At 35.4% G+C, this 57,484-nt stretch carries 55 protein-coding genes and 2 riboswitches; of the genes, 11 read left to right on the top strand and 44 right to left on the bottom strand.

Annotated elements, in window-relative coordinates; genetic code table 11:
• Nucleotides 1–109: 109 nt before the first annotated feature.
• From ACERII_RS21415 to ACERII_RS21320, 20 genes are all read right to left on the bottom strand, one after another.
• Nucleotides 110–208 carry a methionine/alanine import family NSS transporter small subunit gene (locus ACERII_RS21415; protein ID WP_373645011.1) on the bottom strand — a complete coding sequence of 33 codons (99 nt, stop codon included), beginning with the start codon at nucleotides 206–208 and terminating at the stop codon, nucleotides 110–112.
• Nucleotides 208–1,731: a sodium-dependent transporter gene (locus ACERII_RS21410; protein ID WP_373645010.1), complete on the bottom strand. Its 1,524-nt coding sequence runs from the start codon at nucleotides 1,729–1,731 to the stop codon at nucleotides 208–210. The genes ACERII_RS21415 and ACERII_RS21410 overlap by 1 nt, the downstream gene beginning before the upstream one ends.
• Before the next feature lie 374 nt (nucleotides 1,732–2,105).
• Entirely contained in the window at nucleotides 2,106–3,653 is a 1,548-nt protein-coding gene (locus tag ACERII_RS21405) for a Na+/H+ antiporter NhaC family protein (protein ID WP_373645009.1), read from the bottom strand.
• Nucleotides 3,654–3,798: 145 nt separating this feature from the next.
• Nucleotides 3,799–3,977, bottom strand: a riboswitch (Lysine riboswitch).
• 94 nt (nucleotides 3,978–4,071) lie between these two features.
• Nucleotides 4,072–4,914, bottom strand: coding sequence for a sporulation protein YunB (gene yunB / locus ACERII_RS21400; RefSeq protein ID WP_373645008.1), 843 nt, complete (start codon nucleotides 4,912–4,914; stop codon nucleotides 4,072–4,074).
• Between the two features lie 761 nt (nucleotides 4,915–5,675).
• The gene (locus ACERII_RS21395) at nucleotides 5,676–6,158 is read right to left on the bottom strand and encodes a dihydrofolate reductase (RefSeq protein ID WP_373645007.1); all 483 of its coding nucleotides are present in this window, start codon (nucleotides 6,156–6,158) and stop codon (nucleotides 5,676–5,678) included.
• Nucleotides 6,155–6,949, bottom strand: coding sequence for a thymidylate synthase (locus tag ACERII_RS21390; protein ID WP_373645006.1), 795 nt, complete (start codon nucleotides 6,947–6,949; stop codon nucleotides 6,155–6,157). The genes ACERII_RS21395 and ACERII_RS21390 overlap by 4 nt, the downstream gene beginning before the upstream one ends.
• 43 nt (nucleotides 6,950–6,992) lie before the next feature.
• Nucleotides 6,993–8,099, bottom strand: a complete 1,107-nt coding sequence (locus ACERII_RS21385; protein WP_373645005.1) for an HD-GYP domain-containing protein — start codon at nucleotides 8,097–8,099, stop codon at nucleotides 6,993–6,995.
• Nucleotides 8,100–8,185: 86 nt separating this feature from the next.
• A complete protein-coding gene (locus tag ACERII_RS21380) occupies nucleotides 8,186–8,485 on the bottom strand; it encodes a YunC family protein (protein ID WP_373645004.1) in 300 nt (99 codons plus the stop codon).
• A gap of 94 nt (nucleotides 8,486–8,579) precedes the next feature.
• Nucleotides 8,580–9,974, bottom strand: coding sequence for a bifunctional metallophosphatase/5'-nucleotidase (locus ACERII_RS21375; protein WP_373645003.1), 1,395 nt, complete (start codon nucleotides 9,972–9,974; stop codon nucleotides 8,580–8,582).
• A 141-nt stretch (nucleotides 9,975–10,115) separates the two neighbouring features.
• On the bottom strand, nucleotides 10,116–10,940 hold the full coding sequence (locus ACERII_RS21370) for a sulfite exporter TauE/SafE family protein (protein WP_373645002.1): 825 nt from the start codon (nucleotides 10,938–10,940) through the stop codon (nucleotides 10,116–10,118).
• A gap of 225 nt (nucleotides 10,941–11,165) precedes the next feature.
• A complete protein-coding gene (locus tag ACERII_RS21365) occupies nucleotides 11,166–12,014 on the bottom strand; it encodes a DUF72 domain-containing protein (protein WP_373645001.1) in 849 nt (282 codons plus the stop codon).
• 468 nt (nucleotides 12,015–12,482) lie between these two features.
• On the bottom strand, nucleotides 12,483–15,611 hold the full coding sequence (locus ACERII_RS21360) for a type I restriction endonuclease subunit R (protein WP_373645000.1): 3,129 nt from the start codon (nucleotides 15,609–15,611) through the stop codon (nucleotides 12,483–12,485).
• A gap of 21 nt (nucleotides 15,612–15,632) precedes the next feature.
• Complete coding sequence (locus ACERII_RS21355; protein WP_373644999.1) at nucleotides 15,633–16,850, bottom strand: restriction endonuclease subunit S; 1,218 nt, start codon at nucleotides 16,848–16,850, stop codon at nucleotides 15,633–15,635.
• On the bottom strand, nucleotides 16,840–19,608 hold the full coding sequence (locus ACERII_RS21350; protein WP_373644998.1) for a type I restriction-modification system subunit M: 2,769 nt from the start codon (nucleotides 19,606–19,608) through the stop codon (nucleotides 16,840–16,842). The genes ACERII_RS21355 and ACERII_RS21350 overlap by 11 nt, the downstream gene beginning before the upstream one ends.
• Nucleotides 19,609–19,895: 287 nt before the next feature.
• Entirely contained in the window at nucleotides 19,896–20,468 is a 573-nt protein-coding gene (locus ACERII_RS21345) for a hypothetical protein (protein ID WP_373644997.1), read from the bottom strand.
• Nucleotides 20,469–20,471: 3 nt separating this feature from the next.
• Nucleotides 20,472–21,140 (bottom strand): head maturation protease, ClpP-related, encoded by a 669-nt coding sequence (locus tag ACERII_RS21340; protein ID WP_373644996.1) that lies wholly within the window; start codon nucleotides 21,138–21,140, stop codon nucleotides 20,472–20,474.
• Nucleotides 21,141–21,156: 16 nt separating this feature from the next.
• On the bottom strand, nucleotides 21,157–21,438 hold the full coding sequence (locus ACERII_RS21335; protein WP_373644995.1) for a hypothetical protein: 282 nt from the start codon (nucleotides 21,436–21,438) through the stop codon (nucleotides 21,157–21,159).
• A 295-nt stretch (nucleotides 21,439–21,733) separates the two neighbouring features.
• Nucleotides 21,734–21,949 carry a hypothetical protein gene (locus ACERII_RS21330; protein WP_373644994.1) on the bottom strand — a complete coding sequence of 72 codons (216 nt, stop codon included), beginning with the start codon at nucleotides 21,947–21,949 and terminating at the stop codon, nucleotides 21,734–21,736.
• Nucleotides 21,950–22,268: 319 nt separating this feature from the next.
• Nucleotides 22,269–24,119, bottom strand: a complete 1,851-nt coding sequence (locus tag ACERII_RS21325) for a DUF5906 domain-containing protein (protein WP_373644993.1) — start codon at nucleotides 24,117–24,119, stop codon at nucleotides 22,269–22,271.
• Nucleotides 24,120–24,150: 31 nt separating this feature from the next.
• The gene (locus tag ACERII_RS21320; RefSeq protein WP_373644992.1) at nucleotides 24,151–24,441 is read right to left on the bottom strand and encodes a helix-turn-helix domain-containing protein; all 291 of its coding nucleotides are present in this window, start codon (nucleotides 24,439–24,441) and stop codon (nucleotides 24,151–24,153) included.
• 163 nt (nucleotides 24,442–24,604) lie between these two features.
• On the opposite strand from ACERII_RS21320, the gene ACERII_RS21315 reads away from it, so the two are divergent.
• Nucleotides 24,605–25,009, top strand: coding sequence for a helix-turn-helix domain-containing protein (locus ACERII_RS21315; RefSeq protein ID WP_373644991.1), 405 nt, complete (start codon nucleotides 24,605–24,607; stop codon nucleotides 25,007–25,009).
• Between the two features lie 16 nt (nucleotides 25,010–25,025).
• Nucleotides 25,026–26,183, top strand: coding sequence for a tyrosine-type recombinase/integrase (locus ACERII_RS21310; protein ID WP_373644990.1), 1,158 nt, complete (start codon nucleotides 25,026–25,028; stop codon nucleotides 26,181–26,183).
• A gap of 81 nt (nucleotides 26,184–26,264) precedes the next feature.
• On the opposite strand, the gene sufB is transcribed toward ACERII_RS21310, so the two are convergent.
• From sufB to ACERII_RS21230, 16 genes are all read right to left on the bottom strand, one after another.
• Nucleotides 26,265–27,662, bottom strand: a complete 1,398-nt coding sequence (gene sufB, locus ACERII_RS21305) for a Fe-S cluster assembly protein SufB (protein WP_373644989.1) — start codon at nucleotides 27,660–27,662, stop codon at nucleotides 26,265–26,267.
• 149 nt (nucleotides 27,663–27,811) lie between these two features.
• Nucleotides 27,812–28,255: a Fe-S cluster assembly sulfur transfer protein SufU gene (gene sufU / locus ACERII_RS21300; protein WP_373644988.1), complete on the bottom strand. Its 444-nt coding sequence runs from the start codon at nucleotides 28,253–28,255 to the stop codon at nucleotides 27,812–27,814.
• Nucleotides 28,242–29,465: a cysteine desulfurase gene (locus ACERII_RS21295; RefSeq protein ID WP_373644987.1), complete on the bottom strand. Its 1,224-nt coding sequence runs from the start codon at nucleotides 29,463–29,465 to the stop codon at nucleotides 28,242–28,244. Before ACERII_RS21295 ends, sufU begins: the two co-directional genes overlap by 14 nt.
• Nucleotides 29,465–30,760, bottom strand: a complete 1,296-nt coding sequence (sufD, locus tag ACERII_RS21290; protein WP_373644986.1) for a Fe-S cluster assembly protein SufD — start codon at nucleotides 30,758–30,760, stop codon at nucleotides 29,465–29,467. The genes ACERII_RS21295 and sufD overlap by 1 nt, the downstream gene beginning before the upstream one ends.
• 27 nt (nucleotides 30,761–30,787) lie before the next feature.
• Nucleotides 30,788–31,579, bottom strand: a complete 792-nt coding sequence (gene sufC / locus ACERII_RS21285; RefSeq protein ID WP_373644985.1) for a Fe-S cluster assembly ATPase SufC — start codon at nucleotides 31,577–31,579, stop codon at nucleotides 30,788–30,790.
• A gap of 496 nt (nucleotides 31,580–32,075) precedes the next feature.
• On the bottom strand, nucleotides 32,076–32,216 hold the full coding sequence (locus ACERII_RS21280; RefSeq protein WP_373644984.1) for a YuzK family famiily protein: 141 nt from the start codon (nucleotides 32,214–32,216) through the stop codon (nucleotides 32,076–32,078).
• 271 nt (nucleotides 32,217–32,487) lie between these two features.
• Entirely contained in the window at nucleotides 32,488–32,853 is a 366-nt protein-coding gene (locus ACERII_RS21275; protein WP_373644983.1) for a carboxymuconolactone decarboxylase family protein, read from the bottom strand.
• Nucleotides 32,854–33,030: 177 nt separating this feature from the next.
• Entirely contained in the window at nucleotides 33,031–33,372 is a 342-nt protein-coding gene (locus tag ACERII_RS21270; RefSeq protein WP_373644982.1) for a hypothetical protein, read from the bottom strand.
• Between the two features lie 65 nt (nucleotides 33,373–33,437).
• Nucleotides 33,438–34,712: an MFS transporter gene (locus tag ACERII_RS21265; RefSeq protein WP_373644981.1), complete on the bottom strand. Its 1,275-nt coding sequence runs from the start codon at nucleotides 34,710–34,712 to the stop codon at nucleotides 33,438–33,440.
• Nucleotides 34,713–35,023: 311 nt separating this feature from the next.
• The gene (locus ACERII_RS21260) at nucleotides 35,024–35,350 is read right to left on the bottom strand and encodes a DUF2553 family protein (protein ID WP_373644979.1); all 327 of its coding nucleotides are present in this window, start codon (nucleotides 35,348–35,350) and stop codon (nucleotides 35,024–35,026) included.
• Between the two features lie 132 nt (nucleotides 35,351–35,482).
• The gene (gene gcvH, locus ACERII_RS21255; RefSeq protein WP_373644978.1) at nucleotides 35,483–35,866 is read right to left on the bottom strand and encodes a glycine cleavage system protein GcvH; all 384 of its coding nucleotides are present in this window, start codon (nucleotides 35,864–35,866) and stop codon (nucleotides 35,483–35,485) included.
• Between the two features lie 139 nt (nucleotides 35,867–36,005).
• Nucleotides 36,006–36,365, bottom strand: a complete 360-nt coding sequence (locus ACERII_RS21250) for an arsenate reductase family protein (RefSeq protein ID WP_373644977.1) — start codon at nucleotides 36,363–36,365, stop codon at nucleotides 36,006–36,008.
• A 163-nt stretch (nucleotides 36,366–36,528) separates the two neighbouring features.
• Nucleotides 36,529–36,693 carry a hypothetical protein gene (locus tag ACERII_RS21245; protein WP_373644976.1) on the bottom strand — a complete coding sequence of 55 codons (165 nt, stop codon included), beginning with the start codon at nucleotides 36,691–36,693 and terminating at the stop codon, nucleotides 36,529–36,531.
• A 488-nt stretch (nucleotides 36,694–37,181) separates the two neighbouring features.
• Nucleotides 37,182–38,963 (bottom strand): acyl-CoA dehydrogenase family protein, encoded by a 1,782-nt coding sequence (locus tag ACERII_RS21240; RefSeq protein WP_373644975.1) that lies wholly within the window; start codon nucleotides 38,961–38,963, stop codon nucleotides 37,182–37,184.
• A gap of 37 nt (nucleotides 38,964–39,000) precedes the next feature.
• The gene (locus tag ACERII_RS21235) at nucleotides 39,001–40,179 is read right to left on the bottom strand and encodes an acetyl-CoA C-acetyltransferase (RefSeq protein WP_373644974.1); all 1,179 of its coding nucleotides are present in this window, start codon (nucleotides 40,177–40,179) and stop codon (nucleotides 39,001–39,003) included.
• Nucleotides 40,180–40,204: 25 nt separating this feature from the next.
• Nucleotides 40,205–42,592 (bottom strand): 3-hydroxyacyl-CoA dehydrogenase/enoyl-CoA hydratase family protein, encoded by a 2,388-nt coding sequence (locus tag ACERII_RS21230; RefSeq protein WP_373644973.1) that lies wholly within the window; start codon nucleotides 42,590–42,592, stop codon nucleotides 40,205–40,207.
• 310 nt (nucleotides 42,593–42,902) lie between these two features.
• Here ACERII_RS21230 and ACERII_RS21225 point away from each other — a divergent pair, with 310 nt between their 5' ends.
• From ACERII_RS21225 to ACERII_RS21215, 3 genes are all read left to right on the top strand, one after another.
• Nucleotides 42,903–43,190, top strand: coding sequence for a hypothetical protein (locus ACERII_RS21225; RefSeq protein WP_373644971.1), 288 nt, complete (start codon nucleotides 42,903–42,905; stop codon nucleotides 43,188–43,190).
• A gap of 20 nt (nucleotides 43,191–43,210) precedes the next feature.
• Nucleotides 43,211–43,597 (top strand): spore coat protein, encoded by a 387-nt coding sequence (locus ACERII_RS21220; RefSeq protein ID WP_373644970.1) that lies wholly within the window; start codon nucleotides 43,211–43,213, stop codon nucleotides 43,595–43,597.
• 315 nt (nucleotides 43,598–43,912) lie between these two features.
• Nucleotides 43,913–44,473: an isoprenylcysteine carboxylmethyltransferase family protein gene (locus tag ACERII_RS21215; RefSeq protein ID WP_373644969.1), complete on the top strand. Its 561-nt coding sequence runs from the start codon at nucleotides 43,913–43,915 to the stop codon at nucleotides 44,471–44,473.
• 321 nt (nucleotides 44,474–44,794) lie between these two features.
• Here the strand turns inward: ACERII_RS21215 and ACERII_RS21210 are convergent, their stop codons facing one another.
• Entirely contained in the window at nucleotides 44,795–45,154 is a 360-nt protein-coding gene (locus tag ACERII_RS21210; protein ID WP_373644968.1) for a hypothetical protein, read from the bottom strand.
• A gap of 192 nt (nucleotides 45,155–45,346) precedes the next feature.
• On the opposite strand from ACERII_RS21210, the gene ACERII_RS21205 reads away from it, so the two are divergent.
• A complete protein-coding gene (locus tag ACERII_RS21205) occupies nucleotides 45,347–46,237 on the top strand; it encodes an ArsR/SmtB family transcription factor (RefSeq protein WP_373644967.1) in 891 nt (296 codons plus the stop codon).
• A 385-nt stretch (nucleotides 46,238–46,622) separates the two neighbouring features.
• Nucleotides 46,623–47,876, top strand: a complete 1,254-nt coding sequence (locus ACERII_RS21200; RefSeq protein WP_373644966.1) for an MFS transporter — start codon at nucleotides 46,623–46,625, stop codon at nucleotides 47,874–47,876.
• Nucleotides 47,877–47,969: 93 nt separating this feature from the next.
• Here ACERII_RS21200 and secY read toward each other — a convergent pair whose 3' ends face one another.
• The 4 genes from secY to ACERII_RS21180 all read right to left on the bottom strand — a co-directional run bounded on the left by secY (nucleotide 47,970) and on the right by ACERII_RS21180 (nucleotide 53,099).
• Complete coding sequence (secY, locus tag ACERII_RS21195) at nucleotides 47,970–49,271, bottom strand: preprotein translocase subunit SecY (RefSeq protein ID WP_373644965.1); 1,302 nt, start codon at nucleotides 49,269–49,271, stop codon at nucleotides 47,970–47,972.
• 465 nt (nucleotides 49,272–49,736) lie between these two features.
• Nucleotides 49,737–51,023 carry a homoserine dehydrogenase gene (locus tag ACERII_RS21190; protein ID WP_373644964.1) on the bottom strand — a complete coding sequence of 429 codons (1,287 nt, stop codon included), beginning with the start codon at nucleotides 51,021–51,023 and terminating at the stop codon, nucleotides 49,737–49,739.
• Nucleotides 51,024–51,083: 60 nt separating this feature from the next.
• Nucleotides 51,084–52,397 (bottom strand): O-acetylhomoserine aminocarboxypropyltransferase/cysteine synthase family protein, encoded by a 1,314-nt coding sequence (locus ACERII_RS21185; RefSeq protein WP_373644963.1) that lies wholly within the window; start codon nucleotides 52,395–52,397, stop codon nucleotides 51,084–51,086.
• Between the two features lie 176 nt (nucleotides 52,398–52,573).
• A riboswitch (SAM riboswitch) is annotated at nucleotides 52,574–52,689 on the bottom strand.
• 224 nt (nucleotides 52,690–52,913) lie between these two features.
• Entirely contained in the window at nucleotides 52,914–53,099 is a 186-nt protein-coding gene (locus ACERII_RS21180; RefSeq protein ID WP_373644962.1) for a hypothetical protein, read from the bottom strand.
• A 57-nt stretch (nucleotides 53,100–53,156) separates the two neighbouring features.
• On the opposite strand from ACERII_RS21180, the gene ACERII_RS21175 reads away from it, so the two are divergent.
• From ACERII_RS21175 to ACERII_RS21165, 3 genes are all read left to right on the top strand, one after another.
• Nucleotides 53,157–53,345: an alpha/beta-type small acid-soluble spore protein gene (locus tag ACERII_RS21175; RefSeq protein ID WP_373644961.1), complete on the top strand. Its 189-nt coding sequence runs from the start codon at nucleotides 53,157–53,159 to the stop codon at nucleotides 53,343–53,345.
• Nucleotides 53,346–53,538: 193 nt separating this feature from the next.
• The gene (locus ACERII_RS21170; RefSeq protein ID WP_373644960.1) at nucleotides 53,539–53,871 is read left to right on the top strand and encodes a hypothetical protein; all 333 of its coding nucleotides are present in this window, start codon (nucleotides 53,539–53,541) and stop codon (nucleotides 53,869–53,871) included.
• 22 nt (nucleotides 53,872–53,893) lie between these two features.
• Entirely contained in the window at nucleotides 53,894–54,022 is a 129-nt protein-coding gene (locus tag ACERII_RS21165; protein WP_373644959.1) for a hypothetical protein, read from the top strand.
• 52 nt (nucleotides 54,023–54,074) lie between these two features.
• On the opposite strand, the gene ACERII_RS21160 is transcribed toward ACERII_RS21165, so the two are convergent.
• A complete protein-coding gene (locus ACERII_RS21160; protein WP_373644958.1) occupies nucleotides 54,075–54,329 on the bottom strand; it encodes an alpha/beta-type small acid-soluble spore protein in 255 nt (84 codons plus the stop codon).
• Between the two features lie 21 nt (nucleotides 54,330–54,350).
• A complete protein-coding gene (locus ACERII_RS21155; protein WP_373644957.1) occupies nucleotides 54,351–54,581 on the bottom strand; it encodes a YozQ family protein in 231 nt (76 codons plus the stop codon).
• Between the two features lie 284 nt (nucleotides 54,582–54,865).
• On the opposite strand from ACERII_RS21155, the gene ACERII_RS21150 reads away from it, so the two are divergent.
• Nucleotides 54,866–56,698 carry an LTA synthase family protein gene (locus tag ACERII_RS21150; RefSeq protein ID WP_373644956.1) on the top strand — a complete coding sequence of 611 codons (1,833 nt, stop codon included), beginning with the start codon at nucleotides 54,866–54,868 and terminating at the stop codon, nucleotides 56,696–56,698.
• Between the two features lie 200 nt (nucleotides 56,699–56,898).
• On the opposite strand, the gene ACERII_RS21145 is transcribed toward ACERII_RS21150, so the two are convergent.
• Entirely contained in the window at nucleotides 56,899–57,318 is a 420-nt protein-coding gene (locus ACERII_RS21145) for a GerW family sporulation protein (protein ID WP_373644955.1), read from the bottom strand.
• Nucleotides 57,319–57,484 lie beyond the last annotated feature (166 nt).

The following is a 57,484-nucleotide window of genomic DNA, read 5'->3' as shown; positions in this document are numbered from 1 at the left end:
AATTTCTCACTTTTATGTGCGAATTCCGCAATTATATGTGCACTTCTCTTTTAGTAAAAAAAGTGTCGAAAGAGCTCAGCTTAGCTCTCCCGACACCCTTACATCACTTTTATTTAGACGACTTCACTGCATTGATAATACTTGCGGCTAAACCGCCCCAAATTATGAGCATTCCAACAATCATCATTATTACTGCACTTGCATCCATTATTTGCTCACCTCTTTGGATTCATTATAGTCTGTCGGAATTTCTAATTGCCCTTCTTTCCATTTTGTGAAGGATAAGAGAATACCAAGGACAATTGCACCTACAGCAACTCCCCAACCCCAACCGAGTAAAAAGCCTGTAGAGTATCCTTCATAATTTTCTTGGATGTTTGTAATAATGTTTTGAACCATCATCCATCCTAATACTAATGGAGTGATTACTCCTAAGCAAACTTTCCACCAAGTTCCAACTCTAATATCCGATAATTCGTTTGCATGGTCTTGGAATGGTCCAAGTTTTCGCAGGAACCAAGAAACTGCAATAACAGAAACTAATCCGGCAAATGCTACCCCGAAGGAGTTGATAAAGTAGTCAGCTGCATCTAAGAAGTATAATCCTCCACCAGAAGAGAATACGAAGATAGAGATAATCGCTGCTCCTCCACCGAATACAGTAACTGCTTTCGCTCTCGTAATGTTAAATTTCTCTTGTGTTGCTGCTACATATGTTTCTACGATAGAAATTAATGATGATAGACCCGCTAAAACAAGTGACCCAAAGAATAGGAATCCGAACAATCCGTTAAATCCCGGGAATGTATTAATTATTTCAGGGAAAACGACGAACGCTAACCCTACACCTGCACTTGCAACTTCCCCAACTCCAACACCTGCTGCATTTGCCATAAACCCTAAGCAAGCAAATACACCGATACCAGCCAATAGCTCAAATCCAGAGTTACTGAACCCTGCAATAAACGCATTATTACTGATATCTGATTTTTTTGGCAAATAGCTCGCGTATGTGATCATAATCGCAAATGCGATAGATAAACTAAAGAAAATTTGTCCGTACGCTGCTACCCAAACCCCAGGATCTAATATCGTATCCCAGCTAGGTTTAAAAAATGCATTTAATCCATCAACTGCTCCGTCAAGCGTTAGTGCTCTTAAAACAATAATTAAGAAAACTACCACTAACAAAGGAATAAAAATACGGTTAGCAACTTCTATTCCTTTTTTCACACCTTTAAATAAGACACCTAATGTGATAGCCCATACTAAAATTGCTGGAATGAATACTCCAGGAACTAACCCACCGTATTGTCCAGGAACTGCTGCAAGATTTAAGTAATCTCCGAACAAAAACCCTTCTGGATCTGATCCCCAGCTGAGGTTAAGCGCGAAAACACTATATGACATTGCCCATGCGATAATTGCGGCATAATAAACAGAAATAACAAATGAGATAAGTACTTGCCACCAGCCGATCCATTCCGCTTTTTTGTTAATTCTCGCATAAGATAAAGGTGCCGAGCCACGATATTTTTGACCGATCGTAAACTCCATTATTAGCAATGGAATTCCAGCTGTTAATAATGCAAATAAGTAAGGAAGGAAGAATGCTCCCCCACCATTTTCATACGCGACGTAAGGAAATCGCCAAATGTTACCTAGTCCTATTGCTGAACCAACGGCTGCTAATATAAATCCAGCCCTCGTTCCCCATTGTTCACGTCCCATACATAGTCTCCTCTCTGTTTACAGTGTGAATTTTCGATATTTTCAGACATTTAATATTGTAGAAAAACTATTAACGCTCCTCCCTCCTTTTTTCTTTATATTAAATTATGTTAAATAATATGATCAGTATGTTGTTTTATTATAAAATTCAATCTATTATTTGTCAAAGAATTTTCTGAATAATCCATTTATTGTGATTTATGATCATACTTTCCTCTTTATGTCTCCTACTGACATGTATTATGTTAGATTTTTTCTGATATAATTTGACAGAATTTTCTTTACTTTAAATGCATACATTTTAGTAATATAAAAAATATGACCAATGAAATAGTTTCACTGGCCACTATGTTAGAGGTAGCTTAATCGTGTATTTAAGTAGTCACGATTTTTTTCAAAACGATAATCACTAAACAAAACGTAACGAAAGTAGCTATTAATGCTAGGATTACACTGTATGTGAACCCTAAAACTAAAAATCCAATAATGGAGATAAAGCCAACTATTAATGCATAAGGTAATTGGGTCATTACATGATCGATATGATGACTCCCCGCTCCAGTAGATGACAAGATAGTTGTATCAGATATTGGTGAACAATGATCTCCGAAAATGGATCCTGCCAATACTGCAGCTAAGGCAGGTAAAAGCATCTGTGCATCATTTACTACAGCTATACTAGCAGCAAGAGGTAACATAAGTAAAAAGGTTCCCCATGATGTTCCCGTTGAAAATGCCATAAATCCTGCTACTATGAATAAAATCACAGGTAAAAAACTTATATTTAAATTGCTAGATTTTACTTGTTCAGCTAAATACATATCTGTTCCTATTGCCTCAATAATTTCTATAATGGTCCACGCAAAAATTAAGATAAATATGGCAGGAAGCATTGATTTAATTCCTGCAATGATAGCTCCAGTAAAATCTGTTTTAGCTACGTTTCTCTTGAATGCAATTACAACTGTTACTAATAAACTTACCAAACCACCGTAAACTAAAGCTGCTGCTACATCCGTGTTTTCAAACGTTGCAAGTAGACTTGTTTTCCCTTCCGTAGCTTGTATTCCCGTTAAAATCATGAAGAAGATGGTAGCAAAAATGAGGGTAATTATAGGCCAGATCAGATCACCTTTTTCTCCTTTTCCTGCTACAGATCCCATCATTTCACCAGGTGCTTGTCCTTTGGATGAGTCTACCAGTATTCCGGTTTCTAATGCACGTTGTTCGTGTTGTTTCATAGGTCCAAAATCAAGTTTGAAATAGGCAACTGCAAATACAAGTAATATTGCAAATAAGGCATAAAAATTCATTGGCACTATTAATAAAAATGCTTGTAATGCACCATAGTTCGTCACTTCATGTGTAACAAAGATACCTCCGATTATTCCAATAATATATGCTCCCCAGCTGGAAATAGGTGATATTACACACATAGGGGCAGCTGTTGAGTCAACGATATATGCTAACTTTGCTCTCGATACTTTATGACGGTCTGTAAATGGTCGACTTACATTTCCTACTGTTAAACTATTGAAATAGTCATCAATAAAAATGATGATACCTAAAAAACCTGCAACGAACTGAGCTCCACTCCTTGTTTTTACTTTTGTTAACGCCCATTCTCCAAATGCTCGGCTTCCCCCTGTAATTGTTATGAAAGAAGCGATTATTCCAAGTATTAATAGGAAGAAGATAATATATAATTCCCAGTTATTTATAGATCCATCAACGTAGAAGATTTCTGTAACAATCGATGCAATATATTTTAAAGCCTCAAGAAGAAATCTTTCTTCTGAAAAATGAAGCATGATCGCTCCCACAATAATACCTACACCTAACGATGGAACAACCCTTCTTGTAATTAGTACCATTATTAATGCCACTATTGGCGGTACCAATGAATAAATTCCAAAATCCATTTTGTTTCCCACTTTCTTTTCTTATTTATGCTGACAATACTACCGTGAGGAGGAAAAATTTATCCTTGTAGCCTAAAAAACACAAAAAAGCAGCAAGGAAAACTTCCTTGCTACGAGCAGGTAGGTTATTTCCCTCATCAAGATTTTCGTAAGTAGTTCTCCACATAAAAAAGGTATGTGACAGTGTTGTACTTATTCAATACAACCCCAGCTAAAGGATCTTGGATTAGATTCCTTTGCTTCGGCAAATTTTCCTTTTTGAAACAGTCTTTGCTATCCAAGCCACTGTTTCATACTCATAAACTTTGCGCCTCTACCTCATCATCAAGACGAGGTAATACTTATCATTTTGTTGTCAAACCTAGTTGATCTTAACAAATAATGAGTACTTAAGCAATAGGTAGATAATTCCGTTTGCTTATGGTGCTACTTCTTCTAACCCACTTAAATCTACATTTTCATCAATTTCTGTTGGAGATTGCAGAATAGCAGGATTCATTCCTTCACCACCACTACTATAAAATTCTGGCACTTCTCCTGCATGGAAGATATTTGCTACTACAATAGATGTCTTTACAACTTCCGTATCTGTAGCAAATGGTATTATCACCTGTACATCGACTTCAATCTCAACTGATACTTGAAGATACGTATTATTAATTCCTGTTTCAATAACCTCTGTTTTAAGATCTGCTTTCACATCACCGATGGAAGAGAACCTAACTGGTACTCTAGGCCCTAAATGAGCAAGTAATGAATTATTTGTAGCCTGCCCTAATGGAATAGTATGTACAATTCCATTTTCCGTAAATGTAGCTCCTTCTTGCTCCAATTCTACATCCGTTGGTAAGCTATAATCTCGTACTCGACCATGTTCTATATCATTTAAGTAATTTTGTACACGCCTCACAGTTGCGTGTTGTATTTCCCAATAAACAGCTACATTCCATGATACCGCTTGTAATCTTCCATTATCATCATAGTTATACTGTAATATTTCATCTACATCAATATCCTCCATTACCTTCTTTGACATAGCATCATTGATAGCTAGTGTTCCAATTCGCTGTGTTTCTGTTTTAGCAATCTCCACTAACGTTGGTCGGATCCCCGCTTCCACGATAATGAGTCCTTGTACAGTCAGAAAGCAAAAAATAAGAAATGAGATTATAAATACATATCTAAACGGTAAAGGACCCTTTCTTCGTTTACCTTTTACAGGTGCATTAGAGCGGGGCCGATATATTGGTGATCTTCTCATAAGATGACAACCCCCTTTGCTAATACATATGCAAAGAAGGACAACATATTTCACAAAAAATTCAGGGACCAGGTCCCTGAATTTTTTGTGAACATTTTGGTACTTTTGTAAAACATAAAAAGAAAAACACTGACGATTAGAATTTCCGTATCCTGAAATAGCTCAGTTCAATTTTTGAACCGAGCCATTTTTACAGATTTTCACTTTTACTTGTTGTACATTCCCGTTTGTTGAAGATTCCTTAATAATTTTGCATAATATCTTCCTTTTATAACATATGCCTTAGCAGTTAGTTAAACTTTCGAATGTACAATAACGACATTCGTCTGTATTATTAATAACTTCGTATGTTAATTGAAGTTATATTTGGTCCTGTGATTCAACTATTTTTCTTTGTTAAAATTATTACTTCGTAAGGCTCTTCATCAAATTGTTCCATAATCCTCTAATCTTGTTGTTTTGATACTGAACGTACTATTAATATCCCAGTAAATACAAAGATGACACTTCTAGATGGCTCTGATATAAGTTGGGCTAGTATTGGTCCAAAAATTAATCTTAAAAAGGAATCAGATTTATGTAAGTACGTATTTCGATCTTCCTACAAAAAACTCCTTCAATTCCCACATCAGTAAATTTTATACCTAAAAAATGAGTGTCAAATTAGCAAACAATTTGACACTCATTTTTTGATATTTGTGATAGGAAACGGAACTCGTTACACGGACGATTTGTTTTTTTAAGTATTATATTTTTATTGCCTATCTTCTTTCATAAACTACAAACGTATGGGGATGGGAATTTTTTTCGTCTAGCTTTCCTTTTTCTGATGATACTACTTTCCACACCTGCTCGTCTATAACAGGGAAAAAGGTATCTCCTTCAAACTCTTCGTGTATCAAGGTAATATAAAGGCGATCCGCTATAGGTAGGAACTGTTCGTAAATCGTTGCTCCACCAATGACAAAGACTTCCTCATCTGAAGACATAAGAGATTCAGCATCTTTCACGGAGTGAAACACTTCCCCATCAGGAGCTTCAAACTCTTGATCTCTTGTAACAATATAATTTTTACGATTAGGTAATGCCTTACCAATGGAATCATATGTTTTTCTTCCCATAATAACAGCATGATTTGATGTTACTTGTTTGAAGTATTTTAAATCGTTTGGGATGTGCCATGGCATATCACCGTCTTTTCCAATTACACGGTTTTCTCCCATCGCCGCTATCATCGAAATCATACAGACACCTCACCTTTAATATGAGGATGAGGATCATAACCTACAAGCTCAAAATCACCGATTGTAAAATCCTCTATTTTTTTTATTTCAGGGTTTAATTTCATAATAGGCAACTTTCTAGGTTCCCTTGTTAACTGGAGATTTACTTGATCAATATGGTTTCTATAAATATGCACATCTCCGAAGGTATGGATAAATTCCCCTAGCTCTAACTCGCATTCTTGGGCAATCATCATTGTTAATAAAGCATAACTAGCAATATTAAAAGGAACACCAAGGAAAAGATCAGCACTACGTTGATATAATTGACATGACAGTTTTCCATCGGATACATAAAATTGAAATAAACAATGGCATGGAGCAAGCGCCATTTTATCTATCTCGCCAACATTCCACGCATTCACAATAAGTCTTCGTGAGTCTGGGTTGGTTTTTATTTGTTTGATAACTTCTCCTAATTGATCAATGGAACTACCGTCAGGTGCTGGCCAAGAACGCCATTGTTTTCCGTAAACAGGACCTAAGTCTCCGTTTTCGTCTGCCCACTCATTCCAGATTCTTACATTATTTTCTTTTAAATAACCTATATTTGTATCACCTTTAATAAACCATAATAACTCATGAATGATTGCTCGCAAAGCTAATTTCTTTGTTGTAATAACAGGAAACCCTTCTTTTAAATCAAATCTCATTTGATATCCAAATGTACTAATCGTTCCTGTTCCTGTTCTATCTTCTTTAGAACTTCCATTTTCTAAAACATGTCGACATAAATCTAAATATTGTTGCATTTGAACCACCTTTCATGCTTTCCCTCTAAAAAACAGAGAATTATTAGGAAGCCACCTCTTGTGAGAGTGTGGTTTCACAAGATACAATCGTTACATTTAAATGCTCTAATAAACTCAGTTCATATGGTTCAACGGCTTCACCTTCATCATTATTTATTACTAATACAGTAGGTCTAGATGGTAATTCTGGATTTTGTTTTGCTACAACTGCCGTTCTTCCATCACTTAGCTTAACTTCTAGACCAACTGGATAAATAGCTATCGTTTTAGCGAAGGCTTCTACCATATCTTTTTCAAACAAAGTGTTTACACCAGCAAAAAGTATTTCCAGAGCTTCATGTGGCAACCTTGCTTTACGGTACACCCTGTTTGCGGTAACTGCATCAAACACATCAGCAACTCCAATCAATTTCGCATATAAGTGAATATCTTTTCCTGAAATCCCTCGAGGATATCCAGAACCATCCATTCTTTCATGGTGTTGATATGCACAATGAGCAGTAAGTAATGGAATAGTATGCGATTTTCTCAATATATCGAATCCAATCGTGGAATGCTCTTGTATTAATCGAAACTCCTCATCTGATAATGAATCTGTTTTGTTTAACACTTCAAGTGGAATAGCTATCTTACCGATATCATGTAAAATTGCACCTAGACCTAATTCTTCTAATTGCTTAGCATTCAGTCCATATTTTTTACCTAATGCTAACGAATAGACAGTTACATTTAGCGAGTGGTGAAAGACATAAGAATCATAACAAAAGACATTAGAAAGCATGGAAACTGCTTCTTTATGAGATGTAATTTCCGTAAGAATATTGGTAACTATTCTTGAAAAAGACGGACTGAGCTTGTCCATATCTATTGATTTTCCTAAGGTCATCTCCTTAGAAATAGTTAAAAAATTATCTTTAATAACTTCCAAAGATTCTATACGTGTTCGGTCTGTAATCACATCGTCAACATATATATCTTTTGTTGTATTATCTTCAATATATACATAAGTCACACCTTTTTCCTTTAACCTATGAATCATACTACTGGTTAGTGTGTAGCCTTTATTCAATAAAATTTGTCCGTGCTCATTGTATATCGGTTTTGCTATACAATCGTTTTCCCGTAATGAACTAATGGAACGAATACGCATTTCCTAATCCCACCCTTAACTGATCAACCGGATTATTTGTTTGCTTATAGCAACCCCTATCTTAAACGTAGGGGTTGCTATTATTACTACATTTTTAACAATGCCTCTTTACCAATCATACCTTTATAAATTCCTAAATTCTCGGCTTCTATTGTAACAGATTCGAGTGGAGCCTCTAAAAGTTGATCTATTGATTTTACACCTAATGCTCTACCAGAAATAATTTTACGATCTGCTAATTTATCATTTAGTAACTTCACATCAAGTGCTCCACACATTATATAACCACGTTCATTTGTAACAACTAATAAATTTGTTTTAGGTAATTGAACTGAAATAGCTGTAAATGGTTTTCCTTCAATGAATAATGGGTTTACTTCAATCACTGCACATACACCTCATTTTCCATATTGTAATTCTCCTTTGTACATATTAGCCTATGAAAAGGATATTAAATGGTGTATGTCCGTTTCTTTCGTATTAAGAATGAGTATGTTTTAGCTTCCATGCAAGAATATCTCTTAGAAACTCTGGCATAAAGTACTTTTTTTCTTTAATGGAACTAATAGCAGGATAAATATTTCCTAAGGTGAACATATCTAACGTGGCAAGTCTATAGTTCTCGGATCTCTGTAACGGTTCTCCCCCTATTATTACATCTTCATCTTTAATGAATGAAGAAGTAGAATGAATGGATAGACCGTCAAAAATCATTTCTCCTAGTATTTTACCGCGAAAACCAAATCCTTTTAAAGCGAAATCAATCATTTCCTTCTTTTTCGCTTGCCTAATTATTTCTAATAGCTTTTCTCCACGAATAATGACTAATGCTGGGTTTATTGGATGGGGGCAAATTCTATGTATATCTTTGTATGTTATCTCCCCACATTTTAAACTATCTAATAATACTCCAGAATTAACCATACTGACATCCGCATCACACCATTCTCGCAATCCTTCAGCTAACATATTACTGAGAGGTGTAGGTTTATACCAGTCTATATCAAGATCATTTTTTAAAAACAGCAGATTTTTCTCTAATTGTGAATTTGCTTCTATATATAAACGGGACAAATCTTTTTCCGTATCTTTATCTGTTTGGAGTAAATCAACTTCTATGGATCTTACACTTTCTACAATCAAGTTATTATCTGTTTTCGTTTTGTTTATTTCAACAATGATTTCGCCTATATATTTCCCAGATCTTCCAGCTTGATTAATCCAAGTTCCATTTACTTTTTCACCTTCGTGTAAAACGTGATGTGTGTGTGAACCTAGAATGATGTCTAGTTCAGGAAAGAACTCAGCCATCTTTTCATCATCATACAAGCCTAAATGAGATAAGCATATTAATATATCTACTTTTGGACGGAGTACTTTTAAAATTGGCTCTAAAATTTTAAATGGGTCTTGTATATCCCAACCCAAGGTTTTATAAAATTGTTTATATGGTATTGTTACGCCCGTAACACCAATACGAATACCTGAACTCGTTGTCAAAATTTTATATTCATTACACCAATGAGGGAGTTTACCATTTGTTTCAAATAGATTACTTAAAATAACTGGAAAATTTGCATCTTCATAAAGTTCATCTAATGCTTCTTTCGAAAACGTAATTCCTTCATTATTTCCAATGGTAACTGCATCGTACCCCATTTTGTTTAGAAGTTGGACATTTCCTCTCCCTTGCAGCCCTTCTGTTATAGAGTGAACTCTATCGGAATGGTCACCTATATCAAATAGTAAGATATCTTCACCATTCACCTCGGCGGCCACTTTTTTCTTCTTTAACAAGGAAGTTACTGCAGCCCAATTTTCTAGCTGGCTATGTAAATCGTTCGTATGTAAAATCCGCAGTTTCCTCGAAATCATCTTTTCACCGCCAATCTCTGCAGTAATAAAAAATAATTATGATCGTCAAAATATATGCTGGTGATTGGAGCCGGATAAATAAGAACAGTCATTTCTGGTTTTTCCATTCGCTACTGTCCAATCACATTTATTAAAAAACGGTTAACTGCCTGTAAGACCCTGATAAATAAGTCGAATGCCTATGACTATTAGAAATATTCGAAGCATATTGATAACAGCATTACTAGACATTCTTTGATTAATGAGTGCACCTATTTGGCCGCCTAGCCAGGCGCCTGGTAAAAGTATGAGTGCAAGTATCCAATCAATGTTTCCTAATGCAATATGAGATATGGAACTTAGAATCGCGGAAAGGAAGATCATCAACATGGATGTAGCTACTGCTAAATGGGGAGGAAATCCGAAAAGAAGGATCATCGCAGGTACCATAAGCGAACCTCCACCAATTCCAAATAACCCAGAACACATCCCCACTACGAAAGCAATGCATATAGCAATAATAGGTTGAAAACCATATTGAATCTGTTCCCGCATGTCATTCTCATAATATCTAATAATCCCAGTTGGTTTGCTCTGAAGCGGTCTTATATAGTTTCTTATTATTAAAACAAATGATACAAAAATAATAAATCCGCCGAAGATAACTAAGAATGTACTTGTTTCAATATCTTTGTTTAACCAAACTCCAAAAAGTGCCCCTGGGCCACTACCTGCAAAAAAGATAAACGCACTTTGATAATCCACTTTTTTTTGCTTTATATAGGCTAAAGTTGACGATAGTCCTGTAAAAATCATGATTAACAAAGATGTACCAACTGCAATTTGAGGGGTAATATCGCTTAGTAGTTGGGTATACTTGCTCAAAATCATAAGAGCTGGAACAACAATGATTCCTCCACCTAACCCCATTACGCTGCCTAACACAGAAGCTACGAATCCCAACAATAAAAGTAAAATTAATTCCATTTGTTGTATGCCTCTTTCCCTCTTTTCGAAGACGATGTATTAGTAGTATTCCTATTAACCATTCTTATCTCAGATTCGAGTGATAAAGCTCCAATCGCTGATTCATACAAGAAAAGGTAAAGTTCACTTTTTATATCCTCATTTTCTAGCAGGCTATGACAAATTCTTACGATATATTTGTCTTAATTGTACATCATCCGACAAAAAATGTGTCACCTTCTATTATTAATCAAATAGTCCTAATTGTCGAGGTGCTAATCCCTTATAATTGCTACCTATTTTCTGCATAAAACTTTTTGCATTACTTGCTGCATGCCCGCCTGAATTATTATTAAATAATACGAAACAATGATCAGTTCTATTGGATATTTGGGAAATATTCTCTACTAGTCCAGTCAATTCTTCCTCATTATAATCATATAAGTACCTTACATCACGCCAGTCTTGACCATTAACTGGTTTATTCCAGCCATAGACATTTCTACCATGAATCCTTATTAAAGTTTTTTCTTTTTTGGTAACAACAGGTACAAAAGGGATAGAACGATCTCCTGCTTGCGGTTCATCACATATACTATGAACCCAACCATCTTTTTTCATGTATGTCAGGGTTTGATCTCTAAATGAAGGTGAAAACCATGACTGGTGACGGAACTCCAAAGCTACATCATAGTCTTCGAAAAAAGCTCGACAATATCTTATGTAATCTACATTTTCTTTTCGACAGTCAAACCAAGGAGGAAATTGAAAGAGGATCATTGCTAATTTATTGGCCTTATAGAGTGGATTCATGGCTTGTAAAAAAGATAGAAACATCTCCTTTTTAGTGTTATACGGAATATCTCCTCGTTGATGACCTGTCATTCCTTGATACGCTTTCACGATAAACTGAAATGAATCTGGAGTTTCACGAATCCACTTTTTCATATTACGTTCTGGTGGAATTGCATAGAACGAAGAATCTACTTCAACGATAGGAAAATGACCCGCATACATAGCTAGCTTATCTTTAGAAGATATGCCTTCATACAAATCATCATGATCACCCCAGCCTGTTAAGCCTACCCATATCATACACCTTTCACCCCCACACAGATGAATATATCACATTTATGTAACGGACCAGGTCCGTGACGATTTTGTGTCCTGTCACATTATTGTCAGGGACCAGACCTGTGACAAATTATTTTTATGTAAAGAGAAAGCGAACCCGAGTTGCGGATTCGCTTTCAGCATAATTTATTACCCGATAGAACCTTCCATCTCAAACTTGCTTAATTTTGCTTGAAATGGCACAGCATGATTAACAAAAAAAACATTCAAACCTTTGATATAAAGCCATTTCTTCAAATGGTATGAAATGGATTACAATCTCAACTTGGCATGAAGTTGGCACGGAATTTTAGCATCTAGTAAGTGTAATTAATTAGAACTCACAAAAGAACAAACCGTGAGTTCTTTTCATTTGTTTAATTGTTACCTTGAAGCACTACAAAAATCCCAATTCTTAAATAACAACTTATCTGTTTCTATATAATATTATCAATTAATATCAAATCCGCCTTCAAGAACAAACTTGCGAATTAATGCATCTGTCTGCTGAATGACTTCAAATGGTTTTAACTTGGTACCATGTTTTTTCTCCAACCACTCTCTTGCCTTCCTTTTATCAACAGATGACAGCAAATTAGCAAAACGACCATACTCATTTAGATTATTTTCAGTAACTTTGAAGTTCATGAGCTTTCGTAAGACTACTTCGTCTAGTCCAAATGCAGTAGCAAGATAGTGAATCCGGTCATTTTCTGTATTTGCTTGGTATTCATTAATATAATCTATAAAAGTTTTATTCGAGCCAGGTATCAAATCTCCGTTTTGCAGATCATGAATAACCATATTAGCGTATTTTTGTTGCTCCTCGGTTAATGTTGCAAAATATTTATGTAAATCATTTAGAGCATTTTCAATCTCTTGTTTGCTTGCTTTAATACTTGTTAACTTCACGAATTTGTCAAAGCGAGAATCCAAATACTCATGGTCTATTCGAACAGTATCTTTTTCGATAATAGTATAATCAATTTCAAATGGAACATCATCTACAGTTGTTCCACCACCTCCACCGCTCAACAACTCTTTATAACGAAGAACAAGTATATTGTAAGTTTGTTCATCACATTTAACTTCAATTGTTTTTTCGGACTCACCATTTTCGATGACACAGTCATACTTCATCTTATCCCAACTAAACCCTTGAATTTGGGCTGCCTCCAAATAGTCATTGAAAGTTCTAAATAAATTAGCAAACTTCCCTTTCGCAGTATCTTCATCAGGAAGTTGCTCAAAGTTGTCAATCCCCGCTTCTGAAAAAACTGCTGATATGTCGTCAAATAATTGGTTTAATTTTGTTAGATTTCTACCTAATTTATCAACAAATAATCCAAATGCTTTATCACCTGAATAAGACTTTACAGCTTCTTGTATATTGTACTCCATCGTATTAACTAATCGATAATAGCGAATTACTCCGAACGGTTTTTCATTACCAAATAAACGATTAGTACGAGAGAATGCTTGGATAATATTTGCATATTCCATAACTTTGTCAAGATAAAGTGTGTTAATCCATTTTGAATCAAATCCTGTAAGGAGCTGATTTACTACTATTACGATATCTAATTGTTCATCTTTTTTGAGATTTTTATATGGCGTTTTATGTGCCAAACGTAAAGCAACATCTTGTCTAAACTTTGCATGCTTCGGAATTGTAAAGTTTTGATTGAATAGCTCGTTGTAATCTGTAAGAATTTCATTTAATCCTTCTTCTTTGAAAATAACATCATCAGGATTGTCAAAATTATTATCAAATAAAGCAGTTACCTTTATTCCAATTTTATTTCCCTTAAGTAATCTGTAATATTCTATAGCTTCACGAATACTGTGTGTTGCTAAGATTGCATGGAATTTACTGTTTCTGCTTAATGTAATCCAATTCTTTAAAATATCATCAACTACTGTTTGTAGATGTGAATCTTCAAACTGAGAGCTTGGAATATAATCTTCTATTCCCTTTACAAATTTGTTTTTAGAAGAATCAAAATATCCTGCCATCGGAACTTGTTTACTATCCATGTACTTATAGTAAACTTTTTGTTTTCTTGGATCATTCATCACTTCTTGTTCATCTTTTGCCTTAGCTTTTAAAAGTGCTACTTCCTTTCTAATATCATTATCACTGAAAGTAGGAACCTTATATAAATCAAACCCTAAAACATTTCCATCCCGAATCCCATCAGAAATACTATATCGATGCAATTCATTACCAAATACCATTGCAGTAGTGCTTGATTTAATTTCATTTTCTACGTGAATTGGTGTGCCAGTGAAACCGAAGAATATAGCATCTGGGAAGGTTTTCTTAATTGTAATTAACATCTCTCCAAAAGTTGAACGATGGGCTTCGTCTACAATGAATACAATTCGTTTAGATTGAATCGTTTCAATATCTGACTGTTTAGCACCATCTTCTTTAATATTAGACATCTTTTGAATTGAGGTAACAATTAAGGTATCCGAAGATGAATTACTCTTTAACTTTGTAATCAATATGCTAGTAGATTCAGTACCTTCAACATCATCTTCATTATCAGCAAAACCTTTAAACTCACCTAAAGATTGAGTACTAAGCTCGATTCTATCCATCAAGAATACTACTTTGTCAGCATCGCCTGAAGATGCAATTAGTTGTGCAGACTTGAAACTTGTTAATGTTTTACCAGACCCAGTTGTATGCCAGACATAACCTCCCCGTGCATCTTTTCCACGCCAATTCATTTGGGAAACACTATCAGATATCTCGTTAGCTGCATAATATTGATAACTTCTCATTACCTTTAGAACATTGTCTGTTGAATCTGGTACTGTGTAATAACCGATTAACTGGTGTGCCATTGGAATTGATAGTAAAGTATCAGCTATATCTTTCCAATTATTAATTGGTTTATTATCAAAATCCGCCCAATGAAAGTAGTAATCCGGGCTAAATCGTCCCTCTTGACCAGGATTAGCAAAGTACAATGTTTCATCTGGATTCATCACTACAAAAAGCTGAACCAAAGAAAAAACTCCTGAAAATACATTCTCATGTGAATATTTCTCAATTTGATTTACTGCTTTACTAACTGGAACTCCAGAACGTTTTAGTTCTACATGAATAACTGGCATACCGTTAATCAACAGCATGACATCTCCTCTTCTATCACTTAACAAAGACGATTTTTTGGAAAAACGAGGTTGTCTTGCTATTTGATAGAAGCTACTTCCAGCTGCTATTTCTTTTCGGTCATATATCTTTAAACTAACTTCTTTTCCAAAATGAAGCAGATCATCTTCATTTTCTCTCTTAATTGTAACGGATTTTCCATTGATAAAAATATTTTTCATTAAAGGTGTTTTTAATGCGTTAATTTGTTCAATTATTTGATTCATTTCACCTTTATTAAGTGGTACATTATTTAATCTATCTTGTTCTTTATTATTTTCAAATAAAATATTCGCCCAATTTTGAAGTAAAACCTCCTCTGTTGGATTTTCAATTATTCCGTTCCAACCTTTTTGACTAATAAGGAGATCAACTAAAGCAGCTTCAAATTCCCTTTCATTTTTAAATACCATGCATATACACCTCCTCAACCTTTAAATGAACATCTTTATAAACATCGATTTTTTTATTTGCTTAAATTTATTCAAACGTTCTTGATAAAGTGTAATCGTATCATCAAGTTGTTTAAAGAAACTGCCTATTTTCTGTTGTTCCATGTTAGAAGTTAAGTAAATTGTATATTGCCATAAATCATTTAAAGCTATATTAGCTTGATTTGCATTTCCTCTTTCTATGGACGCTATATAGTCAATGTATTTTACACTTAATAAATTCAAGTAAATAAAATTACTATCATATTCATTAATTGGAGTGATTTTAACTAAATTTTGATTCAATAAACCATCGATATCTTTATTAACAATGATTGGTCTTCCAACAGCGGATTCCCTTAATTCAGCTTTTGATCCTACTGTAGTAATAATAATGTCCCCTACGTTCAGTTTATATCTTTGATACTCTTTTTCAGATTCTCTATCTATAAAGATTTTTTCGTTATCAGATTTTATTTCATTAGAAGACAAATCAGAGACTCTAACTATTCTAATACCATCGCTTCTATATTCTTCTGATTTAAACGCATATCCCTTTATGTAATCTACGCAATCTCCTAACTTACGCTGTTCCCAATCACCAGTAAACCCTTCGAAGCGGACTTCTGGCACACAATTTCCATTACGTGGGAACATTTTTTGGAGCATTGCTTTTTTCAAGTTTACAACCTTTTCAATTTCTAATTGATGAAGAGTAATGATGTCGTCTAGTTGTTTGAAGTACTCGCCAATCTTTGTTTGCTCATCTTCTCCGGGGACATTGATAGGTGCTTCTTTTAAGGCATTTGAATTGATTGATTCAAATGTAGAACCCGAAGTATACCTCGTCCAAAATCCATCAGATTTCATTCTATTTAACGATTGATAAATAAACTCATTTCCCTTAATTCCTGCAACACCTCGTCCAAGGACAACATCATATTGAGTTTTCCCAACGTCACCAACAGGTGCTCGAACACTAAGGAGAATATCTCCTTTATCCGCAGATTTAGTTACTTGGGTAGTCCAAACACGTGGTACAACCCAACCATTTTTAATGTCTGCATTACCCTGAACTAAAATATGATCATCAGGATTTCCTGTATAATTTTCTCCATTAGGTGATTGCCCCATAGTAATATCAACAACTTCTCCCAACTTACGCTGTTCCCAACTATGATTAAATCCACTAAATTGAATTTCAGGTCTTTTATTTGTCATGATTTACACCATTCAATATTTTTTTAAACTCACTAATACCTTTCAGATCAAACTCACTACCATCTAATTCATCAAGAAAAGTTTCTAATTTGTTCGTGGAGTTTTGAATCTCATCCGATACTTTAACAAAAGTCTTAGCATATTTTTGATTAAGAAAAGATATTTTCATCGTAATTCTTTTAATTAAATCATCCGGAAGTTTTCGGATAGATACTACTAATGGATCAATCCATTTTAATTTAAGAAGTTCATTTGCTTGTTCATCTGAAAGGTTTTCGATAGTAATTTTGGTCAGCTCATGAAGTTCAGCTTTACGCTCTTTGATTTTCTTTTTAAGATCTTTTTCTTCTTCAAGTAACATCACTACAGAAGATAGATTTGAAGCAAAAGACCCTTCTGAGAATTTATAATCCATTTGAAGTGATGTAACATAACTCGTCACATCTTTCTTGTTGTATGTTCCACTGGCATTTATAGGTATTGCACTCCAATCAACTTCAGGGTGATTTGAAATAAACTCCATCTTCTCTTTCTTAGTTCCTTTAGAATCTAAAAGATTCACATACTCTCTCAAAGCAGTCAATTCCGGTGTATTAATATCTTTATAAAATTCACTTAACTCATTGTTTACATCTTTTAATACAAATTTTTCGTTAGAATCGTTCAATACATTGTATTCACCTTCAGCTTCAGAAAGATTGCTTATTATTTCATCTAGCGATAGTTGAACTTCTGTGAGACGATTCTCTAATTTACTCAACTCTGCTTTCTCTGCTTTAAGTATCGTAGATTGAACAAGATCAAATGGAATAATTCGTCCCAACCATCCATCTTGAACAATGGTATCTTTTCCATTAACCTTCTTAGTGATCATATTCGGGTCAACTATTCGGACAGAATCAAAAGATTCTTTTTGTAATATTTCAATGTCTCCTGAAATATCTTTCCATCCGTCATCAAGAATTTGATAAGCATCATATTTATCAATAAGTTTAAAACTATACAAACGAGTAAAGATATCAACCGCTAAAATTTCTTCTGTATTAGCAAGCTTTACTTTTGATAAATTTTCAATTAATTGATTGTATAAATAAGAATCAAAATCTTTAAAAGCATTTTCATATTCAACTTTGAAATTAATGATATCATGATTAGAATCAAAAATAGAGCTTACTTCTTCAGATCTTAACTTCAGATAACCACGATTAATCTCTGCAAATAATTCATCATAAAGACTTGGGAATGCTCCCCAAATCTTAATGTAATCATCTAATTCATTTTTCGGTATTCCACCAAACATAATTGCATATGTATCCCATTTTTCAGTTTCTTCATTTGAGTCAACATAGCGAGGAATGTTTAAATCGTACCCCTTGTCTTTAATATCTTGCAAAGATGCTATATGAGAGAACTTTTCAACTTTTTTACGTTGAATTACAGTATCAACAATTTTCTTAATATCAGAAGCACGTAAAACATTTTTATTTCCTACTTTTTTAAAACCTTTTGAAGCATCAACAAATAAAACATCAGTATTATCCCTCTGTTTTTTAAGAACTAAGATGATCGTAGGAATCCCAGTACCAAAGAAAATATTTGATGGTAGTCCAATAATTGCATCAATCTTATTCTTATCTATTAATTTTTTTCTAATAGTACTCTCTTCCCCACCACGAAATAATACACCACGCGGCAATACAATTGTCATGATACCCTCTTGTTTTAAATGATATAAATCATGAAGAAGAAAAGCATAGTCAGCCTTACTCTTAGGTGCTACTCCGTATTCAGCATATCTTGGGTCTAATTCTTTATTTTCAGGATTCCACTTTTGGCTATATGGTGGATTTGAAACGACAGCATCGATTAATAAAGGATTATAGGTTGATACTTTATTATTCTCTTCAACCGGCCAATCTTCCTCAAGTGTATCACCATTTCGTGTAACAATATTATCTGGTAAAATACCACGCATTACTAAATTCATACGAGTTAAATTATAAGTACTCTCAATTAGCTCCTGGGCATAATATTTAATTTTATTGGTATTTTCAATATACTTTCCAACAGATTGACCAATATTGATAAGCAGCGAACCTGAACCACTTGTAGGGTCATAGATATTGATAGTTTCTTTTTCTTTTAAATGATCAGCAATTAATTCAGCCATTACCACAGAAACCTCATGGGGAGTATAAAATTCTCCAGCTTTTTTTCCGGCGCTAGATGCGAATTGGCTTATTAAGTATTCATATACAAAGCCCAATACATCATAATCCCGTTGATTACTTGTTGGAACATCTTTCACAATTTCAATAAGATCTTTAATCGCTTTGGTACGACTAACTGAAGTTTCCCCAAGTTTTGAGATACCTTGTTCAAGAGTCCTAAAAATACCTGAAAAAACATTTTTATGAGTATGATTGATATTTCTCGAAAAAGCAGAGAGAGCAGTAATTACATTATCAACCGAAAAGTCGTTACCTATTTTTATCCAGTTAGAAAACAGGCTCTTGGGTTCAATAAAGAATCCAATATTTCGTTTTATCCAGTCAACTTCTTCTTCATTTTCTTCTTTTAATTCATCAATATCAGATTGCTCATAGCCATTTTGAATTAAAAATTTATACTCTTTGTCTGAAAGGAACTTATAAAAAATAAAGCCTAAAATATAATCTTTATATTCTCCAGCTTCCATCTTTCCTCGTAAATTATTTGCAGATTGCCAAATTTTGGACGCCAATTGTTGTTTATTCATAATAATTCTCCTAATTCCATTAAATTTCGTTTCCGTATGTATTTTATTAAGTCCATTTTATCATTTAGCTTGTCCAACTGCTATTTTAATTTGATATAACTACAACTGCGGGTATTCAGCAAAAAGAATAGAATCAGCGATGAAATAATAAAAGCAGCTACCAGTAACATAGCTGCAAATCATTCAATATTTCATAAATCCAAAAAAATACACGTTACTATCACGCAGAAAGATTAAGGTTCCCCCGCCGGTCACAAAATGTGCCATCAGAAATCCAAACAGGGGGGCTAGGCGAGTTCTTTCAAAAACAATTCTTTTATTTTGTTTTCAATATCAGATCTGCTCTCTATTCGTCCAAACTTGGATTCGTACCTTTCCACCATCTCATCGGTCAATGACATATTAAAGTGAACATGACAAAGCGATTGCTTCCTACGATGCTCTTCTTGTTTTGACTTCTGTACTTCATCATGTTTACTTACTTGCCTCACTCTCGTCCAAACCAATGCTCGGACAAACTCTTCAAGCGATAGTCCTGCCTTCTTAGCTTCTTTTAGTAGCGGTTCCTTTACTTCCTCATCAAACGTAAATGTCAGCCAATCTTGAGGCTCTTCGGTTGTTTCTGGCTGGGTCAGTTCCGTTACCTTGCCAAAGCTTTCAATAGCCTGTCGACAAAAAGGTTTATATCCTCCGAACCTTAATTCACGACAAGTGTTAACAATCGCATTATATTCAAACTCTGTAACTCTCAATTTGACCTTCCCATCATAAAGCTTCTCCGCATTTGTTTTGGTGAACCATTGCATTCCTCTTTTTATAGCTGGTTTCTTTGGTTGTAATTTCTCTTTTGTAATTTTCATTATTTAAATACCTACTTTCAGTTTCAATAAGTTTAAATGTGCTACTGAAGCCGCTAATTTGTTATTATTTAAGGAACGCAATCGTGCAGGTTCATACTCCCTAGTCATCCTAGAACCTGATAATTCCCCTTTTTCTTCATACAGGATTCCATCCACAAACCCTAATTCCAGCGCCTGTTGTACGGTTAACCATGTTTCCTCGTCCATAAGAGCTAAAAGCTCTTCTTGGCTTCTACCTGTCTTTAAATGATAAGCGTTAGCAATTGTTTGATTTACATTCTTTAATACACCCGACATATGTTCCATGTTCCGATAATCTCCACTAGCGCCATTAATCCAAGCATTATGTATCATCAGTTGGCTTGTGGCTGACATCATCACTCGGTCACCTGCCATTGCCACTACACTCGCAGCAGACGCAGCTATTCCTACAATGTTCACCGTAACGTGACCGCCATTCATACTATAGGCTTTTAATGCTGAATAGATTTCACTACCAGCAAAAACATCACCACCGCCAGAGTTAATATCTACTTCAATTGCTTGTCCATTTGCTTTTCCTAATTGTTCATGAACGACTCTTGGACATGTTGCTTCGATATCCAACCACTCATATACCTGATAATCTGAATTGTTAACAATAACTCCTTTAACCTCTATTCTCTTTGCCATATATTCGTCCTCTTCCTCAATAAAATGTAGGAGCAGTTAGCTGTTGTTTCATTACGTCTTTAGCCTCTATTTCCAGTTGACGGTTCTTCAATTGTTCTAATTCAAATAAGGCTTGTTCTTTAGGTGTCATCGATTTGTGTGGTTTATCCGCTTTTTCTTCCTTTTCTGCTAACGCTCTTTTCAAAAACCAATTATCACGATGCGCTTGTACTTTTTCTGGTTTCAACCTCCGATAATCTCTCATGTATTCACGGTAATAAGCTCGTTTCGCTTCTTTGATTAATTCACGTTCATGCATTACAAACACCTCATTTACCCTTTTATTGTTTATCTTTAATCTTATTATTCCAATAAGTTTAATTCATTATTCTTTTAGACATCTTATTAACAAGCGCCTTTGATGTTGATTTAATCGATTCTATATCACCTCCATACAACAAAAACCAGTCCCGATTAAAGGACTGGTTCTTAACTAACAAGTTGATATAACTCCTGAATAGAAAAGGAGAGGAACGAACTACAAGCCTCATTATTATAGGTTTATTGCTCTATTTTAATACTGGCTCCCTATGCTATAAACAAAGGCTTTCCTGTTAATCAATTTTCCTTGTAGGTAATTTAAACTCATATATCTTTGCCCCTTTTGGTTTGCAAGAACCACAGTAAATCAAATCATTCATTTGTTTCCAATCTCGTTCCATCACTGCAATTCTCAACACTATTTCAAATAATTCATCAGACGGATAATAATCTTCTATGTAAAATGAGAACTCATCATTGCATTTATTGCAATAAATAGTATGCTGCATTAAATATCACTCCTTTGTTACAAAATCATAATCAAGGTGTAACCACTATACTCCCTTACTCTCTTTTGGGTTTTGACCTTCAAAGTTACAAGTTACATATTATTTTCAAGTTCGATTTTGCAATTTCCCCTTTATTTATTACAAATTCTCTTAACATTAGTAATAAGAGAATTAATTATATTTAAGCTATATTTTGTAACTTGTAACTATTTTAATAAAAATGTAGTAATGCCAAGCGTTTGACTTGGTTACATTTTGGATACATTCTGGTTACTCTTTATTGGACTTGTAACTTTTTATTCCTAATTTGTTCTTCTTTCTAGTTCTTTTCTTTAGTTTCTTCTTTAGTCATATATACTCTTGCAGTTTTACCGCTAATTTTTTTAGGATAGACATCTAAATCAAATTCTTTTTTCAAGGTTTCTCGAAAAATACGAGAACTTATTGCTGAATCTGCACCGTAATTTTCTTCAGCCCAAACTTTATATTCTTCATAAGCTTCAGGCGCTCTTTTGCCAATAAAATGAGATTTATCATAATCATGAAGAAATGCTAGACAGTTGTTATTGGTTTCATGATAACCTTTATTAAATTCCATCACTTTTTGACATTCGGTAAAAGTACAATTTTCATATAATCGTTCATATGCTTCAATAATCAACTTAAGCCAATATTCTAGCGCTTCTTTAGTTGTTAATTTCGCTATGAACTTTGGGTCTTTTTTTGTAGGAACACCAAACATCGGACACCAATCAACTCTCCTTTTGTAAGCTTCACTTTTTTCAAAACTTTTTAATAAGTGATTAGATGTAAATATCATTGATGTTGTCATAACAACATCTGAAGACTGTTTGAATAATTTTCTTATGGCTAAAAAATCACAAGTACTAATATTTTTCAATTGCTTCATTTGTTTGTGATTAATTGGCGTATCATGAATATCGTCTCCCAGATTAACCAGTTTACCTTGCATAGAGTAAAAGTATTGTTCTTTTGTCATATCCTCGATAGAAAGAGATGAACAATTTTCCGTACCAACAATTTTTCGAATAATGGTCAATAATGTTCCTTTTCCGTTTCCACCACCACCTACAAAAATAAAAAATTTTGCTAAACTGCGTTTGAAATCTGGATCTGTAATCAAGATATGAGCTAATGTTTCTAGGATATACTTTTTATAAGACATATCTCCTTCTGTTAAAAAATCAAGGTATTCTTCTACAATAGGCACTGGTTCTGCGTCTTGATTATATTTAAGATTAATAAAATAAGGTGTAAACTCTTGATATTCAATTTGTATAAATCTACCTTGTCTTAGAATGCCGTTTTGCAATTTTATATCCCATCCGTTTTCAGGGGTCTTTTTATTAAACAACTGATATTCCATTTGTTTAATAATTTCATCAATAAACCTAGTCGGCTTCCCTAAGACTTCACGTGTAACAATAGGAATAAAATCAACATCATTAGTTGATACAAATTTTTGACCATCGTATGTATATAAAATTCCTCCATACTTATGAACCTTCAATCTCTGAATTAAAACTTGAGCAATTTCAAACGGGTCATTGCTTGTTCCTATATTCACATTATCACGAATGATATTTTGAAACTCTTTTTCATCTAATGGAGTTGCAAAAATATGATTATTAATAAATCGCATTATACTTTGCCATTGATCATTATGGTGAATTTTCATTCTATGCTGAAAAAGTGCTTGATTCCGTCCTTCACTTTCATCCAATCCATTCAGGTTTTCCAATTTTCGATTATTGAAAAAGATATAAGGTAATTCCTCACGGAATCCCTGATTTTGAATTTTTCGCATTTCCCCATCTTGTTTTATGCAAATCCCATTCGGTGTATTTTTTATATGCTTATATTCCACTTCAAAACCAAGAGGACAAACTTTTTTGCTACCTTTAAATCCCTTTGGTTTTTTGAAGTAAAAATGCGCTCCCCTTTTCGTCCATACAATCTGTGTTTTGATATTAAAAGTGCTAATAATTTTTTCAATCACACTTTTTTCAATATTATCAATATCAATAATTAAATCATCTTCTGTTAAAAGATAACCTGCGTCATCGAAAAAAGCAGGAGTATCTGCTATATCAGCGTCTTTTACTGCGTGTTTGCCACCTTCAATAAACTCGATATACTTTGCTTGCATTCGTCAAATTCTCCTTTTCTAACTATCAGGTTTAATCGAAATCCACACTTCCACCTTTTTTTCTAACATCAATTGACCAACGCTTGATATATTCCTCTACATCTTTACGAGGAAACAACCACTTTTTACCCACTCGCAAAGAAGGAAAATCAGAATTATAGATAAATAATTTTTCTACGGTTGGTCTGCTTAACGAAAGCATTTTACAAAGTTCTTTCATATCCATAAGCAATGTTTGTTGTTCCCATTCCTCTAATCGTTTTTGAACCTCTTCAAGATAAATCGTTTTTAATTCGTCTTCATTCAAGTTAATGTTAAACATTGGCGAACTCCTTTCTAATCTTGTTTACTATTTGCGACCACAACCACACGATAACATTTTTTAATATTGTTTTCAAATACATAACAAAATAAGTTTACTTTTGCGACCATTTGATTTAAAATGAAATAGAATTAAAAAATAGAAAAAAGGGAGAGATAACATCGTGAACACTTTCGGGGAAAACCTAAGGAAATTACGAAAAGAAAAAGGACTTACTGTTAGAAAACTAAGTGAATTATCAGGGGTTGCACACTCTTATCTATCACAAGTTGAAACAGGTAAACGAGGAGTCCCAAAAGTAGAAACACTTGAAAAAATTGCAGCAGGACTTAATATTCCATCAATTGATTTACTCGTACAAGCAGGATATATTAACCCAGATGATTATATAACAATGAAAAATGAAAAAGACAATATAGAATGGTCAATAGAGGAGCAAAGCCAACAACCATTTCAGATAGACTTCTTACTTGATTCGTCCCATCCACTGCTTTACCAAGACAGGCTTCTTACAAAAGAAGAAAAATCAAAAATTAAAAGCCTTATCGAAATCGTCCTAAAGGATTGAAGGGGGAAAAGGAAAGATGGCAAACATAAGACAATTAGCTAGTGGTAAATGGCAAGCACGTGTCCACAAAGATGGAAAATTAATAAGCCTCGGCACATTTAGAACATCAAAAGAAGCAAAAATCGAAGCTGCAAAAGTTGAAGAACGGATTTATTACGGGCAAACCTTGAATGATAGAAATATGTTATTTAAAGAGGCTTTGAACGATTGGCTAGAACATAAAAAAGCGAATGTTAAAGAGTCAACCTTTGTTCAACTTGAAGTGATTATCAGAAATCACATCTTACCCACATTTGGGGATAAAAAAATAATGACGATAAAAAGAACTGAAATAAAAAGGTGGATTGCTACATTTGGAGAACTAAACGAAAACGGTAAAGAGAAATATTCATTTGGTTCAAGGTTGAAATACCTTTCAGTTATGAAAAGTATCTTACATTATGCGGTTCATGAACTTGAGGTACTTGAAAAGAACCCTGCTGATAAATTAAAGGTTCCTGTTAAAGACTCTGTGGCACTGAAAAAAGAAAAAGTGAAATATTTTAGCCTTGAAGAATTAAATCAGTTACTGGATTTTATGAAAGCATATAAACATCAGCGCTTTCCTGATTATCAGCTTTATTATACGCTCATGCTCTTTTTAAGCAAAACTGGTTTGAGGATAAGTGAAGCATTAGCCTTAAGGTGGGAAGATATTAATGGAGATAAAATAACGATAGACAAACAAACAAGTCGTGATGATAATAACAATGTCAAATTGACAACATTAAAAAATTCCTCATCATATCGTACCATCAAAATTGATAATGATTTAGTACGTGAATTAAAGAAGTTCAAAATGAAGCAAAATGAATTGCTTTTAGGCAATCCAAGGTTCCGTAAAAATGAAGATAGCATTATCTTTCAAAATTTTAACGGACATTATTTAACACCTTCTACTATACGAGAAACCATGCAAGATTACTGCAAAAAAGCCGGTGTTGATTATAAAGGCACCCATGGCTTTAGACATACTCATGCAGTTCTGCTACTTGAATCAGGTGCAAGCCTTAAATATGTATCAAATCGCTTAGGGCATAAAACCATCAAAACAACAGCTGATACTTATCTTGATGTAACCGAGAAAATAGAAGAAGACGAACTTCAAAAGTTCGCCTCCTACACTAAAAGGTAATTTCAACTCAACTTGGCACAAAGTTGGCATGACACCAAATTGCTAAGTTATAAAACCCCTCAAGCCTTTGATATATAAAGGTTATCCAATAGACCCTTCCATCTCGAACTTAATCAAGCGATTCATCTCAACCGCATATTCCATTGGAAGCTCTTTTGTAAATGGTTCAATGAATCCCATTACGATCATTTCTGTAGCTTCTTGCTCAGAAATACCGCGGCTCATGAGATAGAACAATTGCTCTTCTGACACTTTCGATACCGTTGCTTCATGCTCTAACGTAATATCATTATTCAGAATCTCATTGTATGGAATTGTATCAGAAGTTGACTGATTATCCATAATTAACGTATCACATTCAATGTTCGCTTTCGAACCTTGAGATCTACGTCCAAAGTGACAAATACCACGATACGTTACTTTACCACCTTGTTTAGAGATAGATTTAGATACAATTGTAGAAGAACAATCAGGTGCTAAGTGAGTCATTTTCGCTCCAGCATCTTGATGTTGCCCTTTCCCAGCAATAGCGATGGAAAGTACGTTACCACGTGCTCCACGACCTTTCATAACAACTGCAGGATATTTCATTGTTAATTTAGAACCAATGTTTCCATCAATCCACTCCATCGTTGCATTTTCTTCCGCAACAGCACGCTTTGTAACTAAGTTAAATACGTTTGGAGCCCAGTTCTGAATCGTTGTATAACGGCAGTAAGCATTCTTTTTAACAATGATTTCAACAACGGCACTGTGTAGTGAATTTGTCGTATAAACTGGCGCTGTACAACCTTCAACATAGTGCACAGAGCTATCTTCGTCTGCAATAATTAGCGTACGTTCGAATTGCCCCATGTTTTCAGAATTGATTCGGAAGTAGGCTTGTAAAGGCGTGTCAACCTTGATACCTTTAGGAACATAGATAAAAGATCCACCTGACCATACAGCCGAGTTTAATGCAGCAAATTTATTATCCGTAGGAGGAATCACTGTTCCAAAATGCTCTCTGAAAATTTCCTCGTCTTCTTTAAGAGCTGTATCCGTATCTTTGAAAAGAATCCCTTGCTCTGTAAGCTCTTCTTTCATGTTATGATAAACAACTTCTGATTCATATTGAGCAGATACACCAGCTAAATACTTTTGCTCTGCTTCAGGAATACCAAGTTTATCAAAAGTGTTTTTAATTTCTTCAGGAACTTCATCCCACGAACGCTCTGATTTTTCTGATGGTTTTACGTAATACGTAATATCATCAAAGTTTAATTCAGCCAAATTTCCGCCCCATTGTGGCATTGGCATTTTATAAAATTGTTCTAGTGATTTTAAACGAAAATCTAACATCCATTGTGGCTCATTTTTCATACGAGAAATTTCCTCAACGATCTCTTTCGTTAAACCCTTTTTAGAACGAAAGATCGATACGTCTTTATCAGAAAAACCGTATTGATATTCACCGATTTCTGGCATTTTTTTTGCCATGAAAAACCCTCCCTTATGTTTCTACAAAACTTGTCTACTGACGGTTATACCTTCCACAAACGATTGGAAGTCTTTCCATGACTAGAAAACTATACTCCTATTTTACACTATTTACGTAGTGGAAACAAAGGTATTCCGATTTACAAGTATTATTCTTCTGTATTTAAACCCTTTTCCATCGCCTTCCAGGCTAGGGTTGCACACTTAATTCTCGCTGGAAACTTGGCAACGCCTTGAAGTGCTTCAATATCACCTAAATCAAAGGCTTCTTCATCATACTCTTTTCCTAGCATGATGTTGGAAAAAATTTCAGAAAGCTTCATTGCATCATCAACAGATAACCCTTTCACAGCTTGCGTCATCATCGATGCAGATGACATGCTAATGGAACATCCTTCACCAACAAACTTAGCATCTGAAATTTTTCCATCTTCCACTTTCATCTGAAGCTGAATTCGATCTCCACAAGTGGGATTGTTCATGTTCACAGTAAGCGAATCGTCATCTTCCATCTCTCCGCGGTTACGTGGGTTTTTATAATGATCCATGATTACTTGACGATACAATGTGTCGAGTTTATTACCCAAAGACATTTCCGAAATACTCCTTTGTTTTTATTAATGCTTTTACGAAAGCATCTACGTCTTCCTCTGTATTATAAAGATAGAAACTTGCACGAGCTGTGGCAGATACGTCCAACCACTTCATTAATGGTTGTGCACAGTGATGCCCCGCTCTCACCGCGATACCTTCTGCATCTAATACTGTTGCTACATCGTGTGGATGCACATCATCACAATTAAATGTAACGAGACCAGCTCGATGCTTCGGTCCATAGATCGTTACTCCATCTACTTCTGATAATTGCTCCATAGCGTACTGTACTAGTTTATGCTCATGTGCTTCAATATTTTCCAAACCAATTTCATGTAAAAAATCGATGGCAGCTCCTAAACCAATGGCGCCCGCAATGATAGGTGTTCCCCCTTCAAATTTCCAAGGAAGTTCTTTCCATGTTGATTCTTGAAGTCCAACAAAATCAATCATTTCTCCACCAAACTCAATTGGCTCCATTTTATCTAACAGCTTCTTTTTACCATAAAGTACCCCAATGCCAGTAGGACCACACATTTTATGACCGGAAAACGCAAAGAAATCACAGTCTAAATCTCTTACGTCCACTTTCATATGTGGAGTACTCTGAGCACCATCAACCACCATGACAGCACCATGTTTATGCGCGATAGCCGTAATTTCTTTAATTGGATTAATTGCTCCTAATACATTAGAGACTTGCATAACAGAAACAATTTTTGTTTTCTCTGATATGGTTTCTTCCACATCCTTAAGATCAATCGATCCATCTTCTTGTAATGGAAGATACTTTAACGTAGCTCCAGTAGCTTTTGCTACCTGTTGCCAAGGAATAATATTACTATGATGTTCCATCGGAGTGATTACAATCTCATCTTCTGGACCCACATTCGCCCGTCCATAGCTAGTAGCTACTAAGTTAATTGCAGTTGTCGTTCCACGAGTAAAAATGATTTCCTCTGTACTACTTGCATTAAGAAAGGATCGCACCTTATCACGAGCACCTTCATACCCATCTGTTGCTAACGTACCAAGGGTATGTACCCCTCGGTGAACGTTAGAGTTATAGCGACGGTAATAGTCATCAATCGCATCAATAACCTGCTTTGGCTTTTGAGATGTAGCCGCACTATCAAGGTATACAAGAGGATGCCCATTTACTTCTTGATTTAAAATCGGGAACATTTGACGGACTTCCTGTACATTCATTAGTTTACTTTCCTTTCTATAACCTCTTTTAATTGCTCTTTTACAGATTCAATTGGTAACTGACCTACAACAGGCTCTAAGAAACCATGAATGATAAGTCTTTCTGCTTCACGACGAGATAATCCTCTACTCATTAAATAAAACATTTGAATCGGATCAATTTTACCTACAGAAGCAGCATGACCTGCTGTAACATCATCTTCATCAATTAATAGGATAGGATTTGCATCACCACGTGCTTTTTCGCTTAACATAAGTACACGTTCGGTTTGTTCCCCATTCGCTTTTGTAGCTCCGTGTTCGATTTTGGAAACACCGTTAAAGATAGAAGTAGCTTCATCTCTCATAACACCATGCTTCAAAATTTGCCCATCAGAGTTTTTACCAAAATGGATAACATTCGTTGTAAAGTTTTGTACTTGTTTTCCGCGACCGATAGATACTGTTTTCGTATCTCCATACGATCCTTCACCATGTAAGTACGTTGTATTTTCTGATACTGTATTTCCGTCATTCATTTGTCCAAGTGCCCAATAAATTTTTGCATCTTTTCCGTTCACTTGACCACGACGGTTTACATACGTAGTTGTTTCCGCTGAGAAGTTGTCTACTGCACCAAAGTGAACTGTTGCGTTATCAGCTACATATACTTCTGCAACAATATTTGCAACCTTTTCTACAGCTTCTCCTTCAGTAATATAGTTCTCTATATATGTTACAGAACTATTTGCTTCAGCAACGATTAATACGTGGTTAAATAATCCAAACGTACCTTCTTGTGCGTAGACAGCTTGTAAAGGTATTTCCACTTCTACATTTTTCGGAACGTAGACAAATGTTCCTCCATTCACTAGCGCTGCATGCAAAGCAGTAAGTCTATGTTCATTTGTAGAAACAGCTTCTGACATAAAGTATTTCTCTACAAGCTCACTATGCTCTTTCACTGCCGTTTCAAAGTCGGTAAAAATAACACCTTTCTCCGTTAAAGATGAAGCTAATTTTTTAGAAAGTGTTACTCCATTTTTTTGTGCTACCAATGCTTGAACATTTTCTTCACTACCAATTAACTCTTTTATAGAAGCTGTTACAGATGTTTCCGTAACATTTGCCTTAAGATCAAAATTAGAAAAATTCCACTTCTGAATTTTCGTTTTATCCGGCTTTGGTAGTTCTAATGAATCAACATTCTCTAAAGACGATAAACGCAAGTCAGTAAGCCATTGTGGCTCTTGACGGTCTTTAGAGAAGCTTGCTACATCGCTTTTATTCACTGGAAATGTTGTTTCCGTTGTCATCTTCATTCCTCCTCCTAAAACCGTACGTTATTCTTGACCTACTGTTTCGTCTTCAATTCCTAATTCTTCTTTAATCCAGTCATAACCTTCTGCTTCTAGACGTTCAGCTAATTCAGGTCCACCAGATTTTACAATTTTACCTTGCATCATTACGTGTACGAAGTCTGGTTTGATATAGTTAAGTAGACGCTGGTAGTGAGTAATAATTAAACATCCGAATTGGTCTTTACGTTCTTCTCTCATTTGGTTAATCCCTTGGGATACAACCTTTAATGCATCGATATCTAACCCAGAATCAATTTCATCCAGGATTGCAATTTTTGGTTCTAACATCATTAATTGTAGAATTTCATTACGTTTCTTTTCTCCACCAGAAAAACCTTCGTTTAAATAACGATGTTGAAAAGACTCATCCATTTCTAATGTGTTCATCTTTTCATCCATTTTACGAATAAACTTCATTAGAGAGATTTCGTCTCCTTCTTCACGAGTGGAATTAATTGCAGAGCGAACGAAATCTGCATTTGTAACACCGCTAATTTCACTTGGGTATTGCATAGCTAAGAATAAACCAGCACGTGCTCTTTCATCTACTTCCATTTCAAAAAGATCTTCTCCGTTGATGGAAGCTGATCCACTAGTTACTTCATATTTCGGGTGACCCATTAAAGCAGACGCTAAAGTAGATTTCCCTGTTCCGTTCGGCCCCATGATTGCATGGATTTCTCCACCCTTCACTTCGATACCAAATCCTTTTAAAATTTCTTTTTCTTCAATAGATACATGAAGATCTTCAACCTTTAGACTAGGTGTAGACATTGTACATACCTCCATTTATTTTTACATTAATAATTATAACTAAGTTTGCTCGCTCTCCCTCAATTTTTGAGGAATACTAACAAACGTGATAAGATGGAATTTAGGTGATTACCACGTTACGTTCCATTCTCAATTTATTCTCATTACAATCTTATATCAAATGAAATGTGAGTTCAAGAGAAAGGAACTTATATTTTCAAGAATAAACACTTAAACTTTTTTCTTTCCACTTAAACAATGTATGTATTTTAATGATTTTTCGGTAAAATCTTCGTTATTTCTCCACATTTATTCCGGACTTCCCTCTTGACACAAGGACGATTCACTAAATAAAAATTTTAGTTGAGTCAATTCAAAAAAAACGACATATTCTCAATAGGACTTATTTTTCTCGTTCTAATTGAGAATGAATATCGTTTAAGAGTTCTTATATATGTTTTGCTAAAATAAATGGAAAATACGCCATCATGGAAATTCCACAATGGCGCATTCTTTTTTATGCATGCATTTGACGATTATATTCATTTACAATCGAGATAGATTTGTGATAATCCTTCTCTCTAGCTTTCTCCACTTTCATACGATTCTCTAGTTTACGATTATATTCCTCGTATCCTATTCCGTAAGATTGAAACATAGCTTTTTCCATCTCCGTAGTGTAGTTCAATTGTAACTGATGGATAATAAATCACTTTCCTTTCACGTTTTTATCGAGTTCCTCTATAGAATTCGATTGTTTTTTATTACGTGATTTATCTTACCATCTACAAAAATGTATGCCAAAAAGCATATGATGTTATATTCTCTGACATACCCACGATATAAAACCTCACAGTGCATCATCGATGTTTTATCTACAATTACCACACTATTCTCTCTTTTCCTTTCAGATATAAAATGTTAAGTATTTAATGAATATCGTTTCCGAACTCTTGTAAGCATTCTTCTACCAATGTAACACCTTGACTCATGGCTGCTCCCCCACCAAATGCACCAGTAACTCCAACCGCTTCTAATATTTCTTCTTTGGTACATCCATGATCAAGACAACCCTTCATATGATAAATAATGCAATATTCATCCTGAGAATAAATGCTAATCCCCAATGCAATTAGCTGTTTCTCTTTTTGTGATAAGTTTCCTTCTTTAAAGCAGGCTTCCGCAAACTCGTTATACTTACTAGCAATTTCTGGCATCTGTTTCGTAAATTGCCCCACTCCCGCTTTGTAATGGAGTAAAGCCTCATGAACAGAACTCGTTTGATTATTTTCCATAAAAGCACATCCTTCTTTAATAAATATGAACAATAGTATTATTCGTTTTTTTGGGAAAAACATGTCCTAGAATTGTTATTTTTACTATGAAGTGTTCATCATCACATACGAAACGATCGTCATGTTTTTTCAAAAACAAAAAAACATGCTATCAAGTTCCTAAGAATGATAACATGCTTACTTTGTTGTTCTATTGCTTTTACTTAAATACCATAGTGATTCCAACAATAATAAATCTTTTAAATTCCCACTGACTCCTAGTTCTCCGCGTCTTTTCATTGAAAGCAGGAAATCTTCACCGTTTAACAAAAGTCGGTATGCTTCCAAGTCTCCTTCAATAACCACATCTCCAACTGTACTTTTTACCGATTCTATTTCTATATCACGTCCACGAAATATGACTAACCATTGCTCGTCCTCACAAATAACACAGACAGAAATACTAGATTTGCCTAGCATCTCACTCATATGTGGGGAATTTTTAATTCTTTCTACAGAGGAAGAGAGTAGTTGGTACATGTTTATCCCGCCTTAAAAACATTCTTTCTAATATATTCTACTCTCATAGGACTTTTCCCTTTAATTTAGACAGCGTTATGTGACAGTTTTTTGTTAAATCGGTCAGGGTTTCTGAAAACAAAGAAAAAGTAGGTTGTTCCAATAACGTATAAGATAGAGGTAATGGTGAAAACAATGGCATAACCTGTATAGGAACCATGTACCATAACAATGGTTGTTGATACTGGCCCCATCACTGCCCACCCTAACATAAATACTGCCTGGCCAACAGAATTAGCCAATCCTTTAATAGAATCATCTACACTCTTCATCATTAGTGACATTTGAATCGGATTCCCCGCATTCATAAGTGCCTGTCTGAAGAGAAAACCAAATACTGCCCAAAATAAATTTTGTGTATAAGCTGTTAACAATAAGAAAGGAATGGACATTAACTGAAGCATTACTACCGCTCTCACTTCTCCAACTTTATTTACAACTGCCGGGCCAATTAATAGCGCTACAGCCGTCATCGCTTGACCTCCAGATAAAATGAGCCCCACTAATGTATGTGAAATTTCAAAGCGATCTACAAAGTATAGATTCAAATACGGAATTACTAATCCTGAACCAAATCCGATAATTATTTGCGCAACTGCGAAAAGTAAAATTATTTTTATTCCATGATTGTGAGTTGTAAATAATTTTTTGAGTGAACGTTCTTGCACGTTTTTTTCTGTAAGCTTTCGTTCCTCACGAACTTTCAAGAAAGGTATTACCGCAGAGAAAAAGAAAGCTGCACCGATTAATAGTGTTAGACGAATACTCCATAATGAGCTCATACCAACGATATAATGAAAGAAGTCACTTAACGTTCCACCTAATGTATTTCCAACAACATTCGCTATCATAATGATTGCAAAGTTAAAGCTAAATAGATGGACCCTTTGTTTTTCAGTGGAGTTTTCTGCTAGTAATGGAATAGAAGAAACTTGAATAAATGCCATAAATGCACCTGTTAAAAATGCGGTACCTAGAAGTAAAACCTCAAGCGAAAGAGTTGCTCTTAATAGTAAACTGGTAGCTGCAAATAGCCCCCCAATTAAAATTACTTTTTTCCGACCAACTCGGTCGCTCAAAATCCCTGCTGGTAAAAGAAGTAACGCCGCTGCAATAGATTGCATCGCTATGACAGAACCGTTCATTTGATCATCGTAGCCTAGCTCTCTTATATAATAATTGTAAATAATCATAAAAATCCCCATACCAATATTGGCCAAGGTGGATCCTACTAAAAACAACCGAACGTTTTGGTTGTATCCTTTAAATTGTGTGGACCATTCCCCCACAAAACTACTCATTCTTTATTCCTGCCTTCCGACTTTATATATATTATTTTTGAAAATCTCTTTGTTAAATCTAATAAAATAGGAGAAGACAACAGCTGCCAATTCACACTTGTATTAACGCTCACTCCTGTTAATTAAGCTCTAACTAACCCCTCGTTTTTTAAAACTAGAGTTGCTAACTATTTCGAGTCTCTAAATTCCATTACTTATCATAGCCTAAAACCCACTGTTTTGGAAAGAAAAATATTTGTGTATTTTTCGACAGAAAAGCTCGCCCGAAGAATGAATCGAGCGAGCTTTTCTTGCTTATTTATTCACAAACGTTAACACCAACCCATGTCACAGCCTTCCACATACGCTTTTGGTTGCTGCTGCACTGTTTTCTCCTTTTTAAAAATTTTTTCATTTTCCAATTCAAACCCTTCAGCCATTTCATACATATGTTGCTGACCTTGACTTTTAATTCGTCCTATCTTTTTATCCTTTAGATAAATCCCTGTTTCCCCATCTGCTTCTTGTTTATGCGCTACATCTTCTGTTATCTCCACTCGAGTTTGAGTGATTTCTTGAGATTCATTTTGTAAAGAAGGGTCAACAGTTTTCGAATGTTCACTATTTATTTCGCGGTAAAGGTCTTGATCTTTGCTCATGTTACTTTCCCTCCTTCCTTACTTTTATTATCTGTATTTTTAGCTGGAGTATAAGTCATAAGACGTTGAAACATTACCCATAAAAAAAAGTGTAAGAAGGTTGTCACACCTTTTACACTTTTTATCAATTAATTATTCTTCACTAATCATTTTTTCGTAATCTTCTGCAGACAATAATTTATCTAATTCAGAAGCGTCAGAAAGTTCTACAACGATCATCCAAGCTTTTTCGTAAGGGGACTCGTTAACAAACTCGGGAGAATCCTCTAAATCTCCATTCACTTCCACAACTTTACCACTAACTGGTGCATATAGCTCTGATACTGTTTTTACAGATTCGACACTACCAAACGGCTCGTCTGCTGCAATTTCATCTCCAACCTCTGGAAGTTCAACAAAAACTATATCCCCTAACTCGGACTGTGCAAAGTCCGTAATACCTATACGCACTTTTCCATCTTCTGTTTTTACCCATTCGTGCTCTTCTGAATACTTAAAATCCTTTGGTAAACTCATTTTAGGATCCCTCCGTTTATGTTCTAAAATAATGAACTACGCTGCAAACACATTATTACATTATGTATAATACAGTTCTTATTCATACTACCATCTAAACTATAGTACAAATTCACTTATCGAATCAATACAAATTACATTAATTTTTCCAAGTTGTAGCAAATTGTTCCTCATTAAATCCTACAGTAACTTTTTCTCCATCTGTCACAATAGGTCGCTTAATCAACATACCATCGGATGCAAGGAGTTCTAAAAGCTCCTCTTCCGTTGATGTTTTTATTTTATCTTTCACACCTAATTCTCGATATTTCTTCCCACTCGTATTAAAGAATTTCTTTAGTTCCAAACCGCTTTTTTCATACAAACCTTTAAGTACTTCTTTAGAAGGGGGATCATTTACGATGTGGACTGCTTCATAAGATAAATCGTGTTCATCAAGCCACTTCTTTGCATTACGGCACGTTCCACATTGGGGATATTGATAAAAAGTCAAACTCATTGTATTTCCTCCTTTATCCAATCTCCCTTTATTTTATCATCATTTACTGTGATCTGACAAAATCCCACATTACATTCACATTGCTATTTCTAATTAAGAAGACGGTACACAATTCGTTATGCTACAAATAAGTCACTCATCCAATCAACGTTCCTCACTTTTTCTAAATGTTATTATGTTGAGTGTTTTTATTTTCTGTATCTTTATCTGATAGTATCTCATATGTTTCCTGGATAGATGCTGTAGATGGGGTAGTTTCTTTAGCAAATTCCTCAGTACCATCAATACGAACTACATTCATAAATTCATTATCAGGCTTTTTGGTCATGGATGTGTGGCCTCCTTTTTTGTTTTAGTATGTACAGAACTTTAAAAAGTAGTATTTGATTCTTTTGTTAGTTCAGGAGGTAGCAATTTAATGATTAGACTATCATATTTCTGGTTCTAAGCCGATTTTGGTACTAACAGGGTCGAAGTTTCCTTAGATAGAATGAAATATCTAACAATTAAGGGTATGACTCGAACAATCAGAGCATGCTATCTAACAATTGGAGCATGCTATCTAACAATCAGAGCATGCTATCTAACAATCAGAGCATGCTATCTAACAATTGGAGCATGATATCTAACAATTTGTCGTAATATGTCGACAACAACTCAGCAAACTACAGATTAATCAAAAAAGTGAAAGAACCCGTAACTCAATTGCTACGGATCCTTCCACTTTCAGAGAGAAGAATGCCTTTCCACATAAAGGAAAGGTTATGATATTGGGGCAGGTTAGTGCCCCAAACTTGTCAACAAGGTCATTCTAAACTACAAAACAAATTTTTCTGCTTCAATAATTCTCGCAGCAATCTCTCGTTTTTTCGCTACAACATTAACTGGGTTATGGCGAGTTAATTTTTTCAAAATGGATAACATGGTGCGCACACTATCTCCTTCATCCAGTGCAACAAGTGACTCTTTCGCCACAGATTCAATACGGTTAAAGGCCTCTTGTGTGAAAACTTCTGTCATTAATAATTTCTGATTTGCTTTTTCAAGTCCATCCTTCGCGATCGCCTTTTCTGTACGAAGAACACACGACTCAATGCTGTAGATATCAGAGACAATGTCAGCTATGTTAGCTAGTAGCTCCTGTTCTTTCTGGAGTTTTTCTCCATGAGTCTGAACAGCAGTACCAGCAACCATCATAAAAATCTTTTTGGCATTCTCAAGCAAGTATTTTTCTTGCTCTAAAGGTTCATCCCCCACTTCTTGCGGCATCATCATCATGAGTTCCTCTTGTAAGGAACCAGCTTGCTCTAACAATGGTAATTCACCTTTCATTGCTTTACGCATAATGGTTGCAGGAACAAGCATACGGTTAATTTCATTTGTTCCTTCAAAAATACGGTTTATACGTGAATTACGATACATTGTTTCTACTTCATATTCGGACATGAATCCATAACCACCATGGATTTGAACCGCTTCATCCGCTACGAAGTCCATTACCTCTGACCCGAAAATTTTGTTTAAGGAGCATTCAATTGCGTATTCACTAATTGCTTTTCCGATCGCAACACCATCTTTTAATTCCTCATCGGATAGTTTTGCAAAAGCATCTTCAATTAATCCACCAGTTCGATAAATGGTACTTTCTGCTGCATATGTTTTAGCAGCCATTTCAGCAAGCTTTTTCTGGATTAACGTAAATTTTGATATAGGTAGCTTAAATTGTTTTCGCTCATTTGCGTATTTAGCAGATAATTCAATGCCGTATTTCGCTCCCCCTACGCAGCCAACTCCAAGCTTATAACGACCAATATTTAAAATATTAAAGGCGATAACATGCCCTTTCCCTATCTCTCCTAGAACATTTTCTTTCGGAACATACGCATCTTCTAATATTACCGTTCTAGTAGAAGAGCCTTTAATCCCCATTTTTTTCTCTTCTGGTCCTGTGGATACCCCTTCATAATCACGCTCCACAATAAACGCTGTGAAATGTTCTCCATCAATTTTTGCATAAACAACAAACACATCCGCAAAGCCTGCATTGGTAATCCATTGTTTTTCCCCGTTTAAAATGTAATGCGTTCCTGCATCGTTTAACTTCGCGGTTGTTTTTGCGCTCAATGCATCTGAACCTGAGCTTGGCTCCGTGAGAGCATAGGCAGCAATTTTCTCTCCAGTAGCTAGCTCTGGTAAATACTTTTCCTTTTGCTCTTCTGTTCCAAAATAAACAATTGGTAAAGTACCTATTCCTACATGCGCACCGTGAGATAATGAGAAGGAGCCAGCTAATGCAAACTTCTCTGTAATAAGGGAAGAACTGATTTTATCTAAGCCTATTCCACCATATTCCTCAGGTACATCTGCCCCTAGTAGCCCAAGTTCGCCTGCTTCCTTAAGGAGTCTTACTGAAATATCAAATTGATGTTCTTCTATTTTTTCAATCTCAGGAGTTACCTTATCTAAAATAAAGTCCTCTGTTGTTTTTGCAATCATTACATGCTCATCTGTAAAATCCTCTGGAGTATATATTTGATCTGGCGCTAATTCTTCTAATAGAAACCCGCCACCACGAACTGTTTTATCTGCTGTAGTCATGTTCATTCCTCCTAAATGATATTACGAATCTATGAAACTACAATAATTCAAACACACCAGCTGCGCCCATTCCGCCACCGATACACATTGTTACTACTCCAAACTGCTCCCCACGACGTTTCATTTCGTGAATTAAGCTTAACGTCAGCTTTGTCCCTGTACATCCTAATGGATGCCCCAATGCAATGGCACCACCATTCACGTTCACTTTGTCTTGATCTAATCCGAGGTGACGAATAACTTGTAAGGACTGAGAGGCAAATGCTTCATTTAATTCAAATAACCCTATGTCTTCCATTTGTAATCCTGCCAACTTTACTGCTTTTGGTATAGCTTCAACAGGTCCAATTCCCATAATTTCTGGAGCTACACCCGCTACAGTAAATGCTCGGAATTTTACAAGAGGAGTTAAACCGTCCGCTTCTGCTTCCTCTCGATCCATGACAAGAACTGTTGCAGCTCCATCACTCATCTGTGAAGCATTCCCTGCAGTAACGGAACCTTTGATGTTAAAAGCCGGTCGTAGTTTTCCTAACGTTTCTAACCGTGTATCTTCTCTAACCCCTTCATCTGTATCAAACACTATTTCTTTTTCTACAAGCTTATGTTTCTCATTTATGGAGCGCATCATTACTGGAACTGGTACAATTTCATCTTTAAACTTCCCATCCGCAATAGCCCTCGCTGCACGTTTATGACTTTCTACGGCAAAAGCATCTTGATCACTCCGACTTACTTCAAAACGACGAGCAACCTCCTCCGCTGTATGCCCCATACTCATATAGTACTCTGGTGCAGATTCTACTAACGATGGATTAGGCGCAATTACGTGCCCACCCATAGGTATTAAACTCATAGATTCAGCACCACCAGCAAGAATCGCCTTCGAATGTCCTAGCATGATTCTCTCTGCTGCATATGCAATACTTTGCAACCCAGAAGAGCAATATCGATTTATCGTTATCGCCGGTACAGATTCTGGTAAACCGGCTAATGCGGAAATATTTCTAGCCATATTCATTCCTTGTTCCGCTTCTGGCATGGCACACCCGAAAATGACATCCTCAATTCGACTTGCATCGAAGTCTTTAGCTCGCTTCAACGTTTCCTTTATCGTAATGGCACCTAAGTCATCTGGTCTAACCTTGGCTAACGTACCTTTTTTCGCTTTTCCAACAGGAGTTCTTGCCCCTGCTACTATTACCGCTTCTCTCAAGCTATTCCCCTCCTTTATCGAAAAATTAGTTGCGTAATGGTTTTCCTTTTGCTAGCATGTGCTGCATGCGTTGTTGTGATTTCGGTTCACCAACTAAGCTTAAGAATGCTTCTCTTTCAATATCCAATAGATATTGTTCATCCACTTCTGTTCCTTTTGCAACTCGCCCACCAGCAATAACAAATGCTAATTTCTCGGCAATCTTCATATCATGTTCTGAAGCGTACCCACTCAAAAACATCTGTTTTGCACCTAATAGCATCGTTGCATATCCAGTCTCACCAACAACAGGGATTTTCTTCCGTTTTGGTGGTTGATAACCTGATTCATATAGATGTAGAGCTTTCTGTTTTGCATCATGCAATAAATGATCTCCGTTTATACTGATGCCATCAACAGGTCGAATAAAGCCGTATTGAGCTGCTTCCTGCGCACTAGTGCCAACTTTGGCAGTTGCTATTGTTTCAAACACTTGATTTGCGATTGCCTGAAGATCGATTTGCGCCCCTTCTGGTAAACGCTCAATTTGGCGTAAATACAGTTCCTTATTTCCTCCTCCACCAGGAATGAGCCCAACACCTACTTCTACTAAGCCCATATACGTTTCAAGAGACGCTTGAATGCTTGCTGATGGTAGACAAATCTCCGTTCCTCCACCTAATGTCATCCCAAATGGTGCTGCAACAACTGGCTTGGAAGAATACCGAATATTTGCCATTGCTTTTTGAAATTGCCGTACAACAAGATCAATTTCTGGAAAGTTCATATCTTGTGCTTCCATTAAAATCATCATTAAGTTAGCACCGACGCAAAAGTTCTTTCCTTGATTATTTATAACAAGCCCTTTATAGTTTTTTCCAACCTCTTCAACAGACTTATTAATCATCTGCATTACATCTAGACCAATGGAATTATTAGGAGAGTGGAACTCCAAGCAAGCAATATCATCACCTATGTCAACTAAGGATGCACCAGAGTTTTTGAAAACAACATTGTCTCCATCTTTTACAGCTTTTATATTAATTACCTTTGGATTCACTTCCGCTGTTACATATTCACCATTATGGAAGTATTCATTAAATCCTTTGTAAAAACACGTATATCCCTTTTCTAACATATCTTTAATCCAATCAGGAACGGCTTCTCCTTCTTCTTCCATCCGTTGCACTGATTTTTCTAAACCAATGGCATCCCACGTTTCAAAAGGTCCAAGCTCCCATCCGAATCCCCATTTCATTGCTAGATCCACGGATCGAATAGAGTCTGCTACGTCATAACATACTTCCGCCGAATACAATAAAGCAGGCTTAAGGATGTTCCAAATAAGTTCCCCAGCACGATCATTTGCGTATACAAGCGCTTTCAATTTATCAGCCTTTGATTTTGCTTGCTTACTTTTCTGAACAGAAGGAGCTTTTAACTTTTTACGCTCCACATATTCCATCGTTGCAAAATCCAACTCTAATATTTCACTACCTTTTTCTGTTTTCTTCTTATAATAAAAACCTTGACCTGATTTACTTCCTAACCAACCTTTTTCCGCCATTTGCTTCATAAATTCAGGAGGGTCAAATACTGCTTTTTCACCGCCTTCTACTTGGTCATATACATTTTTAGCAACATGAAGGAATGTATCTAGACCAACAACATCCAATGTACGAAATGTTGCACTTTTCGGTCGACCGATAGCTGGACCAGTTACAGAATCCACTTCGCCAACCGAGAAACCTCGAGCTAACATTTCTCGAACAGTAACTAATAACCCATATGTTCCGATTCTGTTTGCGATAAAATTTGGTGTGTCTTTTGCTTCTACTACACCTTTCCCTAAAACATCTTCTCCAAAGGACCGCATGAAATCCATTACTTCATCTGAAGTATCTTTCGTTCTAATAATTTCAAGTAACTTTAAGTATCTTGGAGGATTAAAGAAATGAGTTCCTAAAAAATGTTTTTTGAAATCGTTCGATCTTCCCTCAGCCATTGCCTCCACGGATATTCCAGATGTATTTGAACTAATGATACTCCCCTGTTTTCGATATTTATCAACTTCTGTGAAAACTTTCTTTTTAATGTCGAGGTTCTCAACCACAACCTCAATCACCCAGTCCACATCTCCTAAAAGCTCCATATGATCTTCCATATTTCCAGGCTGGATTAATTGTGCATTTTCTTTCTTAGCAAGTGGTGCAGGCTTTTGTTTTTTTAGCTTTTCAATGGCTTCGATAGATAAACGATTTCTTATTGCGGGGTGCTCTAGAGTTAACCCTCTTTTTTCTTCTTCACTAGTCAACTCTCTAGGTACAATGTCCAACAACAGCGTTGGAATCCCTACGTTCGCTAAGTGCGATGCTATTCCTGACCCCATTATTCCTGAGCCTAAAACCGCGACTTTTTTTACCTTCCCAAACATAAGCTACCTCCTTTATTTAAATTTGAATGAATACTCATTCATTTTTTCTGTAAAAAAAATGTGCTCCTCTTTTTTCGTTATTTTCATGATGATTACACTTAATACTATATAGAATTTTTTTCTTTTACGCAAGACTAATAACTGAAAATTATATATTTTTTGTATTTTGTTATACATCTTAATAAAACCCACTATTTTTTGAACAAATTGTGTCATTACTATTTTACAATGTTTTTCTGGAATAGGTTGATCATCTAGGAGAACAATATAAAATGACGTTTAGTCATACTCAAAAAAGGGAGGAATACGCATGCAACAGCAACAAAATATGGGCATGAATCAAGGACAGCAGCAACAAAACATTATGCCTGAACCACCGAATGTTATAACAAGTAAAGATCATCTATATATTACGGATATGCTTTCGTGGAACTTGTTAGCGATGAAAAAAGCACATGCTTTTGCTCAGCAATGTACGGATCAGCAAGTATCTCAAGCAGTTGAGCAGGCTGGTAAGATGCACTATAAGCATTACCAAATGCTGTTAAATCACTTAAATCAACAACAAAGCCAACAAATGTCTCAACCGCTACAATAATGGAAGGAGGAACAAACATTATGAATAACCAACAACAATTCCAAGGTCAACAGTCACAGGGGCAACAGCAATCGTCTAAAATACAAAATCCAAAAACTCAAGTTCCAGAAACACCTCAAATGAATGACCGAGATTATATAAATGATATTTTAGCAACGGAAAAGTACATGACAAATAACTACTCTGTTGCTATGAATGAAGCAAGTCACCAAGCATTTTATTCCGACCTGGAGCAAATCTTCATTGATACACAGCAATGTCAGCGTGATTTGTTTAACTTAATGTTTGAAAAAGGTTGGTACAGTTTTGAAGCAGAAAAACAACAAACTCTTTCTCAATCTTATCAACAATTTACTGGGTACCAATCTCAAATTCCTTATACAACTCAAGATAACCAACAGCAGTAATACAACGAGCTTGGACATTTCGTCCAAGCTTTTTATTAGATTACAGACCTCCATATAGATGGGGATTTACACCATGAGAGATGAGGACGTGGGCTGCTCTAAGGCCAATTGGAGGAGCCACGGCAACTCCCCACAGGACAGCGAACAGGCTGAAGCGAATGGAATACATACAGACAAAGTTAGTAATATTTGATAGTTTACCTTCAATATTTAATGCGTATTTTCAGGATAGTCTTAAGATAAAATAATTTTACGATATACCAACTTTTGCACTTTCCATGGTTTATTTTTACTCATTTAGTACATCCTAATAATATGAATATTACAACTCTATTTTTCATAATTCTCCTTACAGCGTGGTTATTAGAATGGTTTGTCTTTGAAGAAACAGCAAAGAAGAAAAAGGAGGTTTCGAAAAATACTATCTATGTGAAAGCACTTCTTCCATTCATGTTTATGAGTGCAATTCTTTCTAGCTATCTACTTGGGAGATTTTCTGAAGAAATAACACTTTGGTCTCAGATGACTGGTGTATCATTCATATTCATAGGGCTGTTATTAAGATATTGGACTTATTTTCTAACAAAGCAACATTTCACAAGAAAAATGGTCATTATTGAAAACAGACCCCTTTATAGCAGCGGACCTTTTCGGTTTACTAGGCATCCATTTCATATGGGTTTCTTCTTCATTACACAAGGAATCTGTATATATTTAAGTGGAAATTGGCTTTCCATACTAATAACATTTATCTTTGTTGGAACTGCTCTTCACTATCGTATGACGTTAGAAGAATCATTTTATTCCAAAAGATATGGTGAAATTTACGCCTATTGGTGTAAGCATCGCTTCAGACTATTGCCGTTTGTATATTAATAATGTTTTTCTTATTAATAGTAATAGGGCGAACTCTAAGGTTGTCACTTGAGTTCGCCCTTTCTATTTGATCGATCATTTTCTAGGTCTACCCTGAAAATACGTTGCTCAATTGGTGGTTAACTTATCTAGTATCCCTAATATTGTTGGCTATTATTCCATTCGCTACTGCCCACTCCCTTTCTTGTGGGGAGTTGCCGAGCCTCTGCTCTGCTTCCCACAGGGCTTTGATTAAGCAACCTTGAAACCACAGCATAAAAATGCGTTAGCATTTTTCAAGGAGTTAAATGCTTCTCCACACCATGTTTACAACTTCCCTTGCTAGTATTCACAAGAGGAATCGGAACTTCCTAATGCTTTAAAACCAACTGCGTTATTCAAAATACATTCTGTTTTATATCGACTCGGTATCTCATTTATCTTTATTGTCAGTGGGATACAGTTACTTTTACACTCTGTAACATTATCAGGTAAATATGAAACTGTACTACCTCTGGAGTTTATTAAATCTACGTGGGTATCGTTCTTGTATATCAACGAATTAATGTTTAAGTTAACTTGTGGTACGATTGTTTCCTCATTCTGTTTTGCTTCCATGTCATAAAAAATCGTCAGTTCATGAAAAGCCTGATATAAAATCATAAAACAAAGTAATCCCATCATAACTAGCCTTTTTTTCAAAGAACTCCCCTCCCACTTCTAAAGTACATGACAAGAGTTTTGATTGTTTAAAGATAACGTAATAGTTTTTTTAATTATTACTACTAGGTATTCATATATTTTTCATTTTCAGGTAATTTATTCTTGTATTTTTTGTTTTGTTCGATTATCATCGAACTATAAATACTTCTATTCGATTGGAGTCGAACTGATATGAAAGTCACCTCAAAATTCAATATTCAATTGGAATTCATGCTAAGTTTGTACTTGTTTGAATTACCTTCTTTTTGTAAAAAAACTGATTTGGGATTGAAGTGGAGAAAAGATGTAAGCAAGAAGCTACCGACTGAATGGAAGGATCAACTAAAAGATAAGGAGTTATCAAATACCCTTACATGGGTTCATAGCTGTATCCATAGTGGATATGTACCTGGAAAAACAGTAGATGATTTATTAAAATGGGTGAATCAAGATGATGACGCTTATCGCAATATTGACTTCCCAAAACCACCCTATTCGATGAAAAGCGTCTATCCATTTCTCAAAACATGGTATGATCATTATTTTTCTCTTTTGGATCCACTGCTTTTTGAACAACTTCATAAGAAACAAGAAGAGGTTAAAAAAATAATAGAAAACCAAGACCCTCAAAAGGTCATTAATAATGTAACGAAAGGGTTACTACTGGAGAATCTACCGGATGACTTGGAAGTTTCTCTGATTCCGCAGTATCATGCAAGACCTATCGTAATGTTTCATTGTAATGAAAGGCATCATGCCTATCAGTATTCGGCCGAAGAGATTATTGGAGATTACGAAACATTACCACCAATAATGTTTAGAGTACAAAGAGCACTATCTGATGAAAACCGTCTTCAGATCTTAAAATTTATAGAGTCTGGTCCTCAAACATTTAAGACAATACATCAGTTTATTGGTCTAGCCAAAAGCACCGTCCATCATCATCTCATCGCATTACGCGCAGCAGGACTAGTCAACATACACGTCAATCAGGGAAAACAAGATTATTATACCTTTCGGGAACAAGGACTATCAGAAATGGAGGGGCGTCTATTAGCCTATATAAAAGATCGAGAAGAATGAGCCGCCGGTAGCTCGGCAGACCCCTAGCATAGAAGACACCGTGAAGAAGGAACGGATATCGCACTTGTGTCCTTGGGTGCAAAGGAGTGGAGTGGACCGAAGCGAATAGAATACAAACCATCAAAGTTAGTCATACTAGATAAGTTTGACTACCATGATCCCACCTATTTTCAGGGTAGCCTTTAAAAAAATGGCTATGTTAAAGGACAATGTTGATTTTTACGGAAGGTGCGAGACTCCTAGGGGATAAGCGGGCCAGGCGAGACCCCACAGGGAGGTAACGACCGAGGAGGCTTGCGGTTCGCCCCAAGGAAAGCGAGCAACCTGGAGTAAAAATGAACATCCACGTTTAACATAGCTAAAAAATAAATATGGAGGATTCAACATGAAATCTTTATTCTTTCAACGATCATTTCTATTTCTTTGGATTGCGCAAGCTGCATCTGGTTTAGGTGGTACGTTTGCAACGTTCATTCTCTCATGGCTCGTGTACGAAATATCAGGATCAAAAATAGCAATGAGTATGATTTGGATTTCTTTTATGGTTCCAAGCCTACTTACTAATCTATTTGCTGGACCATATATTGATAGATTTCAATATAAAACAGTAATGATTATATCAGAATGGCTGAGAGCAGTAGCGTTTTTAATCCCTGGATTATTATTAGTCTTTGATAATATCCATTTATCCGTTTTATTTTTTGCTGCAATGATAACAGGAATTGCCGAACCTTTATTTCGTCCGTCAAGTATGGCCTATGTAGCTAAACTCCTTCCAAAAGAAGTTCTTCACAGAGGAAACTCCATTTTGGAAGGAACCATGCAGACAATGATGCTTATTGGACCTGCTTTAGGTGGTCTTCTCCTAACCTTGTTTGGACCAGTTATTGTAATAACCATTTTGATTACTGCTGTAACTATTTCGGGCATCCTCCTCTTCTTTATTGAAAATACGGTTCGCGAAAAAATAGAGGCTCGTTCATCCTGGTTACCTATGTTTAAAGAAGGCCTTGGTTTCTTCAAAATCTACCCTGTTCTATTTTGGATTGGTATATTGATGATGGTTATTAACTTCAGCACAGGAGCTGCACAACCTATGTTTCTCCCATATATATTAGAGCATTTAAAAGGAACTGAATTTCAATATGGTTTATTTATGTCGTTATTTTCCTGCGGAATGGTGTTTGGTTCCTTTGTAACAGGAATGTTCAAAACACCAAAAAACCTTCGCTTTGTTATGTTGGGGAGTTTGTCACTAGGAGGCGTCTTACTACTTCTACTTGGCATAGTGACAAACATTTGGCTCGCTTTCGTTATCTCCATGTTACAAGGTATCTTTGCAGTTATTTTTACCATTAACAACACGACGTTTTATCAAAAACGTGTTCCTGAAAACATTCGAGGAAGAGTATTCACCGTTCGAGCCTTACTTGCACAAACTGGTATACCTTTAGGTGCTGGTTTAGGTGGTGTATTAGCAGAGCTCTATAATTTCACCATCCTTTTTGTATCGTTAGGTGGTTTAATAATTGTAGCAACGATCATCGCATGGAATTCGAAAATATATTATCAATTGAATGTACCGTTGGAAGAGAAGTTGGATAATAGAGTCCCAGTTGCGGAGCAGACGGCTAATTAATAGATAATCTAATAGTTTTACACATAAAAAAACACATGCGATCTTGTGAATCACATGTGTTTTTGCTTGTAAAATTTTGTGGTTTATATATTATTATGACGATCTTTTTAAGAATCCACTGTAACGACGGTCGATTAATTGGCTTTCTACTTGCTTCATTGTATCTAAGGCTACACCAACTACGATTAGTAAGCCTGTTCCACCAATTTGAACTGCAGGTGGTAACCCCATTGCCGCTGTGAAAATAAGCGGAATGATAGCAACTGTTGCAAGGAATAAGGATCCTACAAACGTTAAACGGTATAAGACTTTTACGATAAATTTTTCTGTTGTTTTTCCTGGACGGATACCTGGAATAAATCCATTTTGACGTTTCAAATTATCAGCCATTTGCTCAGGATTAATTTGTACAAATGTATAGAAATATGCAAAAGCAATAATTAATACTGCATAAAATAACATACCCCATGGATTATCTAGTGCAAAGATATTAATAATTGTCTGAGCAAGAGAACTATCTGCTCCAAAGATCCCAGCAATTGTTTGTGGCATAAAGAACAATGCTGATGCAAAGATAACAGGAATTACCCCAGCTGCATTAACTTTTAATGGTAAATGAGTAGATTGTCCACCAGTTGGGCGTCCACCAGCAGCCATTTTTTTCGCATATTGAACCGGCACTTTACGAACTGCTTGTTGAACAAAAATGACAGCAACGATTATTGCAATAATAGCTAGTAAAATTAATGTTATAACTACTAGATTTAAGAAAAGTTGGTCTCCAGCTTCAGCAATGTATTGTGCATAAATTTGAGTTGCTCCTGTTGGTATACCAGCTGCAATACCACCAAAGATTAGAATGGATATCCCATTCCCAATACCTTTAATAGTAATCTGCTCTCCTAACCACATAAGGAAAGCTGTACCAGCTGTTAACACGACTGCAATTAGTAAATATGTGATAACAGTAGGGTTTGGAACTAGTCCTGGCATTAAGTTGTTAAAACCAATGGATAATGCTAAGGCTTGGAAAAATGCAATTCCAATCGTTCCGTAACGTGTTACTTGAGCTAGTTTCTTTCTTCCAGGCTCGCCTTCTTTTGCCCATTCAGCAAATTTAGGAACTACATCTAAACGTAAAAGTTGCACAATAATGGATGCAGTAATATAAGGCATAATACCTGTTGCAAATATAGAGAAATTCTCTAGGGCTCCCCCACCAAATGTATTGATAAATCCAAACGCTGCAAGACCCTCAAAATCAAGTCGGCTTGCGTCTACCCCTGGTGCTGGTATATGTGCACCAATCCGGAACACGACCAACATTAATAATGTGAAAATAATCTTGTTGCGCAGGTCTCCCACGCGAAAAATATTGCGGATTGTACTAAACATCTGCAGCACCTCTACCTTTTTTTGTATGAATAGAAATAAACTATTAATTTCATTTCTAATAGAATATCATAAAATCTTGTAAAATTTTGATTTTTTTTTGAAATTACAAAAATAGTAATAATTTACTAATCTGAAAGTAATCACTATGTTACTACTAACAAAATTTTTTGTTACATTGTAATTCTACTTTTCCTAGTTTCTTCAAATAGAATACACTTAAGTTATAATTTTGTAAACGCTTAATTATTAGGTTATCCTAAAAATACTTATTTGTGTGTTAGAGAAGTAAAAAAACAAATCGGTTCAACTCCATTGTTAATTTGTCTCGTAAACCCTGTTTCAAGACAAATTCCTACTAGCAAGGCCCAATTATATCTAGTGATAGTAACTACTAGGACTAAGGATGAAACCAACCAACTAAGAATAAAGGCAATGTGTCCACTTTGTGAAACATTGCCTTAGAGGTTAGATAGCTTTTTCTTTAAAATAATATTTTTCAACACTATCATTTTTCCCAAGTAATACTGGATATACTTGTATTTCTAATTCATTACATAGTGTTTTTATACGTTCTAACTTAGTAGAGCCTGAAGTTACGAGTGCTCCATATTTTTTCCCCAACTGAACAACTGACTTAATTACATCAAAGCCCATCGTTGTTAAATGATTCGACAAACCATTAGGAGCAGTTAGAAAAAACAAATTAGGTTTCTCCTGAAATGAGCTATCACTATCTTCAAACCCATCTTTCAGAAATTGAATTCCCTTTGGAAGAGAGGGTTCGTTTCTTTCTGAAAGAAAATTAACTACATCCTCCACAACGGCACTCGATGTAGGATACTTCCCAGCTCCTGGCCCCTGTAACGTCACTGGACCAACGATACTTCCTTCTATATATATACCGTTATTTACATCCTCTACACTATATAAAGGGTGACCTTCAAAAACGAGGGTTGGCTGAATAGAAGCACGTACACAATTTTCAACTTTTTGAAGTGAAGCAACATGTTTTATTCTCGCTTTTAAATTCTCAGCTAATGATATATCGATTGCATCTACTTCTCTTATCCCTACTGGTTTTTCAGAGTTCCACACAGGAGAACAGCCAAATATCCACTGACTTAGTATGCACGTTTTGTAGTATGCATCCCAGCCGTCTACATCTTTATCTGGAATTGCTTCTGCATAACCATTCTCCTGTGCTTCTGCAAGAGCTACTTCAAAACTCGATGCTTCTTCTCTCATTTTGGTTAAAATAAAGTTAGAGGTACCATTTAATATTCCTTCTAGTTTTTGGATACTATTAGTTTTTAATGTATGTCGTAATGTATTTAATAAAGGTATCCCACCAGCTACGGCAGCTTCATATAACAATTGACAATCATTCTCTTTTGCAAGTTTATGAAGCTCTTCCCCGTGCTTGGCGATTAGTTCTTTATTAGCAGAGATTACCGAGATACTTTTCTCCAATAGTTTAGTTACATACGGATAAGCAGTACTTGCGTCAGGTGTAGCCTCTACTACTACATCAAGATTTGATTCATCTAATATATCTGAAAAAGAATGAGTAATTTTTGTAATACTCGATACGTTACGCATTCTAAGTTGATCTTTTACAAGAACAAAGGGGATTGTTATTGGTCGCCCTAATATTGCTGCTATTTTTTCTGATTTCTTCAATAGTGTTTGATACACTCCTTCTCCCACTGTTCCAAAACCAATGATTGCTAATTTATATACTGGATGACTCATTGAATCAAACCCCTTTTCTTGTTATGACTTACAAGCTGTTTTTAAGTACCAAACATGCACTTATTTTGCTAATGCCTTCCCTGTTGCCTTTTCTAACGCTTGATCTAAATCTTTTAATAAATCGTCTACATTTTCAATTCCAACAGATAAACGGACCATATCTTCTGTTACCCCTGTTGCTACTAACTCTTCCCCTGACAATTGTTGATGTGTTGTTGTTGCAGGGTGAATAATTAAACTTTTTGCATCTCCCACATTTGCAAGATGCGACCATAAGGCAACATTATCGATGAGCTTGCGACCTGCATCTTTTCCACCTTTAATTCCGAAAATAACGATAGAACCGTATCCACCTTTTAATAACTGAGAAGCATGTTTATGGGAAGGGTGAGATTCTAAACCTGGATAAGAAACCCAAGCAACGGCAGGGTGTTCTTCTAATTTTTTCGCAAGAGCAAGTGCATTATCGTTGTGTCTCTGCACACGTAAATGAAGTGTTTCTAAGCCTTGGAGTAATTGGAACGCGTTATAAGGACTTAGACAAGCTCCGAAATCACGTAACAATTGAACTCGGAACTTGATTGCAAACGCTGCTTCTCCAACATCTTTTGCATATGTTATTCCGTTGTAGCTTCTGTCTGGTTCTGTAAAACTAGGGTATTTCTCAGAGTTCCAATCAAACTTCCCTCCATCTACCACAACTCCTCCGATAGAAGTTCCATGGCCACCAATCCACTTTGTCGCAGAGTGAATAACAATATCCGCGCCATGTGCAATTGGTTTTACCGTATAGGGAGTTCCAAACGTATTATCGATAATAAGTGGAAGACCAGCATCATGCGCAACATTTGCTACTCCAGCAATATCTAGAACTTGTAGGCTTGGATTTCCAATTGTTTCTGCAAAAATTGCTTTTGTATTCTCATTTATTGCTTCTTTGAAGTTTTCCGGATTACTCGCGTCTACAAAATGAACAGTAATTCCATATCTAGGTAATGTTGTGGAGAAAAGATTATATGTACCACCATATAGGTTTGTTGCGGCAACAATTTCATCTCCAGCACCAGCAATATTTAAAATAGATAGAGCAATGGCAGACATACCTGACGAAGTAGCAACTGCGGCAACCCCTTCTTCAAGTAATGCGATTCTTTTTTCAAAAACATCTACAGTTGGATTCATGATTCGACTGTAAATATTCCCTTGCTCTTTAAGACCAAACAGATTCTCAGCATGTTCTGTGTCGCGGAAAACATAAGAAGTTGTCTGATAAATGGGAACTGCTCTCGAACCCGTTGTTGGGTCTGGCTCCTGACCTCCGTGTAATAATTGTGTTTCCACACTATAACCTTCAAAATTTTGTTCTTTACTCATCATTCATTCCTCCATTTATATTTTTTTGATTTCTCCATTTCCTAAAAACATTCTTTATGTAAGAAGATCTTGTCTATAAGTGCTTAATGACAAACATCTTTATTTAGTTACTTTAGCCCCATTTACGAAAAAAACCTTTCTCTTTATAAGAGAAAGGGTAGATGCTTATATCCTTTCTCTCATCTTTCAAAACCAACTAGTTTTGTAGGAATTAGCACCTTCTGAAGCTTTAATAACCTTCAGTGGTTGCTGGGTTTCATCGGGCCTGTCCCTCCACCTCTCTTGATAAGAGTAAAATCTTCTATGTAATTTTTAATTTGTTATATAATTTACCAATTATTTCGAATACTACCACTTTTGAAAATGATCGTCAATAGTTTTACATGAAAATTCCCGAATTTTAAAATAGGCTCTGTTAAACGTTGATGTTGGTTGAAGTGCCATGTATTAGATTTATTTCTATACAAACGTCTTTTTTCACTCATCCTCTTCTAAAATAACTGCGAACGTCTTATATTAAAGACTATGTAGGTTTTCAACAAGTCTCTGACCTTCAGGAAAATCAACATTGTACATAGCAACACTTTCTTTAACATAACCAATGTAATAAAGAATTTTATAACTTACTACAAATGCGCTCATATCAAGCATTATAGCTTCAAAGAAGATAGTGGGAAAATATTGCCATGCTTCGTTTTGCATATGATTTCTCTCTGCAACCATACTAGTAGTAACCTAAAACAAAGCGAGGTGATACAGATGGCACAAAACAACAATAGCAATCAACTTCTAGTACCAGGAGTACAACAAGCATTGGATCAAATGAAGTATGAGATTGCCCAAGAATTTGGTGTAAATCTTGGTGCCGATGCGACTTCTCGCGCTAATGGTTCTGTAGGTGGGGAGATCACAAAGCGTCTTGTACAACAAGCTGAACAACAATTTTAATTAGAAAACATCATATTTGGATAAGCGCGTAGATTTTATTCTACGCGCTTTTTTTTGGTGAAGATAAGCCAAAATGCATACTTTGCGTAACAGGTTAACTCTCCACTGAAGGTAACCGCTATTTTCCACCTTTTATTTAGAGTTTCATTCGTATATAATTTGTTTATCATCAAATAGAAGGGTCGGAGAATACGTGTTAAGGAAAACCATAGTAACTCTTATACTTATTGTACTAACAAGCTTTTCCATCACTATTCCGTCCACTTATGCTGCATCTGATAAATACATAACTAAGATCGCAATAGATCATGAAACAATGGAGATAGCTAAGACACTAACGGATCTCGATGAAATAAAAAAGATCTATATCAACTACCCCATTTTGTTTACAGAAGCAGAAGAAAACATTAATGCTATATTATTCATTTATACTGATTACATTGCTAAACAAAAGTTAAAGTATATAGTCTTCTCCATCTATAACAAAGTTGATTTAGTACTCTCATCCTCCCAAATACTTCAATAACAAATTACTAGGAGGATAAAAAATGAAAGTAAATAAGAATGACGATCTATTTGTTAAAGAAGCACTTCGTGGACTTACTTTTGGTCTACTGATGATGGTGATAGTGTTTTTTATAATACACTTCGGCTTAGGAATTAAAGCATTTGAATAAGAAACAGCCCAAAGGTAGTTCACCTTTGGGCTGTTTCTTTTTTCACACAAATTTATTGTCTTTTATTCAACTGCTGTTCGGCCATTTTTACCATTTCACGAACCATGTTTCCACCAATACTTCCGCCTATTTTCCCTGCATCTTTTGCCCTTATTTCTCCATTATAACCCTTTTTTAGAGGTATTCCCTGTTCCTTTGCTACCTCATACTTTGCATTTTCTGGACTCATAGAGTTGGTCACTTGTGCTTTAAGACGATCTAGCCCTTCACGAGCTTCAGGAATCAATATTTTATTTCTTCTTGCCATGATACCCCCTCCAAATTTCCGTTATTCATCAAAACCTTTTCTTTTAATCTTTTCTCCTGCATCACTTTTCAACTCTCCATTTTTGTCTACTTGATCGATGGAGCCATCGATTGTTCCTTCCATATATGCGTCAGAAACTTGTTCGTGGGTAATTGCTAATCCTTTTTCTGTCTCATCATTACTTTGGTAATTCGCGGGTTCATAAGATTTTTCAGCAATTTTTTCTGATTTCTTATCTGTTTTCTTGTTCATACAATCGCCTCCTATCAGTTCTTATGATTCGCTAAAAGAACAAATTTATGATATAAAAGAGAATATCTTTTTAAAAACCACAAAATGATTCAGATCTCTTCAAACTCCCCTTATTTTTAAGAAATTTATTAAAAATTATCTTCTTTATTAAAATTCCGTTAAAACAATCTCTAATTTATTGTAAAATATGAATCTTTTATTGCGTAATTCAGTACATTTGCTTTAAAATGATACAATGATATTTCCATTTTAATGGATAAGTCATAGGAAGAGAGGTTACTCTTGTGAAAACTTTCATCAAGACCCATTCATTCATGGTATTCTGCTTTGTATTACTTTGGTTTAAAACATTTATCGTATCTACTCTAACTTTTGATATAAATATAAATCAATTCATAGAAGCAATTATCTTTGCAATAAATCCTTTGTTGTTTCTGTTCATTATTTTCAGTATAGGTCTCTTTTTTAATAAAAAATTTCAGTGGAAGTATTTTATGTTTGTTACCCTCACATTATCCATTGTCTTATATTCCAATGTTGTTTACTTTAGAGAATTTAGTGATATTATCACATTACCCATGCTGTTAATGAGCTCCAATATGGGGGATTTAACCACTAGCATTTTCGCATTGATTCAATGGTATGACATTTTTTACTTTATCGATATATTTGTACTCCTATACTTTATTTGGAAAAAACCATTCCCACTGTCCGTATCGAAAATTTCTTTCCAAAAGTCAAAAGCAATTGCTACATTAGTGGTAATTATCGCTACAATAGGTATTTATCAATTCACTTCAGTAGATAAAGCGCATGCTTTTAACCGAAATCAACTTATTCAAACAATGGGTTTATACAATTTTTATGTGTATGACGCATTCGTTCATACACAAACAAGTACGCAAAATGTTTTTTCAGAAAAAGATGATTGGACATCTATTACAGATTATCTTGAGTCCACAGAAATTCCTTCTAGCTTAGAAATGTATGGAGTAGCGAAGGATATGAACGTTATTGTGGTCTCCGTTGAATCCCTTGAGAGCTTTGTTATTGAGGAAACACTTCATGGGGAAGAGATTACACCATTTTTAAACGAGCTAATCGAAGAAAGCTATTACTTCGATAACTTTTATTATCAAACAGGGCAGGGGAAAACTTCTGATGCAGAGTTTTTGGTTAATAATTCTTTGTACCCATTAGGTAGAGGTGCTGTTTTCCTAACTCATGATGATAATGAATATCGTGCATTACCAGAGACTTTATCTAGTCGTGGATATAGCACATCTGTTTTTCACGCCAATGACATTACCTTCTATAATCGAAACGTCATGTATCCGAATATAGGTTATGAAGATATTTATTCATTTAGCGATTATAAAATTTCCATGAGTAACTCAGTAGGATGGGGCATGAAAGATATCGACTTTGTTGAACAATCCATGGATTTCATTACAGAATTATCAGAACCATTTTACAGTACAATGATAACGTTGACGAATCATTTCCCATATCATCTAGAGGAAGAAGATATGATGATACAGCCTTTTGATTCTGAAAGTAATATTGTAAATAATTACTTTCCTACTGTTCGTTACACAGATGAAGCTATAAGAGTGCTAGTTGAACAATTAAAAGAAAAAGACTTATACGACAATACAATGTTAGTTATTTACGGAGATCATTACGGTATCGCGAATAGTCATTATCCAGAGCTCGAGAAGTTTCTTGACAAAGAAATAACACTTCATGAAGCAATAAAACTAAATCGCGTTCCTCTTATCATTCACATTCCAGGTCATAAAGGAAAAATAATGGACACTATTTCTGGTCAAATTGATGTCATGCCTACCCTTCTCAACTTGTTAGGTATTCCTGAAGGAGATCATATCATGTTCGGAAGTGACTTATTTTCCGAAGAGCGTGAAGACTTTACTGTACTAAGAGACGGAACAGTAATTACTGATGAGTATATATTTACAAATGAAGTATGTTTAGATTATGAAACTGGGGAAGAAGTTTCCTTAGATTTATGTGAACCCCTTCGTGAAAGAGGATCTACTGAGTTGTATTACTCTGATCAGATCATATATGGGGACTTGTTTAGATTTAAAAATTAAGATAAAGGTGAATCAAACGGATGTATTAACTCCTTTTGATTCACCTTTTTTAGTTTTTAAAAATGCGGCTGGAACAAAAGAATTCTATTTTTTGAGAAATCCGTACAAATAATATTTGTAGCATACATTTGAATTCTATGGCTTCCTTTTGTTTGTTTTCCAGATTCATCGATCGGCCCCATGTTGTTGAACCAAACTTACTAAGTAAGACGGTTGGTCTTCTCTTTTTTTCTGGATTTCCATAAGAGTAAAAATACTCCAAGACTTAAAACGGATAATACACCAAGCTTCGCATCAACAACTGGTTTAAACTTGGTGCTTTTAGGGGTTATATCATACACACCAACGGGAGTAACGGAGACATGTCCTCCACCCCCTCCTCCATGACCAGATGGAGAGGTTTCTGTTCCTTCAGTGAAGCCACTACCTCCACCAAAAGAGTACCTTACCTTCGCAACAGGAAGTACACGTTTGTTCTCTAAAACAATTGGCTCACCAAACACTAGACTGACATCTTTATTTTTTGCAAATTTGTCAAAAAGAGGTTTTACTGGCATTTCATATTGATTGTCTTTGCTCTTAGTTTCCACATGAGTATCCTTGGAAGCCCCATTTTTCATTTCAATCTCCCCTTCTACATTAATTACCTAATATTTCTGCGTGGAGGTTGAAAATCCCTATTGATTATGACCATATCTAGTAAAAAACTCTTGTTTCAGATTTTTTTTTGACGGACTTCTCAAGATTATGTGCGATTCTAGCGATTTCTGTGCGATCCAACCATGT

It is taken from the genome of Evansella sp. AB-rgal1 (genome assembly GCF_041820985.1).
Taxonomy (GTDB): domain Bacteria; phylum Bacillota; class Bacilli; order Bacillales; family Salisediminibacteriaceae; genus Evansella.
The sequence above is the reverse complement of the archived record's forward strand: the minus strand, read 5'-3'. Positions and strand labels throughout refer to the sequence as shown.

Excerpts from the sequence above, each read along its gene's own strand:
- ACERII_RS21415 (WP_373645011.1), bottom strand. The coding sequence starts at position 208 with ATGGATGCAAGTGCAGTAATAATGATGATTGTTGGAATGCTCATAATT.
- ACERII_RS21410 (WP_373645010.1), bottom strand. The coding sequence starts at position 1,731 with ATGGGACGTGAACAATGGGGAACGAGGGCTGGATTTATATTAGCAGCC.
- ACERII_RS21405 (WP_373645009.1), bottom strand. The coding sequence starts at position 3,653 with ATGGATTTTGGAATTTATTCATTGGTACCGCCAATAGTGGCATTAATA.
- yunB (WP_373645008.1), bottom strand. The coding sequence starts at position 4,914 with ATGAGAAGATCACCAATATATCGGCCCCGCTCTAATGCACCTGTAAAA.
- ACERII_RS21395 (WP_373645007.1), bottom strand. The coding sequence starts at position 6,158 with ATGATTTCGATGATAGCGGCGATGGGAGAAAACCGTGTAATTGGAAAA.
- ACERII_RS21390 (WP_373645006.1), bottom strand. The coding sequence starts at position 6,949 with ATGCAACAATATTTAGATTTATGTCGACATGTTTTAGAAAATGGAAGT.
- ACERII_RS21385 (WP_373645005.1), bottom strand. The coding sequence starts at position 8,099 with ATGCGTATTCGTTCCATTAGTTCATTACGGGAAAACGATTGTATAGCA.
- ACERII_RS21375 (WP_373645003.1), bottom strand. The coding sequence starts at position 9,974 with ATGATTTCGAGGAAACTGCGGATTTTACATACGAACGATTTACATAGC.
- ACERII_RS21370 (WP_373645002.1), bottom strand. The coding sequence starts at position 10,940 with ATGGAATTAATTTTACTTTTATTGTTGGGATTCGTAGCTTCTGTGTTA.
- ACERII_RS21365 (WP_373645001.1), bottom strand. The coding sequence starts at position 12,014 with ATGATATGGGTAGGCTTAACAGGCTGGGGTGATCATGATGATTTGTAT.
- ACERII_RS21360 (WP_373645000.1), bottom strand. The coding sequence starts at position 15,611 with ATGGTATTTAAAAATGAAAGGGAATTTGAAGCTGCTTTAGTTGATCTC.
- ACERII_RS21355 (WP_373644999.1), bottom strand. The coding sequence starts at position 16,850 with ATGACAAATAAAAGACCTGAAATTCAATTTAGTGGATTTAATCATAGT.
- ACERII_RS21350 (WP_373644998.1), bottom strand. The coding sequence starts at position 19,608 with ATGAATAAACAACAATTGGCGTCCAAAATTTGGCAATCTGCAAATAAT.
- ACERII_RS21345 (WP_373644997.1), bottom strand. The coding sequence starts at position 20,468 with ATGAAAATTACAAAAGAGAAATTACAACCAAAGAAACCAGCTATAAAA.
- ACERII_RS21340 (WP_373644996.1), bottom strand. The coding sequence starts at position 21,140 with ATGGCAAAGAGAATAGAGGTTAAAGGAGTTATTGTTAACAATTCAGAT.
- ACERII_RS21335 (WP_373644995.1), bottom strand. The coding sequence starts at position 21,438 with ATGCATGAACGTGAATTAATCAAAGAAGCGAAACGAGCTTATTACCGT.
- ACERII_RS21330 (WP_373644994.1), bottom strand. The coding sequence starts at position 21,949 with ATGCAGCATACTATTTATTGCAATAAATGCAATGATGAGTTCTCATTT.
- ACERII_RS21325 (WP_373644993.1), bottom strand. The coding sequence starts at position 24,119 with ATGCAAGCAAAGTATATCGAGTTTATTGAAGGTGGCAAACACGCAGTA.
- ACERII_RS21320 (WP_373644992.1), bottom strand. The coding sequence starts at position 24,441 with ATGTTTAACATTAACTTGAATGAAGACGAATTAAAAACGATTTATCTT.
- ACERII_RS21310 (WP_373644990.1), top strand. The coding sequence starts at position 25,026 with ATGGCAAACATAAGACAATTAGCTAGTGGTAAATGGCAAGCACGTGTC.
- sufB (WP_373644989.1), bottom strand. The coding sequence starts at position 27,662 with ATGGCAAAAAAAATGCCAGAAATCGGTGAATATCAATACGGTTTTTCT.
- sufU (WP_373644988.1), bottom strand. The coding sequence starts at position 28,255 with ATGTCTTTGGGTAATAAACTCGACACATTGTATCGTCAAGTAATCATG.
- ACERII_RS21295 (WP_373644987.1), bottom strand. The coding sequence starts at position 29,465 with ATGAATGTACAGGAAGTCCGTCAAATGTTCCCGATTTTAAATCAAGAA.
- sufD (WP_373644986.1), bottom strand. The coding sequence starts at position 30,760 with ATGACAACGGAAACAACATTTCCAGTGAATAAAAGCGATGTAGCAAGC.
- sufC (WP_373644985.1), bottom strand. The coding sequence starts at position 31,579 with ATGTCTACACCTAGTCTAAAGGTTGAAGATCTTCATGTATCTATTGAA.
- ACERII_RS21280 (WP_373644984.1), bottom strand. The coding sequence starts at position 32,216 with ATGTTTCAATCTTACGGAATAGGATACGAGGAATATAATCGTAAACTA.
- ACERII_RS21275 (WP_373644983.1), bottom strand. The coding sequence starts at position 32,853 with ATGGAAAATAATCAAACGAGTTCTGTTCATGAGGCTTTACTCCATTAC.
- ACERII_RS21270 (WP_373644982.1), bottom strand. The coding sequence starts at position 33,372 with ATGTACCAACTACTCTCTTCCTCTGTAGAAAGAATTAAAAATTCCCCA.
- ACERII_RS21265 (WP_373644981.1), bottom strand. The coding sequence starts at position 34,712 with ATGAGTAGTTTTGTGGGGGAATGGTCCACACAATTTAAAGGATACAAC.
- ACERII_RS21260 (WP_373644979.1), bottom strand. The coding sequence starts at position 35,350 with ATGAGCAAAGATCAAGACCTTTACCGCGAAATAAATAGTGAACATTCG.
- gcvH (WP_373644978.1), bottom strand. The coding sequence starts at position 35,866 with ATGAGTTTACCAAAGGATTTTAAGTATTCAGAAGAGCACGAATGGGTA.
- ACERII_RS21250 (WP_373644977.1), bottom strand. The coding sequence starts at position 36,365 with ATGAGTTTGACTTTTTATCAATATCCCCAATGTGGAACGTGCCGTAAT.
- ACERII_RS21245 (WP_373644976.1), bottom strand. The coding sequence starts at position 36,693 with ATGACCAAAAAGCCTGATAATGAATTTATGAATGTAGTTCGTATTGAT.
- ACERII_RS21240 (WP_373644975.1), bottom strand. The coding sequence starts at position 38,963 with ATGACTACAGCAGATAAAACAGTTCGTGGTGGCGGGTTTCTATTAGAA.
- ACERII_RS21230 (WP_373644973.1), bottom strand. The coding sequence starts at position 42,592 with ATGTTTGGGAAGGTAAAAAAAGTCGCGGTTTTAGGCTCAGGAATAATG.
- ACERII_RS21225 (WP_373644971.1), top strand. The coding sequence starts at position 42,903 with ATGCAACAGCAACAAAATATGGGCATGAATCAAGGACAGCAGCAACAA.
- ACERII_RS21220 (WP_373644970.1), top strand. The coding sequence starts at position 43,211 with ATGAATAACCAACAACAATTCCAAGGTCAACAGTCACAGGGGCAACAG.
- ACERII_RS21215 (WP_373644969.1), top strand. The coding sequence starts at position 43,913 with ATGAATATTACAACTCTATTTTTCATAATTCTCCTTACAGCGTGGTTA.
- ACERII_RS21205 (WP_373644967.1), top strand. The coding sequence starts at position 45,347 with ATGAAAGTCACCTCAAAATTCAATATTCAATTGGAATTCATGCTAAGT.
- ACERII_RS21200 (WP_373644966.1), top strand. The coding sequence starts at position 46,623 with ATGAAATCTTTATTCTTTCAACGATCATTTCTATTTCTTTGGATTGCG.
- secY (WP_373644965.1), bottom strand. The coding sequence starts at position 49,271 with ATGTTTAGTACAATCCGCAATATTTTTCGCGTGGGAGACCTGCGCAAC.
- ACERII_RS21190 (WP_373644964.1), bottom strand. The coding sequence starts at position 51,023 with ATGAGTCATCCAGTATATAAATTAGCAATCATTGGTTTTGGAACAGTG.
- ACERII_RS21185 (WP_373644963.1), bottom strand. The coding sequence starts at position 52,397 with ATGAGTAAAGAACAAAATTTTGAAGGTTATAGTGTGGAAACACAATTA.
- ACERII_RS21180 (WP_373644962.1), bottom strand. The coding sequence starts at position 53,099 with ATGCAAAACGAAGCATGGCAATATTTTCCCACTATCTTCTTTGAAGCT.
- ACERII_RS21175 (WP_373644961.1), top strand. The coding sequence starts at position 53,157 with ATGGCACAAAACAACAATAGCAATCAACTTCTAGTACCAGGAGTACAA.
- ACERII_RS21165 (WP_373644959.1), top strand. The coding sequence starts at position 53,894 with ATGAAAGTAAATAAGAATGACGATCTATTTGTTAAAGAAGCACTTCGT.
- ACERII_RS21160 (WP_373644958.1), bottom strand. The coding sequence starts at position 54,329 with ATGGCAAGAAGAAATAAAATATTGATTCCTGAAGCTCGTGAAGGGCTA.
- ACERII_RS21155 (WP_373644957.1), bottom strand. The coding sequence starts at position 54,581 with ATGAACAAGAAAACAGATAAGAAATCAGAAAAAATTGCTGAAAAATCT.
- ACERII_RS21145 (WP_373644955.1), bottom strand. The coding sequence starts at position 57,318 with ATGAAAAATGGGGCTTCCAAGGATACTCATGTGGAAACTAAGAGCAAA.